The organism is Halobacillus sp. GSS1, assembly GCF_017307035.1.
Classification (GTDB): domain Bacteria; phylum Bacillota; class Bacilli; order Bacillales; family Halobacillaceae; genus Halobacillus; species Halobacillus litoralis.
Map to the genome: position 1 here is coordinate 173,015 of NZ_JAFLHE010000003.1, position 57,671 is coordinate 230,685.

At 43.8% G+C, this 57,671-nt stretch carries 45 protein-coding genes (2 of these 45 running past the window's edge); 34 read left to right on the forward strand and 11 right to left on the reverse strand.

Annotated features, from left to right (window positions below; translation table 11 throughout):
- The 4 genes from J0K78_RS09355 to J0K78_RS09365 all read right to left on the reverse strand — a co-directional run.
- A protein-coding gene (locus J0K78_RS09355) for a DHA2 family efflux MFS transporter permease subunit (protein ID WP_206946434.1) crosses the window boundary here: on the reverse strand, positions 1–996 show its 5' portion. It extends 399 nt beyond the left edge of the window; 996 of the gene's 1,395 nt are visible here — the first part of the coding sequence; its start codon is at positions 994–996; its stop codon lies off the left edge, out of view.
- 163 nt (positions 997–1,159) lie between these two features.
- The gene (locus J0K78_RS20300) at positions 1,160–1,288 is read right to left on the reverse strand and encodes a hypothetical protein (RefSeq protein ID WP_370551104.1); all 129 of its coding nucleotides are present in this window, start codon (positions 1,286–1,288) and stop codon (positions 1,160–1,162) included.
- Positions 1,285–2,499, reverse strand: coding sequence for a sodium/glutamate symporter (locus J0K78_RS09360; protein ID WP_370551105.1), 1,215 nt, complete (start codon positions 2,497–2,499; stop codon positions 1,285–1,287). The genes J0K78_RS20300 and J0K78_RS09360 overlap by 4 nt, the downstream gene beginning before the upstream one ends.
- A 743-nt stretch (positions 2,500–3,242) precedes the next feature.
- A complete protein-coding gene (locus J0K78_RS09365; protein ID WP_206946435.1) occupies positions 3,243–4,457 on the reverse strand; it encodes a dicarboxylate/amino acid:cation symporter in 1,215 nt (404 codons plus the stop codon).
- Between the two features lie 357 nt (positions 4,458–4,814).
- Here J0K78_RS09365 and J0K78_RS09370 point away from each other — a divergent pair, with 357 nt between their 5' ends.
- The 3 genes from J0K78_RS09370 (at position 4,815) to J0K78_RS09380 (ending at position 8,021) form a co-directional block, all read left to right on the forward strand.
- Complete coding sequence (locus J0K78_RS09370) at positions 4,815–6,233, forward strand: NAD(P)H-binding protein (RefSeq protein WP_206946436.1); 1,419 nt, start codon at positions 4,815–4,817, stop codon at positions 6,231–6,233.
- A gap of 61 nt (positions 6,234–6,294) precedes the next feature.
- Positions 6,295–6,462: a hypothetical protein gene (locus J0K78_RS09375; RefSeq protein ID WP_202412326.1), complete on the forward strand. Its 168-nt coding sequence runs from the start codon at positions 6,295–6,297 to the stop codon at positions 6,460–6,462.
- A 275-nt stretch (positions 6,463–6,737) separates the two neighbouring features.
- Positions 6,738–8,021 carry a globin-coupled sensor protein gene (locus J0K78_RS09380; protein ID WP_206946437.1) on the forward strand — a complete coding sequence of 428 codons (1,284 nt, stop codon included), beginning with the start codon at positions 6,738–6,740 and terminating at the stop codon, positions 8,019–8,021.
- 94 nt (positions 8,022–8,115) lie between these two features.
- Here J0K78_RS09380 and J0K78_RS09385 read toward each other — a convergent pair whose 3' ends face one another.
- From J0K78_RS09385 to J0K78_RS09395, 4 genes are read right to left on the reverse strand one after another with little or no spacing between them, the layout of a single operon-like run.
- On the reverse strand, positions 8,116–8,625 hold the full coding sequence (locus J0K78_RS09385; RefSeq protein ID WP_242517803.1) for a hypothetical protein: 510 nt from the start codon (positions 8,623–8,625) through the stop codon (positions 8,116–8,118).
- Positions 8,625–8,849, reverse strand: a complete 225-nt coding sequence (locus J0K78_RS20075; RefSeq protein ID WP_242517804.1) for a hypothetical protein — start codon at positions 8,847–8,849, stop codon at positions 8,625–8,627. The genes J0K78_RS09385 and J0K78_RS20075 overlap by 1 nt, the downstream gene beginning before the upstream one ends.
- Positions 8,846–9,295 carry a DUF948 domain-containing protein gene (locus tag J0K78_RS09390; protein ID WP_160910602.1) on the reverse strand — a complete coding sequence of 150 codons (450 nt, stop codon included), beginning with the start codon at positions 9,293–9,295 and terminating at the stop codon, positions 8,846–8,848. Before J0K78_RS09390 ends, J0K78_RS20075 begins: the two co-directional genes overlap by 4 nt.
- An 18-nt stretch (positions 9,296–9,313) precedes the next feature.
- Entirely contained in the window at positions 9,314–9,727 is a 414-nt protein-coding gene (locus J0K78_RS09395; protein ID WP_160910603.1) for a DUF948 domain-containing protein, read from the reverse strand.
- Between the two features lie 735 nt (positions 9,728–10,462).
- Here J0K78_RS09395 and glgB point away from each other — a divergent pair.
- From glgB to J0K78_RS09440, 9 genes are all read left to right on the forward strand, one after another.
- Complete coding sequence (gene glgB / locus J0K78_RS09400) at positions 10,463–12,382, forward strand: 1,4-alpha-glucan branching protein GlgB (RefSeq protein WP_206946438.1); 1,920 nt, start codon at positions 10,463–10,465, stop codon at positions 12,380–12,382.
- A complete protein-coding gene (locus J0K78_RS09405) occupies positions 12,372–13,532 on the forward strand; it encodes a glucose-1-phosphate adenylyltransferase (RefSeq protein ID WP_242517805.1) in 1,161 nt (386 codons plus the stop codon). The genes glgB and J0K78_RS09405 overlap by 11 nt, the downstream gene beginning before the upstream one ends.
- Positions 13,533–13,544: 12 nt before the next feature.
- Positions 13,545–14,651, forward strand: coding sequence for a glucose-1-phosphate adenylyltransferase subunit GlgD (gene glgD / locus J0K78_RS09410; protein ID WP_206946439.1), 1,107 nt, complete (start codon positions 13,545–13,547; stop codon positions 14,649–14,651).
- A gap of 119 nt (positions 14,652–14,770) precedes the next feature.
- Positions 14,771–16,201, forward strand: a complete 1,431-nt coding sequence (gene glgA, locus J0K78_RS09415) for a glycogen synthase GlgA (RefSeq protein ID WP_160910607.1) — start codon at positions 14,771–14,773, stop codon at positions 16,199–16,201.
- Between the two features lie 29 nt (positions 16,202–16,230).
- The gene (locus J0K78_RS09420) at positions 16,231–18,669 is read left to right on the forward strand and encodes a glycogen/starch/alpha-glucan phosphorylase (protein ID WP_160911795.1); all 2,439 of its coding nucleotides are present in this window, start codon (positions 16,231–16,233) and stop codon (positions 18,667–18,669) included.
- A 24-nt stretch (positions 18,670–18,693) separates the two neighbouring features.
- On the forward strand, positions 18,694–20,613 hold the full coding sequence (locus tag J0K78_RS09425) for a glycoside hydrolase family 13 protein (RefSeq protein WP_206946440.1): 1,920 nt from the start codon (positions 18,694–18,696) through the stop codon (positions 20,611–20,613).
- 11 nt (positions 20,614–20,624) lie between these two features.
- A complete protein-coding gene (locus J0K78_RS09430) occupies positions 20,625–20,999 on the forward strand; it encodes a PH domain-containing protein (RefSeq protein ID WP_206946441.1) in 375 nt (124 codons plus the stop codon).
- A gap of 796 nt (positions 21,000–21,795) precedes the next feature.
- On the forward strand, positions 21,796–23,112 hold the full coding sequence (gene rpoN / locus J0K78_RS09435) for an RNA polymerase factor sigma-54 (protein ID WP_206946442.1): 1,317 nt from the start codon (positions 21,796–21,798) through the stop codon (positions 23,110–23,112).
- Between the two features lie 59 nt (positions 23,113–23,171).
- Positions 23,172–23,996 (forward strand): YihY/virulence factor BrkB family protein, encoded by an 825-nt coding sequence (locus J0K78_RS09440; RefSeq protein ID WP_206946443.1) that lies wholly within the window; start codon positions 23,172–23,174, stop codon positions 23,994–23,996.
- 81 nt (positions 23,997–24,077) lie between these two features.
- Here J0K78_RS09440 and J0K78_RS09445 read toward each other — a convergent pair whose 3' ends face one another.
- Positions 24,078–25,130: a DmpA family aminopeptidase gene (locus J0K78_RS09445; RefSeq protein ID WP_206946444.1), complete on the reverse strand. Its 1,053-nt coding sequence runs from the start codon at positions 25,128–25,130 to the stop codon at positions 24,078–24,080.
- 365 nt (positions 25,131–25,495) lie between these two features.
- Between J0K78_RS09445 and gltB the strand changes: the two genes are divergently transcribed.
- The 4 genes from gltB (at position 25,496) to J0K78_RS09465 (ending at position 36,470) form a co-directional block, all read left to right on the forward strand.
- Positions 25,496–30,076, forward strand: coding sequence for a glutamate synthase large subunit (gltB, locus tag J0K78_RS09450; RefSeq protein WP_206946445.1), 4,581 nt, complete (start codon positions 25,496–25,498; stop codon positions 30,074–30,076).
- Positions 30,077–30,095: 19 nt separating this feature from the next.
- A complete protein-coding gene (locus J0K78_RS09455) occupies positions 30,096–31,583 on the forward strand; it encodes a glutamate synthase subunit beta (protein WP_206946446.1) in 1,488 nt (495 codons plus the stop codon).
- Between the two features lie 268 nt (positions 31,584–31,851).
- Complete coding sequence (locus J0K78_RS09460; RefSeq protein WP_206946447.1) at positions 31,852–33,888, forward strand: catalase; 2,037 nt, start codon at positions 31,852–31,854, stop codon at positions 33,886–33,888.
- Positions 33,889–35,120: 1,232 nt separating this feature from the next.
- The gene (locus J0K78_RS09465; RefSeq protein WP_206946448.1) at positions 35,121–36,470 is read left to right on the forward strand and encodes a dipeptidase; all 1,350 of its coding nucleotides are present in this window, start codon (positions 35,121–35,123) and stop codon (positions 36,468–36,470) included.
- Positions 36,471–36,493: 23 nt separating this feature from the next.
- On the opposite strand, the gene J0K78_RS09470 is transcribed toward J0K78_RS09465, so the two are convergent.
- Positions 36,494–37,129 carry a GrpB family protein gene (locus tag J0K78_RS09470; protein WP_242517821.1) on the reverse strand — a complete coding sequence of 212 codons (636 nt, stop codon included), beginning with the start codon at positions 37,127–37,129 and terminating at the stop codon, positions 36,494–36,496.
- Between the two features lie 108 nt (positions 37,130–37,237).
- On the opposite strand from J0K78_RS09470, the gene J0K78_RS09475 reads away from it, so the two are divergent.
- From J0K78_RS09475 to J0K78_RS09495, 5 genes are read left to right on the forward strand one after another with little or no spacing between them, the layout of a single operon-like run.
- Complete coding sequence (locus J0K78_RS09475) at positions 37,238–38,164, forward strand: M48 family metalloprotease (protein WP_206946450.1); 927 nt, start codon at positions 37,238–37,240, stop codon at positions 38,162–38,164.
- 15 nt (positions 38,165–38,179) lie between these two features.
- On the forward strand, positions 38,180–38,818 hold the full coding sequence (locus J0K78_RS09480) for a DUF4129 domain-containing protein (RefSeq protein WP_206946451.1): 639 nt from the start codon (positions 38,180–38,182) through the stop codon (positions 38,816–38,818).
- On the forward strand, positions 38,818–39,942 hold the full coding sequence (locus tag J0K78_RS09485; RefSeq protein ID WP_206946452.1) for a DUF4350 domain-containing protein: 1,125 nt from the start codon (positions 38,818–38,820) through the stop codon (positions 39,940–39,942). The genes J0K78_RS09480 and J0K78_RS09485 overlap by 1 nt, the downstream gene beginning before the upstream one ends.
- Positions 39,939–40,865: an AAA family ATPase gene (locus J0K78_RS09490; RefSeq protein ID WP_206946453.1), complete on the forward strand. Its 927-nt coding sequence runs from the start codon at positions 39,939–39,941 to the stop codon at positions 40,863–40,865. The genes J0K78_RS09485 and J0K78_RS09490 overlap by 4 nt, the downstream gene beginning before the upstream one ends.
- Complete coding sequence (locus J0K78_RS09495; RefSeq protein WP_206946454.1) at positions 40,816–42,174, forward strand: DUF58 domain-containing protein; 1,359 nt, start codon at positions 40,816–40,818, stop codon at positions 42,172–42,174. Before J0K78_RS09490 ends, J0K78_RS09495 begins: the two co-directional genes overlap by 50 nt.
- Here the strand turns inward: J0K78_RS09495 and J0K78_RS09500 are convergent.
- On the reverse strand, positions 42,152–43,126 hold the full coding sequence (locus tag J0K78_RS09500) for a stage II sporulation protein M (protein WP_206946455.1): 975 nt from the start codon (positions 43,124–43,126) through the stop codon (positions 42,152–42,154). The two genes, J0K78_RS09495 and J0K78_RS09500, sit on opposite strands and share 23 nt — an antisense overlap.
- Positions 43,127–43,218: 92 nt before the next feature.
- On the opposite strand from J0K78_RS09500, the gene J0K78_RS09505 reads away from it, so the two are divergent.
- The 13 genes from J0K78_RS09505 to J0K78_RS09565 form a co-directional block, all read left to right on the forward strand.
- The gene (locus J0K78_RS09505) at positions 43,219–44,019 is read left to right on the forward strand and encodes an RDD family protein (RefSeq protein WP_206946456.1); all 801 of its coding nucleotides are present in this window, start codon (positions 43,219–43,221) and stop codon (positions 44,017–44,019) included.
- Positions 44,020–44,291: 272 nt separating this feature from the next.
- A complete protein-coding gene (locus J0K78_RS09510) occupies positions 44,292–44,456 on the forward strand; it encodes a hypothetical protein (protein ID WP_206946457.1) in 165 nt (54 codons plus the stop codon).
- Positions 44,457–45,261: 805 nt separating this feature from the next.
- A complete protein-coding gene (locus J0K78_RS09515; RefSeq protein WP_206946458.1) occupies positions 45,262–46,452 on the forward strand; it encodes a carboxylate--amine ligase in 1,191 nt (396 codons plus the stop codon).
- Between the two features lie 134 nt (positions 46,453–46,586).
- Entirely contained in the window at positions 46,587–48,134 is a 1,548-nt protein-coding gene (locus tag J0K78_RS09520; RefSeq protein ID WP_206946459.1) for a Mur ligase family protein, read from the forward strand.
- A gap of 47 nt (positions 48,135–48,181) precedes the next feature.
- Positions 48,182–48,892, forward strand: coding sequence for a cysteate racemase (gene cuyB / locus J0K78_RS09525; protein WP_206946460.1), 711 nt, complete (start codon positions 48,182–48,184; stop codon positions 48,890–48,892).
- A gap of 58 nt (positions 48,893–48,950) precedes the next feature.
- On the forward strand, positions 48,951–49,232 hold the full coding sequence (locus J0K78_RS09530; protein WP_206946461.1) for a hypothetical protein: 282 nt from the start codon (positions 48,951–48,953) through the stop codon (positions 49,230–49,232).
- A gap of 529 nt (positions 49,233–49,761) precedes the next feature.
- Complete coding sequence (gene ftsX / locus J0K78_RS09535; RefSeq protein WP_206946462.1) at positions 49,762–50,655, forward strand: permease-like cell division protein FtsX; 894 nt, start codon at positions 49,762–49,764, stop codon at positions 50,653–50,655.
- Positions 50,656–50,708: 53 nt separating this feature from the next.
- Positions 50,709–52,070: a murein hydrolase activator EnvC family protein gene (locus J0K78_RS09540; protein WP_206946463.1), complete on the forward strand. Its 1,362-nt coding sequence runs from the start codon at positions 50,709–50,711 to the stop codon at positions 52,068–52,070.
- A 1,082-nt stretch (positions 52,071–53,152) separates the two neighbouring features.
- Positions 53,153–54,115, forward strand: coding sequence for a S8 family peptidase (locus J0K78_RS09545; protein ID WP_206946465.1), 963 nt, complete (start codon positions 53,153–53,155; stop codon positions 54,113–54,115).
- A gap of 402 nt (positions 54,116–54,517) precedes the next feature.
- Positions 54,518–55,705 carry a ParM/StbA family protein gene (locus J0K78_RS09550; protein ID WP_160910633.1) on the forward strand — a complete coding sequence of 396 codons (1,188 nt, stop codon included), beginning with the start codon at positions 54,518–54,520 and terminating at the stop codon, positions 55,703–55,705.
- Between the two features lie 9 nt (positions 55,706–55,714).
- Positions 55,715–56,323 carry a hypothetical protein gene (locus tag J0K78_RS09555; RefSeq protein ID WP_206946467.1) on the forward strand — a complete coding sequence of 203 codons (609 nt, stop codon included), beginning with the start codon at positions 55,715–55,717 and terminating at the stop codon, positions 56,321–56,323.
- Positions 56,324–56,458: 135 nt separating this feature from the next.
- Positions 56,459–57,151 (forward strand): ABC transporter ATP-binding protein, encoded by a 693-nt coding sequence (locus J0K78_RS09560; protein WP_206946469.1) that lies wholly within the window; start codon positions 56,459–56,461, stop codon positions 57,149–57,151.
- Positions 57,148–57,671, forward strand: the beginning of a protein-coding gene (locus J0K78_RS09565; RefSeq protein WP_206946471.1) for a hypothetical protein. The gene runs 838 nt beyond the window's last position; 524 of the gene's 1,362 nt are visible here — the first part of the coding sequence; it begins with the start codon at positions 57,148–57,150; its stop codon lies off the right edge, out of view. Before J0K78_RS09560 ends, J0K78_RS09565 begins: the two co-directional genes overlap by 4 nt.

Genomic DNA, 57,671 nt, shown 5'->3' on the forward strand with positions numbered 1-57,671 from the left:
GATGGCAAGCCAGCGTGCACCGAATTTATCAAAGAGACGACCAGTGATTGGGTTCATGATTCCCATTAACAATGCGCCAGGCAATAACATTAAGCCTGACTCAAAGGCTGTGAATCCAAGCATGTCCTGCATGAGAATCGGTAAAATAACCGCCCCGCCGATCATGGAGATAAAAACAATCATGCCGAGGACAGTTGTAAGAGTAAAGACTTTGTATTTGAAAATACGGAATTCCAAAATCGGTTTTTCTAATTTCATTTGTCGGGTGATGAACAGCGTCAACGTGACAGCTCCGACAACTAGAGAAAGGAGGACCTCGCTACTTAAAAAGCTGGCACTTCCGGCAACACTGAACCCATATAAAATACCACCGAAACCGAACGTAGACAGGATGATGGAGATTGGGTCGACTTTCGGGAACGTTTGCTTCGTTACATTTTTCAAGATGAAGTAAGCGACGATCAAGTCTGCAATTGCAATTGGCAGAATCACGAAGAACAGGCTTCTCCACGGGAACTGCTCAACGAGCCAGCCGGACAATGTCGGTCCGATGGCCGGTGCAAAGGCAATGACTAGTCCGAACATGCCCATCGCAGATCCTCTTTTTTCAATAGGGAAAACGAGGAACATAATCGTCTGCATTAATGGCAGAATAATACCGGCACCAGAGGCCTGCAGGACTCTTCCTGTGAGAAGAATCGAAAAGTTTGGGGCTATTCCGCAGATAAGTGTACCAAAAGCGAATAATCCCACCGCTGTCATAAACAGTCCTCTTGTAGAAAAACGTTCGATTAAAAAGGCTGTAATAGGAATCATAATTCCATTCACTAACATAAAGATTGACTGCAACCATTGTGCTGTATTCGCATCCAAATTCAAATCGGCCATGATGTGAGGCAGGGCAGTAGCTAATAGGGTCTGATTTAATATGGCCACAAAGGCGCCTGATATAAGCACAATCATCAAAGGGACACGGTTAATTTCTTGAGATGACATGATTTAACCTTCTTTCTAAAATACTTAGGCAACTAATTAAATATCATACCATATGAAACGTTTTTTGTTCAGTATTCAGCATATATTTCTTCATTAAAAATTAGGAACCTAAGATTTATTCAGTAAAAAAACAACGCCTGCTAAGGGCAGACGTTGTTGTTGCTTAGGCTGCTTTCTTTTTTCCGAAGTAAAAGAGCCCGAAAAAGATACCGATTGCTGTCATGGCGACCGCTACAATCAGTGTCGGCCATGGCCCGAATTGGGCAATGAACGGAACGGATAAGGCTGTCACAAATCCTCTAGGAAGGGTTCATAAAAGAGCTGTTTGTACCCGAATGCTTCGAATGCGGGGGACTCATTGTCTGGATCGACGACGCGCATCAAAAGTAAGCCTGTTGCGGTAACACCCATCGATTGCCCAAAGTCTCCAATTCCACGCTCAAACCAGTACTGTGGAATCATTCGGGGAGCAAGCACGAGAAATCCGAATAAGTTCCAGGCAATCCCTGCAGCGGCTAGAATGACAAAGGGGACGAGGTATTCGCCGATGACATCAAGCGAAACTGTAGAAATAGCCGTCAAAATAAGGATATCAAGTGCAAGGCCCTGGATTCGGTTAATCATTCTCCGATCAACAAGATTGTACTTGTCCTTTTTGCTGAAAAAGATTTGAAGAGCAATTCCGCCGATCATCGCGAGCGGGAATAATGGGATATAGCTCATAAAATCAGATCCGATGGTGATAGATTCAAGACCAATTAACCCTTGCAACAATAGCCAACCGAGTAAAATAGCGATAAATACAATGGATATATGGAAAGATAACGGTTCGATTGATTCAGGACGTAAGGTCATTTTACCCGCGGGTTCGCGGTTTTGATACTCCATCACTCCACGCTTTCTCAAATCAGAAAAGTCTTCCACATCTTCAATCACTTTCGTCTTCTTGTTACGAACCCCCCAGTTGATGAGGATGATCCCAAAAATAACACCGGACAATACACCGATGGTCGCAAGGCCGATCGCTAAATCGAAAGCTTCTGCAAAGCCGAGCTCTTCGAAAGTGCTTGCCATGCCGGTTGCTGTCCCGTGACCACCTTCAAAAGCAACTTCAATCAAGGCTCCTGACATGGCAGGTAGATCAAAGAATGGAACTAAGATGAGGACGGCAAGGGTGATTCCGACCACATACTGCCCCCAGCCTACCGACCATCCAAGCGCCAGCTGCGGACCAGCGTAAAACCAGATATCTTTTAACTTTGGAATGGCAGCTCCAAGGAAAAGAGCAGCAAATACCACATTGATCATGAGTCCGGGTAGGGCAGACCATACTTCTATAATGGATTCCGTCATGATACCGTTTGAGAAGAAGCTGTCTTCCGGCATGAATTTACCGAGTACCTGGGGACCAAGGAAGAGTGCGATAAACCCTCCGATAATGGATGAGGGTAAGAATAGATTTTGTAGTAACGTCCATTTGACTCGGATGATTTTACCGATCAAAAGGAAGACACCGATTTAAAGAAGGGCGAATCCTATTTCATTCGGAGTCATATGGTCACCTCTTTCTTAAAAGGGGATGTTTTTTTCCCATTTGTATAGTTTTAGCATTTACTCACTTTCCCTTGTCATTGTTTTCTTGAAACTACATTTTCAAGAAAAACTTTGCGATAAATAAATTTTTCATTTCTTCCACTATAGCTCCCTATTCTTGAAGACTCAGTTTCGAGATGTTCGTGTGATTCTGGGGGCTCCGGGAAAAGGTTCGCTTTCCCTCCGCCCCTTTACCTTATAAGTGTCTCGAAACCACTTCTAAAAGGGTCAGCTTAAATGGTTGAAGGAAGTGGATGATTCAAACACCTGTATTCATAAGTAAGGTACCAAATCTTCTCCCCTGGGCTGGCATTTAGTGCGTTGTATCAAGCATTTGCGTATGCTAAACGTCAATGGAGTAAAGTTTATATTATTCACTTCTCATAACCACACAAGCTGATTTTTCTAAGTAGTGGTTTCGAGAATCATATTGGGCCAAGGGGCGGAGGGGAATGGCGAGACTCCTGCGGGAAAAGAGTGCTAGGTGAGACCCCGCAAGGCGCCAGCCTGAGGAGGTTCACCGCGCTCCCGCTGAAAGCGAGTCATTCCCCGCAGCCCCATCCACTCAACAAAAGTCTCGAAACTAAGACCTCCACAATACTGCCATATAGCAAAAAAACCCTCCGTCTGTATAGGACGGAGGGTTTCAGGTTTTAGGATTGGTTTTTTTCTGTTTTGTTAATGAGTGAAGTTCCGACAAGATCGCCGGTTACGTTTAGGGCTGTGGCCCCCATACCGATCAGAACATCAACAGATGCAAGAAGGGCCACTGCTTCCATAGGCAGTCCGACTTGAGAGAACACAGTCGCAATCATGATGATTCCGGCACCTGGAACTCCGGCTGTTCCGACAGAAGCGAGTGTTCCAACAAGCACGATCTGAAGGATGGATACAAAGCTTAATGGATCCCCGATAATATTGGCAGCGAAGACGGCAGATACGGCAATACGAATGGCTGCACCGTCCATATTGATCGTCGCTCCTAGTGGAAGGCTGAAGCCATACAAGCTTTTATTCAATCCCAGGTTTTTCGCAGCATTTAATGTGACTGGAAGCGTACCAGAACTGCTCTGTGTAACAAAGGCTGTTAGCATCGCCGTTCGAGCCTCTTTGAAAAAAGCAGTCGGCTTTCGTTTACTTACAAATAGGAAAACAATATAAATAGCTAATTGTACAAGTAAACCTATATAAAGGACGCCGACGAAGCTGCCTAATTCCAGCAGTGTGTTCGCCCCTTGTGTACCGATTACTTCAGCGATGATTGCAAAAATACCGACGGGGACATATTGGAGGATCCCCTTCATAACGATTAACGTCGCCTCATTCAAACCATCTATGACTTTGTATAAGTGGCCTCCCAAACTTTGATAAGCGTTGGTAGAACGCATGTAAGAAAGTGCTAAACCAAAGACAATCGCAGTGAAGATTATTCCAAGCAAGTTCATTTCTGTTAACGCTGTAAGAATATTCTCAGGAACGATGTTTAAGAGTACGCTCGTGAAGCCGGGGTTTTCAGGAACCTCAACGGTTTCATTACCAAGACTCATCCCTGTACCAGGATTAAACAAAGTAGCCACGGATACGCCTACTAAAATGGCAAGAGCAGAAGTCCCCAGATAATAGAGGAAGACCTTTCCTCCCATGCGTCCTAATGAACCAATGTTCGTCTGATTAATTCCGACAATAAGGGTGAACAGGATCAATGGGACAATGATAAATTTCAAGAGACGGAGCAATAGGTCACCAAAAGGGGCCAGGACAGCTGCGTCTTCTCCGAAGAGGAGACCGGCGGATACACCGAGTATCAAGGCTACGGTGATTTTTTTAATCAATGATGTTTGTGTATAGATTCTCCACAACTTACTCATGGTGAACCCCTCCTTTTCCATAATATTTTAAACAGCATAATGCTGATTGGATTACTGAGGTTTACTAAGGTAAGATAATTCATGTGGACAAGGATGTCAACGGTATTGCTTACCAATTACTCACTCTTAATCAAAGTCTTCCACAAATCCCTTAATTTATCTTCCATATTGTAGAGGGGGATAGTTACTCACATTCCTCGAATGGAAGGGAAGCCTTTCTATAGCAAAAAACTCAGTTATCTTGAAATCGAGCCTTCTACAATCCTGCCATATTGTAAAGTATTACTCAAAGGATAGGTGTTACATACGAAGAGGCTGAGGGTACTACGTTTAAAAAACGAAAAGGAAGTGGCGGATGTGAAGAAAAAAACTGTCGTCGCTCTTGCTGGGGCGAGTGGATATATAGGACAAAACTTGATGGAAAAGCTGAAAGACCGTTCTGACATCATCGCTTTATCGAGGAATGGAGATGAAAAGGAAAATAGTGACCAAGTGACCTGGCGATCATGCGATCTATACTCAATGGCTGATGCGGAAGAAGGACTGGATGGAGCAGATATCGCTGTATATCTTGTACACTCAATGATGCCCTCGGCCAAGTTGACCCAGGGAACTTTTGAAGATATGGATGTCATCCTTGCTGATAATTTCGCACAGGCGGCTAAAAAAAGGGGCGTTAAGCAAATCGTTTATTTGAGCGGGATTATTCCTGAAGACGAACCAGGACTTTCCCGTCATTTGAAGAGCCGCCTTGAAGTAGAAAAGATTCTAGGGGCTTATGGAGTGCCTGTGACAACGATCCGGGCAGGACTTATTGTCGGCCCGAGAGGGTCTTCTTTTCCGATATTGAAGAAGTTAGTCAAGCGCCTCCCTTTTATGGTTCTCCCGCAATGGACGAAAACAAAAACACAGCCAATAGCCTTACCGGATGTAATCGGATCGCTTAATCAAAGCATCGGTGATGAGAGCTTAAAAGGGCGTTCGATAGACGTTGGGGGGCCGGATGTAATGACTTATGAAGAGATGATGGAAAAAGTCGCGGGCGTTATGGGAAGGAAACCTTTTATGATCCATGTCCCTTTTTTGACTATTGATTTGTCTAAATTATGGGTGAGGCTCGTGACGGGTGCACCAAAAGAAATGGTATACCCACTCATTGAAAGCCTTATTCATCCAATGGTTACCCATTCCCAAAATAAAGTGGCCGGAATTAGTGAAGGAAATACCTGCTTCGAGGAAGCGGCAGAGTGGGCACTTAAAGAGGAAGAAAAACAAAACAAAGGGAAACCGATAAGACCTAACCTCCCTGCTATGCAGGATGATGTCCGCTCTGTTCAGCGTATTCCGATCCCTCACGGCCATTCTGCAGACTGGATTGGGAAGTATTATGTGAAGTGGCTGGAAAAGGTATTGAATCCATGGGTGAAAACGACCGTAGATGAAACCCATGGTTGCCAAATAGGGGTGATTTTTAACGATATACCGCTTCTTGAATTCACATACTCTGCAGAGAGAAGTACAATGGACCGTGCCTTATATTATATATCTGGCGGACGGTTGACCAACAAAGAAAAAAACGTAAGGGGAAGACTTGAATTCAGGAAAATCCCTGGGAAAAATGAAGCCATTGTAGCCATTCATGACTATATGCCCTCATTGCCGTGGTTCTTATATAAATACACCCAGGCTAAAGCTCATTTAATCATCATGGACTTATTCCGCAGGCATTTAGAGAAATGGGGGGCACACGAACCCTCTTTTCAAGTTCATGAATAAATTTGAGAGTTCGAAACATAATAACCGTGTAAGACATTATGTTTTACACGAGGTGATTAGGATGGGCAACAAGGAAAAAAAGCCGGATCGCCAGTTCAAGGAAAGAAAGAGCCATGGCGAGCACCGGAATGGCCGGAAAGCTCAATTCAAAAACCACAGTACACATTTCGGAGAAGTTCCGAATGAGTACATCGACCGTGAGCGTTTGGGATACAACGCTGACGCGTAACCAAATCCCCCATACAGCTTTCATGCTGTATGGGGGATTTTATTCTTATTCAAAACCCATGCACTTCAACTATATGGCAGGATTTTCCCCGACACGCTCACCGCCCGCCCCATGGAAAGCAAACCTTTTCCCGGAGCCCCTAAAATCACACGAACATCTCGAAACTGAGTCTTCAACTAAAGGGAGTGTTTGTGGAAGAAGTAGAATCTTGCTTAACTGTTCGGTCGTTTAAGTCGATATTACTAGAAGAGAGAGTCAACTTAAGGGGGATGAACATGGGTTTATTCATGACAAAGAAAAAAGAGGAAGTTAGACCACTTGGGGTAGGAAATATAGGTGTAATTAACATACCGGAAGATTCTGATCTACATACACAGTTCGAAATGGTTCATTTTAGTGAACAGGATTTGGCGATCCTGCAATCATTAAAGCCAATAATCAGCAATCATATCGATCAAATCGTACCCCGATTTTATAGAAACTTGGAACATGAACCTTCTTTAGAACGGATTATCAATGACCACAGTTCTGTCGATCGTTTAAAACAAACATTGAAAGTTCATATTCAGGAAATGTTCAACGGTACGATTGATACCACCTTTATTGAAAAAAGGAAAAGGATTGCAGCTGTCCATTTGAAAATTGGACTGGAACCGAAATGGTACATGTCTGCTTTCCAGGACCTTTTATTATCGTTCATGGATATTTATGAACAGGATCTTCCACGAGAGCATTATGGGGAGGCCACTCGTGCAACGACCAAAATTTTAAATATTGAGCAGCAGCTCGTACTTGAAATGTACCAGGAAGAAGCAGAGGAACTCCGGCAGATTGAAGTGGAGAGAAGAGAAGAGGCGTACCGTCGAGTGGATCAGTTGTCTGAAGAGGTTGCCGCTGTCTCTCAACAGGCGAGTGCTTCTACAGAACAGTTGACGGAACAGACAGATAAAATTGTAGGGGATTCGAAGAAAGGTTCTCAAGTCGCTCAACAAGTGGAGCAGCAGTCGATGGATGGGAAGCAGCGCCTGGAAATTCAACAAAAGCAAATGAATCAGATTCAGGAAAACATCAATGAAATATCTGGTGACATGGAAAAATTAAAGCATGTAGCTGAGGAGATCAGTAAAATTGTAACCATTGTTTCTTCCATTGCAGAGCAGACGAATTTACTTTCACTGAATGCGTCAATTGAAGCTGCACGAGCTGGTGAGCATGGTGCAGGATTTACTGTAGTCGCGAATGAGGTACGGAAGTTGTCTGAGCAGACTCAGAACTCAGTTGCAGAAGTTTCAGATTTGATTTCCACTACCAGTGGGCAGATTCATAACGTTTCAAGTAACGTTGGAAACATCAACACCATGATTTCTGAAGGTGCAGACAGCATGGGTCAAATCAATCAGTTTTTTACAGAAATCGTATCTGCGATGGGTCAGAACAAGATGTATAATGCAGGGATTGAAGCAGAGCTGGAACAATTCGCTCAGGTGATTGAGGAAATCAATGACGCGGTTTATAAAGTGGCAGCCTCTTCTCAACAGTTGACGGAACTTACAGATTAGATCTGAAGAAGCGAACCAGTGCTTCCTCCTTCTTTGTCGTGAAAAATGAGAAGCCCTGCGCCATTGCGCAGGGCTTCATTCATGTAATATAGAATTAGCGTTGAGGATTGACCTCTACGACTTTTTCTTGAGGTACCGTTGCATTTTCCTCTTCGGAATCTTCTCTAAGCTCGTCCTTCGCTTCTCTGGCTTTATCGCCAACTTCCTGCAGATCTTCTCCTGCATCTTTGGCTGTGTTTATGATCTCTTCAGACTCTTCTTTAATATCTTTCGCTTTATCAGCAATTTCTTTTCCTTGGTTGTTAAATACATCTTGAACAGTTGCAGCTGCCTCACTTACAATGTTCACCACATTGCGGACGCGTGTGACCAGGTCATCTTTTTTCGCGGATGGATCTTCTTTCACTTCCGAAGCATAATCAGAAACCGCGTCTTTTGTGGAACGTGTACCCTCTTTCAGACGTTTTCTTTCTTTAGGGTCTTTAATTAGAATAAAAGCCCCGCCAATTAATGCTCCTGTTAAGATCGCAACAGGCAGTTTTTTGTTGCCTCTTTTTTTAGGTGTTTGTGTTTGTGGCTGCTGGTTTACATTTTGGTTTTCCATTAGGAAATTCCCCTTTCGGTTTTTAAATTTTTTTGAGCTTCCATGCGTAGTTTTTCTTTCGTCGATTGAATGTCTTCATATTGATTTCTACCTGTATTATAAAACTCCTCTTTTTTGCGGTCATACTTCATCTTTGAAATGGATGGTTCCTTCCTCCATATTCTCAAAGCTATTCCACCGAAGAACCCGGCCACGATGCCGATCATCCATTCGAGTGCCTTCATGAGGAGGTCGTCTCCACTTGAGCGGTCTTGAGTGCTTTTCGTTTCTGTGAAAAGTAATAGGTCAAAGCAAGAGCTCCGTAAACGCCGCGCCAACCTTCTTCGTTAATCTTTTGTTCACCTTCATGTGTCGTCTGCTTCAGTGAATATGTCATGTCAACAAGAGAGGACGTAAGCTTCCTGGAAGACTCACCGATATCCCCTACGATATAGAAAAGAGGACTGAGCGCCCGGATCTTTTCATTGACGTCTGCTAATGTATCGTTACTTTGGTGCAGGACACCTGTCGTCTCTTTCATGACAGAATCCAGTTGCTCCGGCAGTTGATCGACTGTTTTTTTAACGCCGCCAAGGACCCCTGCCAAGTTGTTCAATGCTTTTATAAGGAAAATGGAAACAATCGCAAAGGCGATTCCGATAATGAGAACACCGATTCCTAAAAAGTCCATCTGAAAAACCTCTCTTCTTTATTGTACTTTTTTTCTCTTCCATTTCAGGTACAGTTCAATTGCTGCATCCCCCCAACGGAGTGCTTTTGTTACTTTTTCGTCTCTTTCATGAGAAGCATGCGCCACACTCTCAGAAACGCCCTGGATGGACTGGTTCACATGCCCCACCGTTGTACCGACATTGCCGAGGGCATCCATCAGACCATCAAGCGTCTTGGTTTTCGTTTCAATATCTGAAGCGATGTGATTCGTTTTCTTAAGTAAACTTTCCGATTCTGTAGTGATGCCCTGCATTTGTCCTTCGACTTTTTCTAACGTCTGTGAAACGCTCGTCATCGTACTCGATGCAGCTTTCAGTGTTTTCACAACGAAAATGGCTATGAATGCAAAGGCTATCGCGATGATGAGTAAACTGATTCCCGCTAATGACATGACTCTTCACCTCTTTTATGTTTTAAGGATTTCTCTACCTGCTTCCTGCCAATAGAGAAAAAGCCAATGGAGTTTCTACCTCCAGCTGACCCTTTAATTCTTGTAATGCTATACCACTAATCTATTTCAATGAAACACTATACACATTAGAAGTTTATGTGAATTCAAAAGATCGTTCCTTTTCCTTAAAAGGGAAGGAAGGGCGTATTCTTTCTGTATTGGGAAAGTAGAAAAAACATAGATAGAATTGATCCGCTACGCCGTAATTACTTGATTCTTTCCTTTTCATCCCACACCCGTTGACTAAAATGAATCTACACCAGGTACGGAGTGTACTTTTCATCTTTGAAGGCGGAAAACGCTTTTACTATGTAGGGGGAGGAATAAACAGAGGCCCAGCAACTAAACGACAATCACAAAATGAATAATCACTATAAAAGTCCTATATTTGGAATCTTTTGTCTTAGTAAGGTTTTTCCATAAAAGGAAGAGGGAAGTACATATTTATGCAAGCGCTTACTTATAAACGTTGTTATAAAAGTAAGCGGAAATAATGAAGATGTATAAAAATTCGTCACGATTCGACAAAACTTTTCAGAAAATTTTTATTAATAGCAATTGTAAAAGAGGTTTCCTGATTTTATGATGAATATAGGCAAAAACAAAACACGTAAATTTTTTGCATTGTTCATCAACAGAAACTAAAAATCTACTAATTTAAAGAGGAGTGATGGTGTGGTCCAAGATACAACTCTAGAGCATGATATCTATTTATTCCATGAAGGAAACCTCCGTTACAGTCACAGGCTGCTCGGTGCACATCCGGATACGAGAAACGGAGAGAAAGGCATTCGTTTCACCGTCTGGGCTCCCCATGCGGTTCAGATGAGTGTCGTCGGGATGTTCAACGATTGGGACGGCCGGAAGAATCCGATGGAAAAAATCAATGATAACGGAATTTGGATCGCCTTCATTCCGGGTCTTGAAAAAGGCACGATATATAAGTATGAAATATTAACGACGCACGGGCATCTTCAGCTGAAAGCGGATCCATATGCAATCTCCAGCGAGCTTCGACCTGATACGGCTTCTGTCGTCTACCCCTTGGACAATTACTCCTGGAGCGATGGCGAATGGATGAAACAGAGAAAAGCGAAGAACCCCTATGAATCTCCGATGTCCATCTACGAGCTTCATCTAGGTTCATGGAAAAATATCGAACCTGAGGTCTTCTATAATTACAGGGATTACGCCGAGATGGTGATTCCCTACGTCAAAGATTTAGGGTACACCCATATTGAACTCCTTCCACTAACGGAGCATCCCTTTGATCGTTCATGGGGCTATCAGGCGACCGGGTACTTTTCTGTCACCTCCCGCTATGGAACCCCGGATGACTTTAAATATTTTGTCGACCAGTGTCATAAATATGGGATCGGTGTCATATTGGATTGGGTGCCGGGTCATTTTTGTAAGGACGCACACGGGTTACGCCGGTTTGATGGAGAAGCTCTCTATGAATATGCAAACCCTAGTAAAGCTGAGAAAACGCAGTGGGGTACGCTTACGTTTGATTTTGCTAGAAACGAAGTTCAGAGCTTCCTTATTTCGAACGCGATCTACTGGCTGAAAGAATACCATCTCGATGGCCTGCGGGTCGATGCCGTGGCTAGCATGCTTTACTTGGACTTCGGCAAGGAAGATGGCGAATGGGAGCTGAATGAGTACGGCGGCCGTGAAAACTTGGAAGCCGTATCGTTTATCAAAAAAATGAACGAAGCCATTTTTGAGGAAACCCCAGATGTATTGATGATGGCCGAAGAGTCTACATCATGGCCACTCGTTAGTGCACCCACCTATATCGGGGGTCTTGGCTTCAATTATAAATGGAACATGGGTTGGATGAATGACATGCTCAAGTATATGGAGATGGATCCTATTCATAGGAAATACCACCATAACTTGATTACTTTCTCTTTGTTCTATGCTTTTTCCGAGAATTTTGTATTACCGATTTCTCATGATGAAGTCGTTCATGGCAAGAAATCGTTGTTAAATAAAATGCCGGGTGATTACTGGCAGAAATTTGCGAACCTGCGGGCCTTTCTCGCCTACATGTATGCCCACCCAGGGAAGAAACTCATGTTTATGGGAGGTGAATTCGGACAGTTCGATGAGTGGAAAGATTTAGAGGATTTGGATTGGGAGCTATTGGATTATGATTCCCACGCCTCCATATTGGATTATACGAAACAGTTGCACCAATTGTATCAGGATATGCCGGCCTTATGGGAACTCGATCATAAGGAAGAAGGCTTCATGTGGATCGATGCCAACAACTATGAGCAGAGCATCATCTCATTTGTCCGCAACAGCCGTACATCGAATGACCAACTAGTGGTCGTCTGCAACTTTACTCCAGAAGTCTATCATGATTATAGAGTAGGAGTACCGAAACACGGCTCATATAAAGAGATCTTTTCGAGCGACGCGGAACATTTCGGAGGTTCTGGGCAGACGAACGGTCTGCCTTTAGACAGCGTACCTTCCCCATGGCAAGGACAGGATCAGCATATTACCATGACGATTCCCCCGCTCGGTGTGAGCTTCTTGAAAAGAACTTCAGTATCCAAGGAGGAAAATCATGAAAAATAAAGAGTGTGTAGCAATGCTTCTGGCTGGCGGCCAAGGAACCAGACTGAAGTCATTAACTAAACAAATTGCAAAACCTGCTGTTTACTTTGGCGGAAAATATAGAATCATCGACTTTCCATTAAGCAATTGTACGAATTCAGGGATCGACACAGTTGGTGTCCTTACCCAGTATGAGCCCTTAATTTTGAATGACTATATTGGCATTGGGGACACATGGGATCTTGACCGTAAATACGGGGGTGTTTCTGTTCTGCCTCCATTCATGCAGGCAGAAGGTGGAGGCTGGTATACAGGTACAGCCAACGCTATTTACCGTAACTTGAAGTTTTTGAATCAATATGAACCAGAACACGTTCTTGTGCTGTCTGGAGACCACATTTATAAGATGGATTACGGCGCAATGCTTGATTATCATAAAGGATCTGGCGCCGATGCAACCATTTCAGTTATCGAAGTACCGTGGGAGGATGCGAACCGTTTTGGCATTATGAACACGGATGGAGATGGAAGAATTACTGAGTTTGATGAAAAACCTGCGAATCCGAAGAGCAATCTGGCGTCTATGGGTGTCTACATTTTCCGTTGGGATGTGTTGAAACAGTACCTGATTGAAGATGCAGAAAAAGAAAATTCCTCCCATGACTTTGGGAAAGACATTATTCCCGCTCTTCTTTACGATTATAAAAAATTAATGGCTTACACATTCGAAGGTTACTGGAAGGATGTCGGTACGATCGACAGCCTTTGGGAAGCGAACATGGATCTTCTGAAGAGGGAGCCTGAACTGGATTTGAACGATTCAAAGTGGCGCATTTACTCGAAGAACCCGAATCAGCCGCCCCAATATATCGCGCCGACGGCTCATGTGAGAAATGCATTGATCAATGAGGGCTGCCGCATCAAGGGAACTGTAGATACTTCGATTATCTTCTATGGGGTGCATGTGGATGAATCTTCCGTTGTCAAAGATAGTGTCATCATGCCTGATGTGAAAATCGGTAAAAATGTGAAGATTCACAGGGCCATCATTTCGAAAGGAAGCGTCATTGAGGATGGGGCAGTCATCGGCGACCCGTCACCAGAAAGTGAAATCACACTCGTGGCAGATGAAGGCAGTGTCCTTGCCACAAGTTATGCTACCAATAGTTAAAGGGAGGATTTTATGGATCGTATAGCAGGAATCATAAACTTAGATCACGAACAAGACATGTTGGATGAGTTGACCTATTTCCGTTGTGGCGCAGCCGTACCATTTGCGGGACGTTACCGGATGATCGACTTTGCCATTTCAAATATGACGAATTCCCGAATTGAATCCGTAGCGGTATTTGCGCGTAGGAAATACCGCTCCCTGATGGATCATTTGGAGCAGGGGAAAGCTTGGGACTTGGACCGCAAGCGTGGCGGGCTGTTCATCCTTCCTCCAGACTGGAATGATCCAACAGACATTTCACGTGGCGATTTGCAGCATTTCCACAACAATATCGATTTTATCAATCGTACGTTAGCCAACTATATTGTTGTCTCAGGTTCACAGCATATCTGCAACATCAATTATCAGGATGTGCTGCAAGAACATAAGAGTTCTGGTGCAGATGTTACGGTTATCTACAAAAAAGTGGATGAACTTTATCCCGAGCACCAACGAGCTCACAAGCTTGACGTGGATGAAGACAACCGGGTGACAGCGATCCACAATGATCATAGCAATAAGAATGTGTACATGGATATGTACATCATTGAGAAAGATCTCTTATACAACTTGATCGAGAAGTGCATTGCCCATGGATGCTCCCACTTTTTCTTAGACGGGATTAAAGCGAAACTACCTGAGATTAATATCCATGCGTATGAATACCATGGTGGTCATGCCCTGGTGAACTCTGTTGAAAGCTACTACCGCAACAGTGCGAAGCTGTTGAATCCCGAAGATCATGATGAGTTGTTCAAAGACGATGCTCCCGTGTTCACTAAAGTTAAAAATGAGGCGCCTTCCAACTATACCGTTACTTCCAACGTTTCCAATACGATGGTCGCAAATGGATGTGTTATTGAAGGTCATGTCGAAGACAGCATTCTCTTCCGTGGTGTGAAAGTCGCTGAAGGAGCCGTCATCAAAAACTCAATTATTATGCAACGCTGTGAAATTGATAGCAATGCCGTTTTAGAAAACGTCATTCTCGATAAAGATTGCAACATTTCAAACGGAAAGACATTAATCGGTGCTCCAGAGAAGCCGTATGTCGTAGCAAAAAGAAGAACAATGTAATACCCCCATGAAGGGACTGTCCGGATTTCATCACTCTGACAGTCCTTTTCATGTAATCAGCTCATTCGTGATGTTTTGAACATGTTTTGAACGAATAAAATTAAAGGAGTGGGTAAAACGTGAATGTTTTGATGATTGGTTCTGAGTGTACCCCTTTTATTAAAACAGGTGGTCTGGCTGATGTTTTAGGTTCTCTACCTCATGCCTTAAAAAATCAGGGCGCGGATGTCAGGGTCGTCCTGCCGAAATATGAAAACATGGATGATCACTGGAAAGAACAGCTGGAACATCTGGGTGAAATGAATGTACAGCTTGGCTGGCGCAGTCAATATGCTGGAATCGAATATATTAAATATGAAGGCATTCCTGTGTATTTCATAGATAACGAGTATTATTTCAAGCGTTCTAATTTATACGGATATGATGATGAAGCGGAGCGATTCGTATTCTTCAATCGTGCCGTGATGGATTGGGTCTGTGAGATGGACTGGACGCCTGATGTTTTGCATTGCCACGACTGGCAGACAGGGTTGATTCCGGTTTACTTACATACCCACTATAAGGAAGTTGAAAAACTTCAAGGTATGAAAACCGTTTTTACCATCCATAATTTGAAGTATCAAGGCGTATTTGCCCAATCCGTGCTTCATGATTTGATGGACTTTGATGAGAATATGATGACAGAAGATGCGTTTGAATTTTTCGGGGACATCAATTTCATGAAAGGGGCCTTGAATTACGCGGACTTCATTACAACGGTCAGTGAAACTTACGCAAAAGAGATTCAAACGCCTTATTATGGGGAAAACCTAGATGGAGTGTTACGAAAACGTACTGATGAATTAATCGGGATCGTCAACGGCATCGATGATCAAAACTATAACCCTATGAAAGATGATGCCCTGGCGTTTCCTTATCGCAGTTCTTTAATCAAGAAAGCCCAAAACAAAATGTGGCTGCAGGCGGAGCTTGGTTTGCCAGTCAGAAAAGATGTTCCAATGATTGGCATCGTTTCCAGGCTGGTGGAGCAAAAAGGATTCGATTTGATTGGTCGGGTCATCGATGAGTTATTACATGACGATGACGTTCAGATCGTCTTACTTGGTACAGGAGAATACCAATATGAACAAATGCTCCAGTGGGCCCAGCACCGACACCCAGAAAAAATGTCTACGAATATTCGTTTTTCAGAACCTTTTTCCAGACAGATTTATGCGGCGAGCGATCTATTTCTCATGCCGTCCCGTTTTGAGCCATGTGGCATCGGCCAGTTGATAGCTTTACGATATTTGGCTGCTCCAATTGTAAGAGAAACGGGAGGACTCGCGGACACCGTTCAGCCATATAATGAAGAGACAGGAGAAGGGAACGGATTTACGTTTACCAACTACAACGCCCATGACATGCTGTACACCATTCGCAGAGCTCTGGAATTCTATCAGGAACCTGCTGCTTGGCAGAATCTTGTGAAGAACATTTGCAAGAGTAAGTTCACATGGAAAAACTCTGCTGATCAATATATGGATCTTTATCAATCCATGTTTCGTTAGCAGGGGTGATAGGAGGAACCTTCATGGTGATGTTCAGTGACAAAGAAGAATTCAAGTCAGAGTTCAAAGCGCAGTTAGAGAGTAAGTTTGGTAAGACCATAGACACAGCATCCGAATTCGATACGTACCGGGCGCTTGGGGCTTTGATCCGTGAGAAGATCAATAAAGATTGGCTGAAGACGAACCGGGAGTACAAAACAAATAAAACCAAGCAGGTGTATTACTTTTCCATGGAATTTTTAATGGGACGTCTGCTCGGCAATAATTTATTGAATTTAGACGTACTTTCGCTTGTTGAAGAAGGATTAGCGGATCTCGGGCTGTCTTTATCGGAACTCGAAAAAAAGGAAAGTGATGCTGGTCTTGGTAATGGCGGCTTAGGACGATTAGCTGCTTGTTTTCTTGATTCCCTTGCTTCTTTAGAATTAGCTGGGCATGGCTATGGTCTCCGGTACCGATATGGAATGTTCGATCAGCATATCATTGATGGAAAACAGGTGGAATTCCCGGATTATTGGCTTTCAAAAGAATTCATCTGGGAGGTCCGTCGCCCTGAAGATGCGATTGAAGTTCGCTTTGGTGGAAATGTGTCATCGACAAGAGATAAAGATGGAAAACTCCATTTCAAATATGAAAACTATGAGCCAATCCAGGCCGTCCCTTACGATGTACCTGTTGTCGGTTACCATAACGATACAGTGAATACCTTAAGGCTCTGGTCCGCTGAACCCACGGTGGAGGATACGATGACAAAAGCGGAAAAGGAAGGGGTTTTTGGTCACTTTTTAGATCATAAGCGATCCCTCGAATCCATCTCGGACTTCCTTTACCCCGATGACTCTACAGAGGAAGGAAAGAGTCTTCGTTTGAAGCAGGAATACTTCTTAGTGTCCTCTGGCGTGCAATCGGTTGTGCGATCGTTTGAAAGACTGGGACTTCCATGGTCCTCGTTCCCTGATAAGGTAGCGCTTCATATCAATGACACACACCCGGCGCTCGTCATTCCTGAACTGATGAGGATCCTTATGGATGAAAAGGGGATTGGCTGGGAGGAAGCATGGGAGATTACACAGTCTTCTGTTTCCTATACGAATCACACAACATTAAGCGAGGCTCTCGAATCTTGGCCGGTGGGGCTTGTCCGTTCATTGCTGCCTCGGATTTTCATGATTATCGATGAAATCAATGAAAGGTTTTGTCAGGGTTTATGGAAAACCTATCCTGGTGAATTCGACCGAATCGCTGATTTAGCCATCGTAGCGGATGGGCAGGTAAAAATGGCCCATTTGAGTATTGTCGGGAGTCACAGTATCAACGGAGTCGCGAAACTCCACACGGATATACTGAAGGAACGTGAAATGAAGCGCTTTTATAACACATTTCCTGAGCGCTTTAATAATAAAACGAACGGGATCACCCACCGTCGCTGGCTGATGCACGCAAACGGTCCGTTGAGCTCTGTCATCACGGAGGCTATTGGTGAGGAGTGGATGAAAGAACCGAAGCAACTGAGCCGCTTGCTTGATCATAAAGATGACCTGGCTTTTCTTGACAAGCTCCATGAAATCAAGCAGGAGAACAAAGTAAACTTCGCGAACTGGGTGAAAAACACACAAGGGATCACCGTAGATCCAAACTCCATCTTTGATGTTCATATCAAGCGACTGCACGGGTATAAACGTCAATTGCTCAATGCCCTTCATATTATGCATTTATATAATGAATTGAAATCAGATCCGACGCTTGATATTGTTCCGAGAACCTTCTTTTTCGGAGCAAAAGCAGCGCCAAGCTATCACTTTGCAAAGAAAGTGATTCAACTTATCAACCGTATCGCATCGGTGGTCAATAACGACCCTGATGTGAAGGATTATATAAAAGTGGTCTTCATACCAAACTACTCGGTTTCCATCGCAGAGAGAATTATTCCAGCGAGCAATGTCAGTGAACAAATTTCAATGGCTACAAAAGAAGCTTCAGGAACAGGGAACATGAAGTTTATGATGAACGGAGCATTGACCCTTGGAACCATGGATGGAGCCAATGTGGAAATTCATGATCTTGTCGGAGATGATAACATTTACATTTTCGGTTTAACGTCTGATGAAGTGTGGGACTATTATCGAAACGGATCCTATTCTTCACGAAACGTTTATGATAATGATGAGCGTGTCCGTCACATCATGGATGAGCTCATTCATTACAGCCCGTTCTCTAAAGGAGAGACCGATTTTCAAGAGATCTATGATGCCTTATTAACCTATAACGATGAATACTTTGTGCTTAAGGATTTTGCCAGCTACGTATTAGCTCAGAAAAAGGTGAGTCAGGATTACCAACGCAAACGTCAGTGGAACTTAAAGAGTCTTGTCAATATCTCTCAATCCGGAGTTTTCTCAAGTGACCGGACCATTCAGGAATATGCCCGCGATATATGGGACATTCAACGTGTGAAGGCGTTGAAGTGAGGTACTATTTAGGGGGACGGATGTGTGAGACAAAAGGATATGTATCATAATAGTTTTGAAGAATCTTATCGAGAGCCTTTCGGTGCAGCGCCGAAGGGTTCTCCTGTTACGCTCAAAATTGACATCAATGACCGGTACAGGGTTTCCCACGTTATCCTTCACTACATCTTAGACCGTACAGACGATGAGAAGACGAAGGAGATGGACCTCTGCAGTCAGGAACATCAACAGGTATCTTATGAAGCTACCATCCGGATGCCTGAAAGGCCGCAGCTCATCTGGTATTTTTTCGAAATCATTCTAGAGGAACAGACCCTTTATTATGGACGGGAAAGAAGCTACGAAAGCGGAGAGGGGAAAGTGTACGATCATATCCCTCCCTCGTGGCAGATTACGGTGTACGACCCTTCATATAAAACACCGGATTGGTGGAAAAACGCGACGATGTATCAAATCTTCCCGGACCGTTTTTATACGGCAGGAGAGCTCGAAATGGAGAAAGCACCTGAGACGAGTTTGGTGCATGCCCATTGGGAAAACGATCCGGTCTACATTCGAAATGAACGGGGGGAAGTCATTCGTTGGGACTTTTTCGGCGGAAACCTAAAAGGAATCACTGAAAAACTTGATTATATTGAAGGTTTAGGGGTATCGGTTATTTATTTGAATCCGATATTCGAAGCGGAAAGCAACCACCGCTATGATACAGGCGATTACCACAAAATCGATCCTCTCCTCGGTACGAAAGAAGACTTGGAAACATTGATCAAGGAAGCGGCTGATAGAGGTATTGAAATCATGCTGGACGGGGTTTTTAGTCATACTGGAAGCAACAGTATTTATTTTAATCGAGAAGGAAAGTATGATTCTCTCGGCGCGTACCAATCTAAAAATTCCCCGTACTACAGCTGGTACACCTTCCACCATTATCCGGATGAATATGATGCCTGGTGGGGCGTCGGGACGCTTCCGACATTGAATAAAGAAAATGAGGACTATCAGGATTTCCTCATCCATGATGAAGAGAGTGTCATTAAGACATGGCAGCAATCAGGAATGAAAAACTGGCGCTTGGATGTAGCTGATGAACTGACTGATGATTTGATCAGCCAAATCTATAGTCAGTTGAAGAAGAAAGATGAATCGAGTGTCCTCCTTGGGGAAGTTTGGGAGGATGCTTCTAACAAAACAGCTTACGGAAAACGACGGGACTACTTCTTGGGTGGCGTTCTTGATTCCGTGATGAACTACCCCATGCGCCGATTGATGCTGGACTTCATGAAGGGTGAAATGGATGCATATACTGTTCACCGCCGACTTATGACGTTAAGCGAACATTATCCGAAAGAGTATTTCTATGCCGTCATGAATATGCTTTCCAGTCACGATGTAGAGAGAATCCAAACGATGTTGGAAGACTATCTTCCAGATGATTTTAGTCAAGAGGAAGCAGAGAAACTCATCATCAAGCAAATCAAATCTCTTAGTCTATGGCTCTATGCTTTTCCGGGCGTGCCTTCCTTGTACTATGGAGATGAAGCGGGGGTGACGGGCGGAGCTGACCCTGATAACCGCAAACCATATCCTTGGGGTCGGGAGAATGAAGAACTGCTGGATTGGTATAAAAAAATCGGAGAGTGGAGGAAAGAGCATACCGCTCTCCGGACCGGTCATTGGAAGTCTTTCACCTTGGACAAAGATGTGATCGGTTTCGAACGCTGGACAGAAAACGGTGTGGACCATTTTAATGAAAAAACAAGTGATGAGCGAATGCTTTATATATTCAATCGGAATACAAGAAAGAAAATAGAGATCAATTTGCCAATACAAAAAGGGAAGTGGCAGAGCCTGGAAAACAAAAAGCGGATTTTCAGTTCAAAAAACAATGTATTAACCATAGAACTCGACCCATGTGAAGCTATGTTATTACGTTTAATGAAATAGGAGGGATACCGATGGGTTTTTTAGATGGTCTGATGGGAAATGCCAGTCAGGTGGATGTCGATAAAATTGAAAGAGAGCTTGAGGGCATTCTTATTGAAGGGGAAAACGTTCAAAGCGGGTACAAAGTTCTGAGAGATTCATTCATTTTCACAGACCGCCGCTTACTGCTTATCGATAAGCAGGGCATGACGGGGAAGAAGGTCGAATACCATTCCATTCCTTATAAAAGTATCACTCACTTTAGTGTTGAGACAGCAGGCAGCTTTGACCTTGATTCCGAATTAAAAATTTGGATCTCTGGAACGAATGAACCGATTGGGAAACTCTTCAAAAAAGACAGCCCAATTGAAGAAGTCCAACAAACCCTCGCCACCTTCGTATTATAAATGTTTCACGTGAAACAATTCTGAAAATAAGCCCGGAATTAAGCATCCGGGCTTATTTTTTATGCTTATTGTTCAACTATATGGCAGGTTTCTTGAAGACTCACTTTCGAGACTTTTGTTGAGTGGATGAGGGCTGCGGGGAATAGCTCGCTTTCCGCGGGAGCGCGGTGAGCCTCCTCGGACTGCGTCCTGTGGGGTCTCACCAAGCACTTTTTTCCCGCAGGAGTCTCGCCATTCCCCTCCGCCCACTAACCAAAGAAGACACTCGAAACCACTACTTAAAAAATCAGCTCGTATAGTTATTCAGAAGTGAATGATATAAACTCTACCTCATAGACGTTTAGCAAACGCAAATGCTTGATGCAACACACTATATGCCCGCTTAGGGAGAAGAATTGGAACTTTACTTATGAATACAGTTGTTCTAATCATCCACTTCTCTCAACCACTCAAACTAACCCTTTTATAAGTGGTTTTGAGACACTTATAAGGTAAAGGGGCGGAGGGAAACGGTGAGACTCCTATGGGACGTGTGGGACAGGTTAGACCCCGGAAGGCGTAGCCTGAGGAGGCTCACCGCCCGCCCCATGGAAAGCGAACCTTTTCCCGGAGCCCCTAGAATTACACGAACATCTCGAAACCGAGTCTTCAACTAAAGGGAGCGATAGTGATAAAACCACACTAGGAATCTGAAAATTCCATATATATTTGAATTTTTGGTCTGATTAGCCCATCATAAGTAATAGATATATACTGTTAAACAACAATGAAAGCGTTATCAAAACGAGGTGTGGAAATGAAGCTTGAATTGACTCATAAGCAAACGACAGGCTTAGTAATGACAACACAAATGCGTCAAGCAATCACGATGCTTCAATGGACCTCTGCTGAAATGTGGGAACATCTCCAGCAGGAAATCCATGAGAACCCCATTTTAACGTTAGAAACCCCAAGTATGATTCCTTCCCATCGTCATCATCGAGAGGCCTATCATGATCCGATCGACCAAATCGTACCCGATGAAAAAAACTGGCGTGATGGACTGGTGGAACAAGCAGGATGGTTGAAAGTGGACCAGTCATTAAAAGAGACGCTCCTTTTTTTAATTGATAGTTTAGATGAACGCGGGTTTTGTACAATTTCTGAAGAAGAAGCGTCACTTCAAACCGGTCAATCACTGAACACGACTAAGCGGGCGAGACGCCTGTTATTACAGTTTGAACCGATGGGTGTCGGTTGTTTGAATTTTAAAGAGTTTTTACTCTTCCAGGTAGAAAAAAAGCATCCTGATTCTTCCGTTTTAGCTGTTTTGATCGAAAATCATTTAGAAGACCTAGCCAATCAGAACTTTAAAAGGGTAGCTTGTGAACTGGACATAGAGGAATCGTGTGTTGTCGAAGCTTTGGAAGTTATCCAATCTTTAGAACCGCGTCCGCTGCTTCCGAATTATGGACCCAAAAACATCCCGCCGATGCCTGATTTGATACTAGAAAAAAAAGACGGGGGATTTGTGTTGCGTGATCCTTTTTCTGTCAGGGGTCAAATCCAGTGGGATGAGCAGCTGGTACGTATGTACAAAGAAGGAAAAGAAGCCCATGAGTATTTGGACGGCTGTTATAAAAAAGCGCGCTGGCTTCTGCAAAGCATAGAGCAGCGGCAGAACACGATTTTGAAAGTGGCGGAAGTGATTATCAAGCATCAGAGCGCTTTTTTGGATGGTGGTTCATTGAGGCCGCTTACTTTAAAAAAGGTGGCAAAAAAGCTGGGTGTCCATGAGTCTACGGTCAGCCGGACCGTGGCTAACAAAGTCTTGCAGACCCCAAAAGGATTATACGAATTAAAGAGCTTCTTTGTGACGGGTTATCAATCTTCAGATGGAGAAGAAGTCTCTTCTCAACACATTAAAGATTTAATAAGAGAGATGATTCAAAAAGAAAATCCACTGAAGGCTTTGTCTGATCAAAAGATGGCAGCAGAGTTAAAGGAAAAGCATAACGTGAAAGTGTCGCGCCGAACCGTTGCCAAATACCGCGAGTCTCTCAATCTCCCATCCTCATCCAAACGAAGAGCATCGGCACGTGAAGGAGATTCTCCTATTCTTCTACATTCCTAGGTTAATTCCCTGAGAAAAGGGGGATAGTCTAGTAGAAGAAGGATGAGGAGGATTCCCTTGTGAAAAATTTGATATCCTATGTAAAAGATGTGATTTCTGAATTTCAAAAAGACAACATCCCCCTGCTTGGTGCAGCGCAGGCATACTATTACTTATTAGCCATCGTTCCACTTTTAATTCTGGTATTATCCATTCTCCCCTATTTGAATATAGACGCTGAAACAGCTATTCAGGCGATGAGCAATGTCATACCCAGCGATACAGCCCAGGTGTTCAGGGAAAACATTGTCGCTGTGGTGGAGCAGCCAAGCGGTGGGCTTTTGACTGTAGGTATTTTAGGAACGCTTTGGTCTGCTTCTAATGGTATCAATGCGTTCATCCAGTCCTCGAACATGGCTTACAACGTGGAAGAGACAAGGTCGTTCATTAAAGTGCGTCTTCTTTCCATTGTATTGACCATCGGGATGATCTTAGCGATTATCGTCGCACTTGTTCTTCCTGTATTCGGCCAGGTCTTGATTGATATGATCAACCTGCCTTCTCAAACAGCCGTACTATTGCAAGTGTTGCGCTGGACGCTGAGTATCGTGGTTATTGGTGCCGTTCTCATGGCACTTTACCACTTCGCGCCAAATAAGAATATTCCCTTTAAACATATCCTTCCGGGTGCGGTAATCACGGCTATTCTCTGGCAGTTGATTTCTCTTGCTTTCTCTTTCTATGTTAGTAATTTCGGCAATTATTCTGCCACCTATGGAAGCCTCGGAGGAATTATCATTTTAATGTTATGGTTCTTCCTTACAGGGATCATTTTAATGGTAGGAGCGGAGATTAATGTCATATACCATCGTCGCCATGGGGGAAGCAAAAAGAAAGCAGCTTAACTTTTTTTGTTAGAAAAGAAGGTTCCGTGCCTCAGAGGAGGAGGGCGGAACCTTCTTCAATTTTGACTCCCCCTCATTAGACTAAAATTGGATGGGGTGGTTTTCAAGCAATTCCGTTAATGTAGGTCTTTGATGGTTGTTTCTTCCCTTCACCGGTGTTGCTTGAAATAGAGATTCAAGAATGGATTCCTCGGTGGCTTCTCCAACAGCACGGAAAGCTTCGTCTATATCTTCTTCATGGATAGATGAAAAAGATAACGGACCCTCGGTTTTTTCGTGGGGGATGGTTGTAGCGGTCGAGAATCCGAGAACAACATCACCACTTCCATTTCCAACCATTGACCCGGTCTTCGATAATCCAGTCACCGTTCGTTTACATATTCTTTTCAATTGCCGTTCTGACACGGGAAGGTCTGTAGCGACCACAATCATGATGGACCCTCGATCTTTTTCTTCCTCAGATTGAATATAGTTCTTCAATTGTTGTCCAACCGGTTGACCATCAATCCTAAGATCGCTCAGTTTACCGAAGTTTGTAAGGGTCAGAACACCTATTGTATAAGAACCGTGTGCAAGCTCCACCTTCCTGGAAGAAGAACCGATTCCACCTTTCAATGAATAACACAGCATCCCGCGACCTGCTCCGACACACCCTTCTGTGAAGTGGTCTTTGGCATCTTGAATGGCTTGTAAAACATGCTCCTTCGTAACTGCTTGCTCCCTAATATCGTTGATATACATATCGTTGCATTCCCCAATGACAGGGTTGACTGTCCCTGTGGTCCGACCGACCTCCTGATTTCGCTCAAGAGTGTAAGCAACGAGTGCATCATATGCCGCTCCTACACCGAACGTGTTGGTCAATATGATGGGGGTTTCCAATGTTCCCAGTTCTTCAAGTTGAATTGTTCCCGCCGTCTTGCCAAACCCATTGATGACATGAGCCGAAGCTACCGTTTTATTTTGAAAAAGGTTGCCCTGGTGCGGAAGAATGGCAGTAACTCCTGTCTGTACATCATCCCTGTCTAATGTATAATGGCCGACCGTCACTCCGGGTACGTCGGTAATTTGATTTCGATCACCTACAGGCATAGATCCTATGATGATGTCGTTCTCTCGGGTTGTTTTATTCATTGTTACACCTCCACATGCTCTATTCGCATTAAAGCATGTAATTTCCTTCCTGGTGTATGTTCATACAAGCAAAGGATTTTATATGCACATTAAGATAGATAAGTAGATTTATTTTTGTATAAAACGAGTATAAGAGAAAAAAATTCTTCATTTTTTTTAAGTTTTTTGTTTGCGCTTACATCCTTTTAATATTCGGGTTTCTAATGAATTTGAATTGTCGCATTATCTTGAAAATTCAGCGCTTGTCCGCTTTAAGAGCGTGATTCTCAAGGTTTTTCATGCTATACTAGTAAGAAACTGAAAAGACAGAATTTTTTAATTTTTGCCTGTAACCTACAAGAATATGTCCGCTAGGGGGAAAAAATATGCAAAAACACGGATATCCTGTTCCGCAGGGGCTGTATCATCCGGAAAATGAGCATGAAGCTTGTGGTATCGGAGTGATCGCCAACATCGATGGAACGAAGAGTCACAGTATCGTAGAGAATGCCATCACTATTCTATGTAACTTAGAGCACCGTGGTGGACAATCTGCTGATGTCAGTACAGGAGATGGGGCCGGAATACTGACGCAGATCCCTCATCATTTTTTTGAAGCACAATGTGAGAAGGAAGATATATATTTGCCTGAAGCCGGCAAATACGGCATCGGCATGATTTTCTTTCCGGAAAATCATGAGACTAGAACAGAATGTATGCAGACTTTTGAGCGTATTGTCGCAGAAGAAGGACAAGAATTTTTAGGCTGGCGTACGGTTCCGGTAAATGATTCGTTCGTTGGGGAAGATGCGAAGAAGACCAAACCATTTATTCGTCAGGCTTTCGTTGCTCCATCTGGAAATGTTCAAACACAAATGGACCTGGAGCGACGCCTGTACATCATTCGTAAGCGAGCGGAAATCGAGATTGCTGGAAAAGACGGGTATGATGACTTTTATATCAGCAGTTTGTCATCGAATACGATCGTCTATAAAGGGATGTTGATTCCTGAACAGCTGGATTCCTTTTATATTGATCTGAATCACCCGGATTTCAAAACGGCCCTCGCTTTAGTACACTCCCGCTTTAGTACGAACACCTTCCCGAGCTGGAAACGTTCGCACCCGAACCGATTCACTATTCATAATGGAGAGTTTAATACATTACGAGGCAATGTGAACTGGATGAGAGCACGCCAGGAGCTTTGCAACTCGGAATATTTCAGTGAAGAAGACTTACAGAAACTTCTTCCTGTCATCGATTCTAACGGTAGTGACTCTTCCATGTTTGATAATGCCTTTGAATTCTTATACTTGTCAGGTCGTTCACTCGCTCACACCGCTATGATGATGGTGCCCGAGCCTTGGTCAAATGATGAAACGATCCAGGAAGACAAGAAGAATTTCTATGAATACCATAGCTGCTTAATGGAGCCATGGGACGGGCCTGCTGCCCTTGCTTACACGAATGGAAAACAAATCGGTGCCTGCCTCGACCGTAACGGTTTGCGTCCTGCACGCTATTACGTAACAAAAGACGGAATGATTGTCCTTGGTTCTGAAGTGGGTGCTCTTGATATTTTCGCTGACGACATTTTGTATAAAGATCGTCTCGCGCCAGGAAAGATGCTTCTTGTTGACCTTGAAGAAGGGAAAATCATTCCTGATGATGAAATCAAATTGCAAATTGCTCGTGAGAAACCATATAAAGAATGGATTGAAGAGAACAAGTTTGATTTAGAAGACCTTCCTGAACCGTTGACCGAACACCGTCCGGTTGAAAACTTGATCGACCAGCAGCTTGCTTTCGGTTATACAACAGAAGAATTAAACAAAATCCTTCTGCCGATGGTCAACGATAAAAAAGACCCCGTCGGTTCGATGGGATACGATTCACCGCTTGCTGTGCTTTCTAAAAAACCACAATTGCTTTACAGCTATTTTAAGCAGTTGTTCGCCCAGGTGACGAACCCACCCATTGATGCCATTCGTGAAAAGTTGATTACAATGGTGGAAACGACGATTGGAGCAGAGGGGAACCTCGTCGATCCAAAACCAGAAAGCTGTCGTCAGATCCGACTGCAGACGCCTATTTTGACTAACCGTGAACTTGAACAGATTCGTCAGCAGGATGTGGAAGGGTTCGCAGCACATACGCTTTCCATTCTTTTCGATGCCAAAGAAGGCGGTTTGAAACCTGCACTTGATCGTTTATGTGAAGAAGCGGATGCTGCTGTAGAAGATGGTACGACGCTGATTGTCCTATCTGATCGTGGAATCAGTGAAGAGTATGCAGCCATTCCTTCTCTCCTTGCCGTATCCGGTCTGCACCATCACCTCATCCGTAGAGGGACACGTACGAAAGTGAGCCTGATCATTGAATCTGGTGAGGCGCGCGAAGTGCACCATTTTGCTACACTCCTCGGTTATGGAGCGGAGGGAATCAACCCTTATCTTGCTTATGAATCTTTGAGGGATTTGATGGAGCGCGACCTGCTTGAAGCAGAGTCTCATGAAACAGCTGTGCAGACGTATATCCATTCTGCAACGGACGGGATCATTAAAGTCCTTTCTAAGATGGGGATTTCAACCATACAAAGTTACCGTGGCGCACAAATTTTCGAAGCGGTGGGTATCCATAAAGATGTTATCGACCAGTATTTCACTCGTACAGCTTCCAGACTCGGGGGCATCGGACTTGATATCATCGAAAAAGAAGTGCTTATGCGTCATGAAGTGGCCTACGGGGAAACGCGTGGATCAAACCGTACACTGGAAGCTGGTGATGAATACCAGTACCGCCAGAACGGGGAAGATCACCAGTACAATCCGCAGACGATTGCAACATTGCAGCACGCCTGCCGTGCGAATGACTATGACCTTTTCAAGCAATATTCCAAGATGTTGACGGATGAAAAGAACAACCTGCAGTCTCTCCGTGGATTGCTTTCCTTCAAGGATCGCCCATCCATTCCTGTGGAAGAAGTAGAGTCTGTCGAAGATATTTGCAGACGATTCAAAACGGGAGCGATGTCTTTCGGTTCCATCAGTGAAGAGGCTCACGAAGCCTTAGCCATTGCGATGAACCGTATCGGAGGCAGAAGTAATTCCGGTGAAGGTGGAGAAAATCCGAAACGATTCACTCCTGAAGAAAATGGTGACTTGAAACGTAGTGCGATTAAACAGGTAGCGTCCGGCCGTTTCGGAGTGAACAGCCATTACCTTGTCAATGCGGATGAAATCCAAATTAAGGTCGCTCAGGGTGCGAAGCCGGGAGAAGGTGGTCACCTTCCAGGCAAAAAAGTATATCCATGGGTAGCAGAAGTCCGTGGTTCCACGCCTGGTGTTGAATTGATATCACCACCACCGCACCACGACATTTACTCCATTGAAGACTTGGCTGAGCTGATTTATAACTTGAAAAATGCCAATCCAAAAGCTCGTGTCAGCGTGAAGCTTGTTTCCGCTGTTGGCGTTGGAACAATTGCTGCAGGGGTAGCAAAGGGACGTGCTGATCTTGTCCTAATCAGTGGCTATGATGGAGGCACCGGTGCGGCACCAAGAACAAGTATTAAGCATACCGGCCTTCCTTGGGAAATCGGTCTTGCGGAAACGCACCAGACGCTGGTTCTTGACCGTCTGCGTGATCGGATCGTTGTTGAAACAGACGGGAAAATGATGACAGGACGTGACGTTGTCGTTGCCTCCTTGTTAGGAGCGGAAGAATATGGGTTCTCGACTGCCCCTCTCGTCGTCCTCGGTTGTGTCATGATGCGTGTCTGCCACTTGAACACATGTCCGGTCGGTGTAGCGACCCAGGACCCTGAACTTCGTAAGAAATTCACAGGGGAAGCGGATCACCTCGAGAACTTCATGCGTTTCATTGCACAGGAAGCACGTGAACTCATGGCAGAGCTTGGCTTCCGTACAATCAACGAAATGATCGGTCGTACCGATGTTTTACAGACGAACGAAGCGATCGACCACTGGAAAGCCAAAGGCGTTGACTTGTCAGCCTTGCTGTACCAGCCTGATGTCCCTGCCGACTATGGTCGCTTTGCAGTTAGAAAGCAGGATCATGGCCTTGAGAAGACGCTGGATATGGAAGAGTTGATCCCGCTTTGCAAGAAAGCCATTGAAACAGGTGAGCCGGTGGAAGGCACAGGATCCATCCGTAACATTCACCGTGTAACAGGTACGATCCTTGGTAGTGAAATCACACGTCGTTATGGAGCAGAAGGACTTCCGGAAGACACGATCAAGTTGACCTTCAAAGGTTCCGCAGGTCAAAGTTTCGGTGCCTTCATTCCTAAAGGAGTCACCCTGCGTCTTATCGGGGATTCCAATGATTACGTAGGAAAAGGTCTGTCAGGTGGTAAAATCATCGTCCATCCATCACCACGGTCATCTTTCGTACCGGAAGAAAACACGATTATCGGAAACGTATCCTTCTATGGTGCTTCAGCTGGAGAAGCTTACATCAATGGTCTTGCTGGTGAACGCTTCTGTGTCCGTAATAGTGGAGCGGACGTAGTGGTCGAAGGTGTCGGAGACCATGGATGTGAATATATGACAGGCGGGAAAGTCGTCGTCCTTGGGGGCACAGGGCGTAACTTTGCGGCAGGAATGTCCGGAGGCGTCGCTTACGTGCTGGATGAGTCTGAACTGCCTTTTGATACAAAATGCAACAAAGAATTAGTTCACCTGCAGCAGTTAGCAGATGCCAATGAAATTCAAGAACTTTATGACATGATCGAAAAGCATGTTTCTTATACAAACAGCCCACGAGGTGAAAGAATCCTTGCTAATTGGAGCGATTATGTATCCAAATTCGTCAAAGTGATTCCTAGAGATTACTTGGCGATGCAGGAACGAATTAAGAATTTAAGAGAAAGTGGTCTTGAGAAGTTTGACGCGGAAATGACCGCTTTTGAAGAACGCAACAAACCGGTAGCAACAGTCAAATAACGAAGAAGGGGGAGATCTGATGGGTAAGTCTACTGGATTCATGGAATACACACGCCAATCCACACCTGAGCGCGATCCTGAAACAAGAATAAAAGATTGGGAAGATTACAAGCTTCCCCTTTCAGATGAAGAAGCACAAAAGCAAGGGGCACGCTGCATGGACTGTGGCGTTCCTACTTGCCATTCCGGAATGGAAATCAACGGCATCACGAGCGGTTGTCCTGTTTACCACCTCATACCTGAATGGAATGATCTTGTATATCAGGGGAAATGGAAGGAAGCCCTTGCCAAAGAACACGAAATGAACAACTTCCCGGAGTTCACAGGTTTTGCCTGTCCTGCTCCGTGTGAAGGGGCTTGTGTTCTTGGGATCAACGAACCACCTGTAGCTATTCGTAGTGTAGAGAGGTCTATTATTGAAAAGGGATTTGACGAAGGGTGGGTAACTCCTGAACCTCCTGCCTATCGTACAGGTAAAAAAGTAGCAGTCGTCGGGTCAGGCCCTGCTGGTCTGGCCGCGGCCGCACAGCTGAACAAAGCGGGCCACTGGGTGACAGTATATGAGCGTAACGATCGTGTGGGTGGATTGCTCACCTATGGAATTCCTGAAATGAAGCTGCCTTATTCCGTCGTTGAACGACGCGTGAACATTTTGAAAGAAGAAGGCATTCAGTTTATGACGAACACAGAAGTTGGTCGTGACTATCCCGTCTCTCGTCTGAATGAGGAGTATGACACGGTCATTCTTTGTGGAGGTGCCACAACACCAAGGAACCTGGAAGTAGATGGACGCAACTTGAAAGGCATCCACTATGCAATGGACTTCCTGCACTCCAACACGAAGAGCCTTCTTGATTCTGAGCATGAAGATGGAAACTACATCAGTGCGAAAGACAAAAATGTCATCGTGATCGGTGGCGGGGACACAGGAACTGACTGTATGGCTACATCCATGCGTCACGGCTGTAAGAGCCTGACTCAGTTTGATATTTATGATAAAAAAGGCTCTACTCGTGACAATGAAGTGAACCCATGGCCACAGTACCCGGTCATCCACCGCGTGGAGTACGGCCAAAAGGAAGCAGAGGCGAAGTTTAATAAAGATCCACGCGCCTATGCGGTTATGACGAAGAGATTCGTCGGGGATGAGAACAATCGTATCAAAGAAGTACACACGATTGACGTTGCTCTTTCTTACGATGAAAAAGGAAACAAAGTCCGTACTGAAATTCCAGGAACCGAAAAAGTATGGGAAGCAGACCTCGTACTGCTTGCGATCGGTTTCAGCGGTCCCGAACAGGATCTTATTGAAAAGCTTGGCATCGAAACGACCGTACGTTCCAACGTCGCTGCCCAATACGGGAAGTACACGACGAACGTTGAAGGTGTATTTGCTGCCGGAGACATGCGACGCGGGCAAAGTCTGATTGTTTGGGCTATCAACGAAGGCCGCGAAGTCGCACGCGAATGCGATCGATACATGATGGGAGCATCCCAGCTGCCATAAATATAATTAACCCTCTTAGCCACCTCTGAAACAGAGGTGGCTTTTTGTGTTTACTAAATATAGGTTGGAGGTACGAGAAGTTGATCCCTATCTATTTAATATAGCCATTTATATTTAGATTTCCTTCGTTATTTACGAACATCTTCCGACAAACTACTTTTTCAGGAAAGTAATTGTGTGTTTATTCTGTCGAATCGCCGGGTACGTAGATTGTAATGTTTATTTATTACTTACCATTCTAAGAAGTGGTTTCTTAAGGAGGAGCTCAATGAGTAAGAAAAGGTCAAATAAAGATGAGCAGTTGGATCAGTTCCGAGTGGATGACTCCGGCAAACATATGACGACGAACCACGGAGTCAAAGTTTCAGAGGATGAATTTTCATTAAAAGCTGGTGTACGTGGTCCTACCCTGCTAGAAGACTTTCATTTTCGTGAAAAAATGACTCACTTTGACCATGAGCGTATCCCTGAGCGTATTGTTCACGCGAGAGGGTTCTCAGCACATGGCGAATTTCAATTATATGAATCGCTTGAGAAATATACGAAAGCTGACTTTTTAAATGATACATCAAAAACTACGCCGACGTTTGTAAGGTTTTCCACAGTTGCTGGTTCCAAGGGTTCTGCAGAAACGGTGCGTGATGCACGGGGATTCGCAACGAAATTTTACACAGAAGAAGGAAACTATGATCTAGTCGGAAATAACATACCAGTCTTCTTTATCCAGGACGCAATTAAATTCCCTGACCTTGTCCATGCAGTCAAACCTGAACCACATAACGCTATGCCGCAGGCAGCATCCGCCCATGATACGTTCTGGGACTTCGTGGGACAAAACCAGGAGTCTGCTCATATGGTCATGTGGACGATGTCTGACCGTGCCATTCCTAGAAGTCTGCGTATGATGGAAGGCTTTGGGGTTCACACGTTCCGTTTAGTCAATAATGAAGGAAAGGCGCATTTCGTTAAGTTCCACTGGAAGCCTCTCCTTGGCACACACTCTCTTGTATGGGATGAAGCACAAAAGATTAATGGTAAAGACCCTGACTTCCACCGAGGGGATCTTTATAACTCCATAGAAAACGGTGATTATCCTGAGTATGAGCTTGGAATCCAAGTCATACCTGAAGAAGATGAATTTAAGTTCGATTTTGATGTCCTTGATCCAACGAAGCTGTGGCCGGAAGAAGACGTTCCCGTTCAAATCGTCGGTAAAATGACGTTAAATCGTAATGTAGATAATGTATTTGCTGAAAACGAACAGGTGGCATACCATCCAGGAAACGTCGTACCAGGGATCGACTTTACGAATGACCCGTTATTGCAGGGGCGTTTGTTCTCCTACACGGATACGCAGTTGATCAGGCTGGGTGGACCGAACTTCCATGAACTTCCAATCAACCGCCCTGTCTGTCCTTTCTTTAATAACCAGCGTGATGGCTATGGCCGTCAAACAATCAATAAAGGGCAGGTCAGTTATCATAAGAACTCACTTGCAAACAATACACCAACCCCGGCAAGTGAAGAAGAAGGTGGCTATTCCCACTACCAGGAAAAAGTGGAAGGTCACAAGATTCGTGCTCGCAGCGATAGCTTTAAAGATCACTTCTCTCAGGCCACCTTGTTTTGGAACAGCATGAGTGACCATGAAAAAGAGCATCTCATCAATGCGTTCAGCTTTGAACTCGGAAAAGTGGAAAGCGAAGCCGTTCGTGAAGAAGCAGTGAAAATGTTCGCTAACGTAAGCCTTGAGCTTGCTCAAGGATTTGCTAAAAATATTGGAGTTACTCCTCCACAGAGCGGAGGATCAGATGTGAAGAAATCTTCTCCTGCTCTTAGTCAGGCAAATACGGTTCACAAGCCGTCTACTCGTAAAGTTGGCGTCATTTTAGCTGGCGGATTCAACGGGAAAGACGTCACTCAAGCATTGAAGGGGCTCTCATCAGAAGGAATCATGACTGAAATCATTAGTGATAAGCAGGGAATGGTCAAAGGAGACGACGGTTCAGAAATGAAAGTCGATCACACCTTCCTTACTACTGATTCTGTTCTGTATGATGCGCTGTACGCGGTTGGTGGAAGCGATGAGGAAGAAGCGTTCAAGAAGCATGCCTCTCATTTCCTTAACGAAGCATTCTCTCACTACAAACCATTGGGTGCTACTCACAATGCAGTGCAGTGGCTGAGCGATAACAAACTCGCCGACCACAGCGGTGTCGTAGCTGCTGATGATGTCAAAGGCTTTACAGAAGATTTTGTCCAGGCAGTCGCTGCTCACCGCCACTGGGATCGTCAATTAATATAACAACAACCCCTGCTGGCCTTGGATAATTCCAAGGTTTGGTGGGGATTTTATTTTACTCTTATAGGTGCTGGTTGTTCATCTTACACGAAAGCATTTATAAAATATTAAGTGGACCATAGACCAAAAGCCATTGATTCATGAAGTTAGGTCCTGCCCCGAAAGGGAAAAAGGTACGATTTTTTGTATAGTTTGTTTAAATCTCGTGAGGATAAGGGAAAAGATAAATAAATACAAAAAGACGAAGAGGTGATTCCATGATTCGTACAATCTTAATGATCATCGGTTTAATCGTAGTGATTAGTTTCATCATTTCCCTGCTATAATTTTTATTTTCCTAAGACCAAACCAAAGTGGCCGGTATTCCATAACTGGCCACTTTTTATTTTTAAATTTCCATAGACTTTGATTTGTGCTTCCAGCCAGAAGTTATTAAAGTATATGGCGGGATTGTGGAAGACTCAGTTTCGAGATATTTTCCCGGGTTCGTTGCCTTAGCGGAGCATCAGGGGTGGTTGGGAAGCTACTCGCTTTCCTGTGGGGGAGTAGCGAGCTTCCTCGGGCTACGCCCTGCGGGATCTCGCCGATCTCCTTTCTCCCACGGGAGTCTCGCAGCTTCCCAACCACCCCATTCAAAGAGAGGGTAAACGAACCCCTTCACCAAAGTTGGATGGTCTTCCACTATCCCGGTTGTTGTAGGCATAAAACGCTCTGTCAAGCTTTCAGGGTTCAAGCACCTCGGCTTGGGAGTATTATCCTTATACTCTCATCAAATAGAATAGCTGATTATTCATGAAGTGGTTTCGAGACACTGATATAGCAAAGGGACGGAGGGGAATGGCGAGACTCCTATTTTAAGTGTGCAGGCGCCTCGATCAGCGGCGTATGGACTGGACTGAGCTGGCGGAGATAAAGGAAACACGGAGAACGAAGTGATTCGATGTTGACTTATCGTACAGAAGCGAGGGAAGTCTCACTAGCCGCTAGGCGCCGGAACCGGATAACTAGGAGGAAAAAAGTGCATGGTGAGACCCCACAGGACGCAGTCCGAGGAGGCTCACCGCGCTCCCGCGGAAAGCGAGCTATTCCCCGCAGCCCCCATCCACTCAACAAAAGTATCGAAACTGAGTCTTCCACAAACGGGAGCTTCTGTGGAATGGAAGAATTGCCTATGTTTCAGTCGTTGAGAGAATTTCGGTATAATGAGAGCAAAAGGATATAAGGAGGCCCAAAAGATGAAGGAAGCCGTTGAGTTACATAAAGATCAGTTTATTGAAGAATTAAAACAGTATTTAAGCATACCGAGTATTTCTTCCTTGTCTAAACATAAAGAAGACGTTAAAGAGGCGGCGGATTGGACAGCCGGGGCTTTGGAAAAAGCCGGCATGGAGAATGTGGAGGTCATCCCTACAGAGGGGCACCCGATTGTTTATGCGGATTGGCTTCATGCAGAAGGAAAGCCCACGGTTCTTGTGTACGGCCACTATGACGTACAGCCGGAAGATCCCCTCGACTTATGGGAGACACCGCCATTTGAACCGGTAATTAGAGACGGGAAAATTTTCGCCCGAGGAGCGACGGATGATAAAGGTCAACTGTATATCCACATCAAAGCTGTCCATCTTCTTATGAAAGAAAACGGAGAACTTCCAGTTAATATGAAGTTTGTCATTGAAGGTGAAGAGGAAATTGCAAGCCCGAACCTTGGTCCTTTCATTCAGGAAAACGAGGAAAAGCTGGCATGTGATGCGGTAATCATTAGCGATACGTCCTTTAGTGAGAAAGGACAGCCAGCCATTTGTACATCTTTACGTGGGGCTTTAGCCATGGAGATGACTGTGAGAACCGCAAATTCAGATTTACATTCAGGTACCTATGGTGGGGGCGTACCAAATTCAATTCATGCCCTCGTCCAATTGTTGGATTCGCTGCACGAAGAAAGTGGCCGTATAGCCGTTGAAGGTTTTTATGAAGGCGTTCCGGAGCCTACAGCTGCTTTAAGAGACGAAGTAGCGGAAGTCCCATTCAATGAAGAGCGTACAAAGCAGGAACTTGAGCTTGATGAACTTTTCGGAGAGGAAGGGTTCACTTTCCAAGAGCGCGTCGGCATTCGACCTACACTTGAAATCAACGGGATTACAGGAGGATTTCAAGGCGAAGGGTTGAAAACGATTGTTCCTAAAGAGGCGAGTGCAAAAATCAGCTGTCGTCTCGTTGGTGAGCAGGATCCCCAGGCGGTATTTGAGGCGATCCAACGTCATGTAGCTGACAACCGGCCGGCAGGTGCGAAGGTTGACCTTCATCAGTACATTAAAGCTGACCCAGTGGCGATTGATTCAAGTAATCCTTATATTCAAAAAGCTGCAGATGCATTTGAAAGTGTGTATGATGTACGCCCTCACTTTCCTAAAGAGGGCGGGTCCATTCCAATTGTTGAAGTTTTCGGTCGTGTGTTAGATGCGCCGGTCGTTTTAATGGGCTTCGGACTTCCGACGGAAAATCTGCATGCACCGAATGAACATTTTCATCTGGAGAATTTTACGAAAGGGATGGAAACGGTGTGTAAATATCTTAAAGAGTTATAAAGGAAAGGCTGAGAATGCAGTTCTCAGCCTTTTTTATATGCAAGAGCAAGAATGGACTGAATGAAGGGCCCTTTTTCCTTTGTGTAGACTGATCTCTCTTCTTTATAGGCTTCAGCTAACTGTGTTTTTATAGATTCATAGGCTTTGGCAGCTTCCGAGTTCGTACGTAAGAAGTTACGAAATGTGATTTTCTCTTCCCATTCGGTGCCTTTCCATTGACAGATGTGCAGGTGGAAGGTGTCGTTCGTATCGGTTTCTTTTTTGAAAAAGCGCCGGGTCCTTAATTCAGGCTTAGGAACGTATTCATACCCTGCTTGTGCAAGGGGCTCAATGTAATAGGAGAAATCATCAAGGTTTTCTATCCCTAATAGAATATCAATAATGGGCTTTGCAGAAAGGTTCGGCACAGAGGTGCTTCCGATGTGCTCGATGGGAATGTCCGGATCACCAAGTTGTTGAAGGATGAAGCTTCTTTCTCCAGCGAAAGTTACCGGCCAGTTGGGTTGATATGAAGAAAGTTGTACATGGTCTTGATGCTTCGGTTTATCACAGGTGAAGCATTTTAGTGTTTTGTTTTCCGACAAGACGCCATTCAAGAACCCATTTTCACAATAGATCGTTGTACCGCAAGCAGCACACGTGCCGACTTTCTCTTGCATGATGGTCACTCCCCTTCCTCTTAGATTTTGGATAAGTCTGTCTTTTTTTGTCAAAACGAAACGGTAAAATGTTAGAATAGTAGAAAGATACTAGTTAGGAGGATGATGATGGAACAACTACAGAAGCCGAAAACGTTCGGTGAAATATTAGACCATACATTCAGTATATCAAAGAAAAACTTCGGACCTTTATTTCTGACGTTACTCATTATATTTGCCCCGCTCTACATATTTGATTACTTATTCATGGTTTTGAGCGGAATCAGTCTGTTTCGTGAGTCGTCAGGGGGAGGGTTCGCAGAAGGGGTCCTAAACAATCTTGATACGGCAGCGGCTACCCAGGAGCTTGTAGCCAATAATCTTGGGATGGGTATGGAAATACTTTACTTGCTTGTTTCTACTGTTCTCGCCATTATCATTTATCCGATAGCCCAGGCATCGGTCATTGTTGCGACAAGTAAAGCACTTAAGGATGAAGCCTGGTCGAAAGGACAGGCGATTAAAGGAGCGTTCTCGAGGTTTTGGCCGCTCGTCGCAAGTACAGCTTTGGTAGTAGTCATATTCGGAGCCGCCATCTTTACCGGTTTTCTTCTTTTTGGTGTTTTAGGAGGCGTCAGCTTTGCGAGGGATGGGGTTGGAGTCGGTTTCATCATGTCGATCATCCTCGGTCTCGTATTTTTGGGAGCAATCGCTTTTTTTATGACCAAACTGAGTATGTTTTTCGGAGCTATCGTATTCCAAAAGGTCGCCCCGGGTTTTTCAAAAAGCTGGAAGCTGACGAAAGGTCGCTTCTGGTCAACATTCGGATTATTCATCGTCTTTTTCATCATCACTATGCTGCTAACTTCCGTAATGGAGGGGGTTTCTGCTCTTCTTTTAGGTGGCAGTCTTTTTGGGCGAATACTGACAGACCTTGCCTCCATTATTACGACACTGTTTATGATGGTCGGTTATACGGTGCTGTTTTTTGACTTGAAAACAAGGAACGAAGCGGATGATTTAAAAGATATGATTGCTTCTTACAAAGAATCATGAACGTAGGTGAGTCATGTGAGCCAATCAACTGAAGGAAAAGAACAACTGAAGGAAATACTCGAGCGTCAGGAATACCAAGCGTATGAGCAGGAATCTCAGACAGCGAGTCAACACCTTTTAGATATCGTCACCGAATGGGTGAAAGAGATGCTTGAGGCTTGGTTTCCTAATTTCCAAGTCTCTGATTCTGCCATCAATGGCTGGATCTATTTTTTTGGTTTCATCGGTATGGGCCTTCTCTTATTTCTTGTCATTAAACTTGTGACAAGGCTCTCCGGTGAGAAGAAGCTGTCGGAAAAACGTACGTTCAGCATGACTTCAGACTTGGCATGGTCATCAGAAAAACATGTGCAGGAAGCGGACGCCCGAGCTACAGAGGGGCAATTTTCTGAAGCGGCACGTCATGTGTTCCTGGGCATGCTGCTGGATTTTGATAATAGAGATCTTGTTGAAGTGAAAACATGGAAGACAAACGGTGATTATGAAAAGGAACTGCTCGACTCAGATCATAGGCTTGTCGCTGACTTTTCATTTCTTGCGAAGACTTTTGATCAAATCACCTATGGAAACCGGATCCTTCAGAAAGAAGAGTATGATGAATTCCGCTTACGGGCGTTACAGTGGATGGACGAAGAGGGGAGGGGAGAAGCGTGATGACTACGAAGAAAACGTGGGTTTGGATCACTGTCATCTTTGCTCTTCTTACGTTCATTATTTATTGGCTCTCCCAAGGACGTCCAGAACCCTACCCGCCTTATTTATCTGAATCCCCTTCGCAGACGGGAGTTAAGGCCTTTTATACACTTCTTGATGAACGAGGTGGGGAGCCACTTCGCTGGGATAGTGAGCCGGGGCGACTGCCGGAAGAAAATGGAAATAAAATCCTTTTGATGATTGAGCCATTTTCCACCGTCAGCGGAGCTGAGATGCGTCAATATCAAGATTGGATGAAAAAGGGGAACAGGATCTGGCTGGTGAAAAACAATCCTGTCGGTTATTTTGATACCCAGGTAGACTATGGGGTTTTACCTGCAGGGGAAACGACGGTGGAGGATGAGAATGGTCGTACATACACCGTTGAGATTCAACAGGAGCACCGGCTCAAGACGAAGGAGTCGGATGAGGTCCTGCTGAGTGATGATCAAGGTGTGCTGGCTTTTGAGCGCTCATATGGAGAGGGTGCGTTGATTGTTGGCATGAATCCGGATTGGTTCACAAATGGATGGATTACAGACCATGAACATTATGAAGTGATCACTTCCATATTAGAATCAGGAGCAGGATTCAGCAGTATTTGGTTTGATGAATATATCCATGGACAGGACGGTTTTTTTTCCGGGGTGGACGTCTACCCGAAATGGCTGGTCGTTTTTGTTCTTCAGCTTGCTTTGTTCGTGCTTTTCTTTTTATGGATGCAGGGGAAAAGATTCGGGCCGTCCTTCATGCCGAGAGAAGCGGTCGTGCGGTTCGGGGATGAACGCTTGCGGGCATTGGCTGCCTGGTACCGAAAAGGGGAGTTTTATAGAGAGTCATTAGCTGTTCAGGAATCTTATATACGACAGCTGCTGCAGGAGCGGTTTGGCGTATCCTCCCAGGCATCCTGGCAGGATATTCGTCACACGCTATCGTATCGGCTGAGTGACGAGGATTATCAGGATTGGGATAAATGGACGAGAACCGTGGAGCCGTTGGAAAACTTGACCGATGTAGATAAAAAGACATTTGTAGATTGGTCACATACGTTCGATCAAATGAGGAAAGAGGTGCAAGGGTCATGAATGAAAAATTAACAGAGTTGATACAGTCCTATGAGCAAAGGGTTTATGGGCAGTCGGAAAATGTTCGCTTGATGATCGCATCCATTCTTGTTGGTGGACATGTGTTACTGGAAGGTGTTCCTGGTACCGGCAAAACAAAAATGGTCCGAACATTAGCGAACCTTCTTGGAGGCGACTTCAAGCGGATTCAGTTTACGCCGGACCTCTTACCGAGCGATATAACAGGAAGCATGATCTATAACATGAAAACCGGTGAGTTTGAGACGATGAAAGGACCTGTGTTTACAAACGTTCTGCTTGCTGATGAGATTAACCGGACCCCGGCGAAAACACAAGCAGCCCTGCTTGAAGCGATGGAAGAAAAACAAATGACCATTCAGGGAGTGACGTACACACTTCCGGCTCCTTTTTTCGTTGTTGCCACCCAGAACCCGGTGGAGTTTGAAGGGACTTACCCACTACCAGAAGCGCAGCAGGATCGCTTCTTGTTCAAATTACATATCGAATTTCCGTCCATGGAAGAAGAAGTAGCCGTACTTAAGCAGGCGATACGACCCAAACAAGAGGAATCTGTTCACTCACTATTGACGGTGGAAGAGTTCAACAGAATAAGTCAGGAAATATCAGGCATTACGATGACCGACGAAATGTACGGATATATCATGTCGGTCGTTCGGAAGACGCGTGAAACGGAAGCGATCCGCCATGGTGCAAGTACTCGGGCAGGTATTGCGATTGCAAAGGCAGCGAAAGCGTGGTCGTATCTGGAATCGCGGGACTATGTCACCCCGGACGATGTTAAGAAGGTGGCGGTCGCCTCCTTGAGACACCGGGTGATTTTAGCACCGCATATGGAACTGGAGGGAGTGACCCATGACCAAATCATTCAAGAACTTGTGGGATCAGTTCCTGTTCCGCGATAAAGGGATTGTTCCAACCAAGCGTCTGCTTGTCCTTATACTCGCCTTATCTTGCGTAATGATTTTACTAACATGGACAGGTCTTTCCTGGCCTTTCATCATTGCGACGAATGGGGCCAATTTATTATTAAGTTTGGTTGACCTTACTTTTTCACCTAAACGAAAAGAGCTTCAGGTTCACCGAGTAATGGATGAAGAGATGGAGCGGGGGATTGAAAATGAGGCTTCACTGGTGATTAGAAATGGTTCTGAAAAAGGGATGAATATGAGAGTCATCGACCACTTTCCGCAATCGTTCAGCCAGCCTTTTCCTTTGAAAAAAGAGATCCTTGGACATGAAGAAGCACGGATCACCTATACTTTTCAAGCCGCTCAACGAGGAGACTACACGCTTCCTCACCTTCATATTCGCTATCGTTCTCGTATTGGTTTATGGGAAAAGCAGATGAGGGTGGATCAAATCAAAAACGTGCGGGTCATTCCGGATCTCACAGAGAGCAGAAACTTCCTGGAGGATGCGCAGCGGTTCCTGCTTTACGAAGGGACACGATTGAAGAAGCGTCAGGTGGGCACCGGAGAGTTCAGCAAAATCCGTTCGTATGTCGTGGGAGATGATATTAGGAAAATCAATTGGAGACAAACCGCTAAAGTTCAAAATCTGATGACCAACGAATATGAACCAGAGCATGGAAAGATTGTTACCTTATTGATTGACTGTGGGCGGATGATGGGCGTGGAGCTTGAGGAGAATAACCGATTGGAGAAGTCACTCGAGGCTGTGATGACGGTGGCCACCGCTGCTTTAAAGCGTGGCGATTACGTGGCGGTTCTCGCTTTTTCAAAACACGTTCATGTGTATGTTCCTCCAGCGAAAGGGATGGCGCATATGCAAACCATCCTGAAAGAAATTTATCATTTGAAAGTTGAAGGATACGAATCGAACTATACAGCTGTGTTCCAACACTTGCAGAAAGTACAAAACAGGAGGAGTCTTCTGCTGTTGTTTAGTGATGTGAGCACTTTTCTATACGAAGAAGCTGCGTTGCATTACTTACAACGGTTGCGGCGTTCGCATTTGTTCTTAATGATTGGAATTGAAGATAGAGTCATCGATTCCCAGATAAGAAGAAAGCCTGAGGATGTACAAACCACATTAGTGAAGACGATGGCTCAAAAGCATGTGTTGGATAAAAAGCAGGAGTTGAAAAAGTGGGAGCGACAGGGTCTCCAAATGATTGAGGCACCGGAAGAGGAACTGGCGACAGCAGCCGTTTCCCACTATATCAACATTATGAATCGCGGACTTCTCTAGTTCTACCAGCATGGATCTTTCCAATAATGACGTATGCCAAAAGTCCGAGGAGAGTAATGAATGCAAATGCATACTTCGCTTCAAAGGATAAGCTGGATGGCGTGATGTAGCCTTCTACAATTCCTGCGATGATGAAAAGCGGAAGTGTTCCAATCAGCAGCAGAACGGATTGGTAGGCATAGGTTTTTAATTGATAGCTCCGTGTTCGTTTGCCGGGAACCCATAGCTTATAGCCCATTAAAAGACCCGCACCGCCTGCGATGAAAATGGCTGTAAGCTCGATAATTCCATGGGGGACGATATAGGCCCAAAAGTCATAGGCTCTTCCATGGACCATGAACAAAGCGGCCAGGGCACCGACGATGATTCCGTTGTAGATGAGGAGATAAACCGTCAGTAACCCAAAGGTCACGCCCCCGGCAAAAGCCAAAAAAGCAACTTGAATATTATTGGTCATAATTTCTGCTGACATGACAGGAGAATTCACCCCGCCATCTTCGCTTCCCAGCCGGCTTGGGTCTACCGCTTGTGCGATGGAATCAGGCAAAATCGTGTAAAGGCTCATCGGATCCTGGTAGACAGCCAGAAAAGCAGCCAAACCACCTAAAAAGAACAAGAACATGCTGATGACAACAAACTTCCATTGTTCGCTGATGAGTGTAATGAATGAACTTCCGAACATGCGCTTCACTTGTTTCCAATTCGACGTGCTTTCCTGGTAAAGCATATTATGGGCCTTTGTTACGAGGTCATTTAAGTAATCGGTTGTTTCTTCTTCTGCAAAGTATGTTTGACTGTAGGCAAGGTGCTGCGTGACTTTTTGGTACAGGCGCTGAAACTCTTCTATATGTTTAGGAGCCCAATGACGTTTGTTCTTATGTAACAACTGAATCAGTTCTTCTAAACGCTTCCACTCTTTACGATGGAGTTGGACAAAAGATCGATAATTCATGGCTTCACCTGCAATACGGTAATTTTTAACATTCTATTTCTATTATAGAAAAACAAAAGACGTATGGGAACCCATAAGAAAGGAGGAAGAAAATGGAGGAAAGATGGAAGGTGAAAACCCCTGAACATGTGACTTTGAATTTTCAGTTGGCGGGTTTAGGAAGCAGGGGAGCGGCTCAAATTGTCGACTCTATTCTTTTAGCCTTATTATATAGTGGAATGATTGCGCTGCTCATTTTTACAGAAAATCAATTGGACTTCATGTTGGAAGGCCGCGGGTGGGTGATTGCTTTTGTTATCCTTGTCTTATTTGGCATCCAATGGGGCTATTTCTTCTTATTCGAATGGTTCAGCGGTGGGAAAACCCTTGGTAAAATGATGCTCGGCCTCCGAGTCGTCAAAGAAGATGGAGGAAAAGCAACCGTCCTATCCATATTAATTCGAAATTTGTTACGAATCATAGATATGCTTCCTTTCTATTATCTGATCGGAATGGTAATGGTTTTCCTCCATCCCCAGCATAAAAGACTTGGCGATCTTGTCGGCGGGACGATCGTTATTCACGAACGGAAAAAACAACGTTCGAAAAAGAAACAGAAACAGACCCTCGTGGAAAAAGAAATCGAAAACCGTGATCTGAAATCGGGTCAACTAGTCATTGGAGAATGGGAGAGACAAAGCGTTACGAAAAAAGATTGGGACTTATTGAAAACTTATGTTTATCGTTACCCGACTTTGAAACCTGAGGAAAAAAACACCATGACCAGGGAGGTTGCTGAGATTCTTCTTCCTAAACTCGGGTTAGAGGATGGAACGAAAAGTAAAGATGAGTTAGCTACTCGACTTTATGCTGCTTATATAGAGTTAAGAGAAGAATGGGAATTTCATTTATAACAGTAAAACACAGCCGAATTTCCGGGCAGGGGGCGGCTGTGTTTTTGTGTGTAAAAGAAAGGTTATTCGTTGCTCACCTCTATGTATGCGTTTGTATTTGTAAGTATTTAAGGGAATATACAAGGATTAATAAATATATATTTACTTCAGTGTATAATTTGGTATTATATACTAGGATTTAATAAAATAAAGGCGAATAAACGGGCTGAACCATAGGTGAGGTTATGTTTGTTCCTACCTGAAAATATAAAAGGGAAAGGGGATTACAGCTTATGCTTACATCTCTTTATATGTTGTCTCTAACCGTTCTGCTTACGTTCCTTATATTATATGCCATTGATAAAGTTGCCCGTCGCTTTAAGAAAATCCAGCACCCTACAATCCAGCAAGATCAAGTTCCAGCTGATGTTGATTTCAGCCACCAGACATTCAAATAAGTGCTTTAACAAGAAGTGGCCCTGGATAAAAAGGAGCCACTTTCTTTTTGGACAGAACTAAAACCACATGACAGATAAGCTCCCTTTAGTTGAAGACTCAGTTTCGAGACTTTTGCTGGGTGGATGGGGGCTGCGGGGAATAGCTCGCTTTCCGCGGGAGAGCGGTGAGCCTCCTCGGACTGCGTCCTGTGGGGTCTCACTAAGCACTCTTTTCCCGCAGGAGTCTCGCCATTCCCCTCCGCCCCTTTGCCATAGAAGTATCTCGAAACCACTTCCCGAATCATCATCTATTCCGTTTGATGGAGTATCATTATAAACTCCCATGCAGAGACACTTGAACCCTGAAAGCTTGATACAGAGCGTTTTATGGTTACAACAATCGAGGTAGCAGGATACCATCCCCTTGGGAAAGGGGTTCGTTAGCCCCTTCATCTGATGGGGTGGTTGGGAAGCTGCGAGACTCCCGTGGGAGAAGGAGATAGGCGAGATCCCGCAGGACGCAGTCCGAGGAAGCTCGGCGCTCCCCCACAGGAAAGCGAGTAGCTTCCCAGCCATCCCTGACTCTTAACCGGGCAACGACCCCGAAAACATCTCGAAACTGAGTCTTCCACAATCCTGCCATATACTTTATCAACTTAAAGTATTGCTGGGGCAAGGGTTGTCTTTGGTAGAGGGGTTTACGTTTTGTTAGGTACCTGTTTGTGGTAAAATAGATATGTTTACATAAAGAAAGCTTCCAACTAAAACAAATACGTGTTCTATATATTTTTTAGTACAATTCAACAGATGGAAAAGGGGATATCTCATGGCGAATAAAGCGGTTGTTCTAGGAGCGAACTATTATATTGGGCTGAGTACGATTAGATGTTTGGGTATTCATGATGTCCATGTTGCAGCAGTGGACTATGACTGGGAAGGTGCCTACGGACTTGAGTCCAAATATTGTTCAGAAGCATTGATCGGGCCCCACTATAAGGAAGATCCAGAAGGTTTGAAGACTTTCTTGATCGACTATGCCAAAAAGCAGGATGCTGCTCCTGTACTGATTCCGACAGCCGATCCATATGTGGAATTCGTGGATGAATATCTGCCGGAATTAAGGGAATATTTCCTTATTCCTCAAACGGAACAAGGGTTATATACTAAGATAATGGACAAAGGCACTCTTCACACACTGGCATCGCAGCATGGAGTGGCTGTTCCGGAAACGGTTCAAGTAGATGATGAGAAACTTGTGCAAAGAGTGGAAGAGGAAATCCAATACCCTTGCCTCGTAAAGCCGGTGGATTCACCAGCTTTTGTATCCAAGTTCAGAAGGAAGCTTTTTAAGGTTCATAATAAAGAAGAGTTAATAGAAAAAGTGGAGCAAGCAAAAGAAGCGAATATAGAAGTCATCGTCCAGCGCATTATTCCAGGTTTTGATGACCATATGTACACGTTTGATGCATATCTGGATCAAAATTCTAAAGTTACGCATTGGGTGACCTGCCAAAAACTTCGTCAATTTCCAGTGAATTACGGGGCATCTGTTTACACTCAGCAAAAATATGTGCCGGAGCTCTATGAACTGGGGGCGAAGTTTTTAGAAGGAATCGGATATAAAGGTTTCGCGGAAATAGAATTCAAAAAAGACGCTGAAACCGGCCGGTACTATTTGATTGAAATTAATGTTCGTATTACGAATTTGAACCATCTATTACAAAAAACGGGCATCAACATCCCTTATATCACTTACAAAGAGTTGATCGGGGACCCGGTGGAGCCGAAAGCAGTGGAAGAGGATCAGAATCTCGTTTTCTGGTATGCCTATGAGGACCTTCTGGCAGTCAGAGAATACATCAAAACAGGACAACTCTCTCCCCAAAAGGTTTTGAAATCTTATTTCAGACCGAAAGCTCATGCTATCTGGGACCCGAAAGATCCAAAACCAGCATTCTCCTTTGGGAAGAAGTTGGCGAATCTCGTTGTAAATAAAGTAACAAAGAAAAACAGGTAACCTTTTTTTCGTCATGCTGCTGAGAATACAGATAGCGGACAGTAGGAAATGCTAACCAATAAACGAACAATATGGACGGAACGAAATTGAATTCCATTGAACAGGCTAATACAATGCAGGGAAGGTAGATAAGAATGGCTAAATTGAAAGAATTATTATCATTCATCCATATACTGGAGTCATGGAATGACAGGGACCTGGACGTCCGAGGACTCGCATACAATTCAAGAAATGTAGAACAGGGGGATGTGTTTGTCTGTATTAAAGGCTTCAAGACAGATGGACACCGTTATGTGGCGGAAGCAGTGAAAAATGGAGCGGCTGCCATTGTGGTCGAGGATTATCAGTCCGGGTGGGATGACCTTCCACAATATCAGGTTAAAGATAGCCGTCGTGCTCTGGCTGCCCTGAGTGATGCATTTTATAATCATCCTTCAAATGCTATGAAAACGATTGGAATTACAGCGACTAATGGGAAAACGTCCACTTCATTTATGACGAATGCTATTCTCGAAGAGCATGGACTTAAAACAGGCTTGATCGGAACAGTCGTGGTCAAGTTCGGTGACTACTCCGAGCCTACAAAACTTACGACACCGGAGTCACTCGACCTGCATCATTATTTTGCCCAAATGAGAGACCAGGATGTGTCCCATGTGACAATGGAAGTTTCCTCCTCAGCGCTGGATTTAAGCAGAGTGGGTAGTGTGGACTTTGATATTGTTACATTAAACAATATCAGCCGGGAGCATATCGACCTGCATGGGTCTTTTGAAGAATACTTCAATTGTAAAGCAAGCCTCATTCGCAATGCGGGTGAAGATAAATGGGCTATCCTGAACCTTGATGACCCTTATTCTGCGTCGTTGATCGACGAAACGAAAGCCAATTTGCTCACATTCAGTGTAGAAACAGGTGATGGCGACCTGGTATGTAAAGACCTTGATCTTACCACAGGCCGCGCGAAATTCACGGTTGAAATCCGTAAGCCATTTACTGTTGAAGGTACAACATATGAGCCGCAGGAGTTCTCTATTGAGCTTTCGACGCCGGGATATCACTCCGTTTATAATTCGATGGTAGCCATTGCTGCAGGGTTGTTGAATGAGATACCGGTTTCAACCATTCAAGCCGGACTCAAAAGCTTCGGTGGTGTAGAGAGACGCTTTGAAATGGTGTTTGAGGATGATATTAAAATTTTGGACGACCATTTTGCCAACTATGGAAATATCAACGTCACCTTGAACACTTTGCAGCAAATGGATTATTCAAGCCTTAAGCTCGTCTACGCAATTCGTGGAAGTCGTGGAGTTACAGTCAATAGAGAAAATGCAAAAGCGATTGTGGAATGGGCGCCTAAGTTGGGGCTGACTGAAGTAATTGCGACCCTCAGCCAATCGCATGTGGATGAAAAAGACCGGGTGACCGAAGAAGAGCTGCGTGTCTTTCAGGAAATGATGGAGGAAGCAGGCATTCATGTAGACTTGTATAAAGAGTTGGATGATGCTATCCACCATGCGCTCTCAGAAGCTGAAAAAGACGATGTTGTCTTGTTAGCAGGATGCCAGGGGATGGACCCAGGAGCAAAAATCGCCTTGGAGCAGTTGAACAAGACACGTCCGGGAATGGATGAAGAGAAATTGTTCAAGCCATTGAAAAACAGAGTAGCAGGAATCCTCTGATTAAACCGATACAGCAAGAGCCCGGTCTTTCGTTAGGAGGCATAACAGTGAATGATAAAATTATCGGCATACTCGGGGGAATGGGACCTGAAGCAACGGCCGAATGTTATATGAAGATCATAAGAGCGACGAATGCAAGTAAAGATCAAGAGCATTATCGAGTGATCATAGACAGCAATGCGAAGATTCCGGACCGCACTGAAGCCATTTCAGGAAAAGGGGAAAACCCTGTTCCTGAAATGGTCCACGCGGCTAAAAATTTAGAAAAACTCGAAGTGGATGTTGCGTGTATTCCTTGTATGACCGCACACTATTTCATCGAAGAAGTTCAGAAGTTCGTGTCGTTCCCATTATTGAATGCTTTCTTGGAATTGAAGAAATTCATTCAGGAACACTATCCAGCTGTTCATAAAATTGGAGTGCTTGCCACAACCGGTACTTTGGAAACTGGACTATTCAAGAAGTATTTCGATCATCTGGAAGTGATTAATCCTACACCCTATACACAAAATGAAAAAGTGATGCGTGCCATTTACGGTGAAAACGGGATTAAAAGTGGGAATACGGATGGGGAACCCCTTCAACTACTAAAAGAAGCATCCCAGGAACTCTTTGACAATGGGGCAGAGTTGATTATTTCAGGCTGTACAGAGATCGGTCTCGTATTAAAGCCTTATCACCTGCCTGTTCCGCTGATCGATCCTATGGAAGTCGTCGCAAACGTAGTCGTAAAAGAAACTGTTTATCAAAAGTCATGAAAAGTGTCCCTCCTTCTTATATTTGTAACAAGAACCATTATTCAGGAGGGGGCAGATCATGTCCAAAAGCGAGTTTGAGAAATTTTTGTCAGATTCCTTCAAAGAGGGGATTACCTTCAGAGAATTAAGGCTTTCTGAAAAAGAAGTATCAGATTTGATGTCTCATTATCCTTCAGCCATTATTAGAAGAACGAGTGAAGTCAACGATGCATTAAAGAAATCTTGGTATGAAGTCCATTTATCACCGATGCATAGAAAACCTGAAAGTTTGGACTCCATACGTCAAGAAAATATCCGGCTCAAACGTGAGTTGGAAATCCTGAAGAAAATGAAAAACTAAGCACAATAAGACAATTCTAAAAGGATTGTCTTATTTTTTTGTCTATTTTTGGGGTCAGAGTTAGCTGTATCCCCCATGGAAGTGTACACAGTTTCAATATTTTGAACTTAGATAAGCAGGTGTGAAAATAGTAATGTTTTCAATATAAGAATGGCCCCCGCACAATCAAAGAAAAACTATTGTGTTTGGTTCTATAAACCTACAACTTTATAACCATCAGATTTCTTTTCGTATGTGTATTTTGTCGAAGGAAAAGTCAAACATACGTGTGTTTTGTTATGATTTGAAACATAAATGTAATAATAATTTGTCTTTATTTAGCGAATATCTTTGATATAATGAGGTAGGAAAATGCAACAGACGACTTAAAGTACATACAACAGACAACATAGATTCACAAAATGAGAGTTTAGTAGGAAGTGATATAAATTGTTCGATCTGCATCACCGCAGTCCAGCACCTTATGTTCTGAGGGATACCGTTCTATACAGTAGAGAGATTGAACGGTTAACACGGGGTGACCAGCACTATGAAATTTAAGACATTTGGTCGCCACGGAAAAGAAGGGGTTAAAAGCCTAGCTAGAAACAGGTGGATGTCAATAGCCTCTATTTCAGCTGTGACAGTAACCTTGTTGCTTGTTGGAGTTTTTGCCACACTGCTATTGAATTTAAATGATTTTGCATCACAGATTGAAGAAGACGTAGAAGTTCGCGTCTTTATAGATGTCACGGCGGAAGATGAGAGTCGTGAAGCCTTAAAAGACAAAATCGAAGAGGTGTCAGCTGTTTCATCAGTAAAGTTCCAATCCAAAGAAGAAGGGTTGGATAAACTGATCGACAGTCTCGGCGATGATGGAGAAGTATTTGAATCCTTGAAGGATGAAAACCCTCTGAATGATGTTTACATCGTCAAAACAGCTGAACCTGAAGATACAATAACAGTGGCACAGACGATAAATGACTTTAATAGTGTAGCCAAAGTTGAATACGCCAAAGAAACCGTTCAGCGTCTCTTTAGTGTTATGGATGTGGCTCGTAATGTAGGCCTTGCGATTATCGCTGGTCTCCTATTCACTGCCATGTTTTTAATTGCAAATACGATTCGCATTACAATTGTTGCTCGTAAGAAAGAAATTGAAATCATGAAAATGGTCGGAGCGACAAATTGGTTTATCCGCTGGCCTTTCCTTTTTGAAGGCTTGCTGATTGGTCTTCTTGGTTCACTCATTCCAATTGCCATCGTTGTGTTTGGGTATGATTACCTTTATACAGAAGTGACTACAAGATACCCAACATTGTTCATTGAATTGTTGCCCGTCTATCCATTCGTGCTGAAAGTATCCGCACTATTGATACTGATGGGGATTGTCATCGGTTTATGGGGAAGCTTTACGTCCATTCGTAAGTATTTGAAAGTATAAATCTATTGAACTGCCAAAAATAAACAGGTAAGGATTCGGGGGAGGAAGAAAGTTTGAAGTTGAGAGTTTTAGTAGCCACTCTGACCGTCAGTCTTATTCTATCCGGTTTTCCACTCTATTCTCAAACAGTTAACGCAGAAACAAATAAGGAGAAATTAGAGGAGAACCGTTCCAAGCAGGAAGAAATTGAAAAAGAGAAACAAGAAAAGCAGGAAGAAATTGAAAAGCTTAAACAACAGCAGGAAAAAGTCAACGCAGAAATCGCACAGTTGGACAAGCAAGTGATGGAAGCGATGAATAAGATCGAAACGAAAGAGAAGGAAATTGCCACAACGAGAGAAAACATCGAGCAATTAAAAGCTGATATTGCAGAGCTTGAAAAAAGAATTGCTGAACGAGATGAACTTTTAAAGGATCGCGTTAAATCCATGCACCAAAACGGTGGAGCGATTGATTACCTGGATGTTCTTATGGGCGCTGAAAGTTTCGGAAACTTTTTAGAGCGTGTCATGAGCCTGAACACCATCGCTACACAGGATAAAGAAATTTTGGAGCAGCATAAAGCCGATAAAGAAGAAGTTGAAAAGAAAAAAGCACAAGTTGAAGAAGAATTAGCTTCTCTTGAGGATAAGCTCCAAGAATTAGAAGCGTTGAAACAGGGACTCGATCAGAAGAAGCAAAAGAAAAATGAATTGATGGAGAGTCTTGAACGAGACGAAGAACTTGCGCATAACCATGTAATGGATATTGAAGAAGAGCAGGATACACTTGCTGCGCAGGAAGCTGCCATCCAGAAAGAAATTGAACGTGAACGTGAGAGAAAACGTAAAGCGGAAGAAGAAGCTAGAAGGAGAGCAGCCGAAAAAGCGGCCGCTGAAAAAGCAGCTGCTGAGAAGGAAGCGAGTGTTTCAAACACAAGCAGCAGTGACTCAAGTTCTAGTTCTAAATCAACTTCAAACACAAGCTCGTCCAACGAGTCATCCTCTTCCAATAGTGGATCCTTATTCAGTTGGCCGGCGAGTGCTCCAGTCACATCTGAATTCGACCGTAACCGTATCCATCCAATTACAGGTGTTCCAAAGTTGCACTCTGGAATTGATTTGGCTGCCGGAGGTACGATTCCAATTAGCGCCGCAGCGGATGGAACAGTCATCCGTGCCAATTATTCATCAAGCTACGGAAATGTGGTTATGATCTCACACCGTATGAATGGACAAACGTTCACGACGGTATATGCTCATATGAGAAGTACGCCTGCCGTTTCTGCAGGACAGTCTGTTTCTAGAGGTCAGTTCCTTGGGAACATGGGTACTACAGGGGCTTCGACCGGACAGCATCTGCACTTTGAGATCCATGAAGGCAGCTGGAACGGAGCACGTTCTAATTCCGTAAACCCGCGTAAATACTTGCCATAAAAATAAAGCGTAAGAAAGACCGATGGAGAATCCTTAGGATTTTCCATCGGTCTTTTGTATGTCTACCCTTAACAAATTTCCTGAATCGTTGATCATGGATTTATTCAAAAGAGAATCTATGTAGGTACAGCAGGAATCTATTCGATGGATGGAAAATTAGATCTGCTCCCAGTTAATTAGTGTATCCATGGAACGAGTTTCATGCGTTACAGGAAATGTATGATGAAAAGTAGCTTCTAAGGAATATCTTCCCCTAATCTAAGTTCAATACCTGTTACCATTCCTCTCTAGCCCCTGTGAGCTGTAAGAGCTGTGTTACCATGTCCTAAGGTTAACTAAACTGATTTGTTCATCATTTTAACACCTTAAGACAGGTTTTCTTGCTTCCTGAAGACACAGGAAGCACAAGTTGAACCTCATGAATTTCAAAGGTGGTAGTTTCGTGGAAATCTTGTTTATAGCTAATATGGTGTGCTTTTTTTCTAATGAGTTATTCACATGTGCATAACTATTTTAAGTTTGACCGGATATTTTATCCGCAGTTCTTCTTCTCTTCAAGCTTTCTATGATTTTTTCTAGTTGGTATGAGATATTAAAGCATGAAGTAGAAAGCTGGCGGATAAGAGTGAGAAAGCCAGCGTCTTACTTCATAAGGTTGACTTATATTTAATATACGTTTGAATCACCGTTTTTTTGTGTGAGTTAGAATCTCTGGTGTGTATGGGAAGAGGAGCTGAATGTGTGAGGTCTTCGTTGCATAGTGGACAATGCCATGTTCCATTACTACTACTGCTGAATGAGGATCTATGACATCGAGTGCACAACTTTTTTATCATGAAGAGGTCTCCCTTACTAGGTCTTTTGTTCTTTATAAAGAATTAATCTACTCTATTATACTGCACAAATGTTATATAACAAGTATTATTAAGAACAATTGTTCATTATAGATTACGAAATATCGTATATTAGTCCTCTTTTTTTTGATATCATGACCGTAACATACGTTCGGTGTTATAATTAAAGAAGATCATTCTTCATGACCAGTCTTCCAGTTTATCGTATATATATGAAGGAGGAAGAGGATGAATAGAATGAAGCTGATTCCTTACAGAATGGATGCAATTCTGGACACGACTAATGAGGTCCCCAAAGGTGTGCATATGGTGGAGGCTCAAAGTTTATGGGATGAGACGGACCAGGGGAAGGGCAGCGTGGTAGCTGTTATTGATACAGGCTGTCAGTGTAATCATCCAGACTTACAAGGGCAAGTAATCGGAGGTCGCAACTTTACGGATGATCATGATGGAGATCCTGAAAATTTTGAGGACAATAATGGTCACGGGACTCACGTTGCAGGTACCATTGCTGCAAAAGAAGATGGCAAAGGTGTTGTTGGCGTTGCACCTCAGGCGAAGTTACTTATCCTTAAGGTGCTCTCAGAGGAGGGGAGTGGGCAATATCAGTGGATTACAGAAGCCATTGACTATGCTGTTCAATGGAGAGGGGAAAACAACGAGCGTGTTCGAGTGATCTCCATGTCCCTTGGAGGACCTGATGATACACCAGACCTTAAGAATTCGATTTTGAATGCTGTTTCTGAAGGGATTTCTGTTGTATGTGCAGCAGGTAATGAAGGTGATGGACGTGAAGATACGATGGAATATGCTTATCCTGGTGCCTATAATGAAGTCATCCAAGTGGGAGCTGTAAATGAATCACGTCGCCTAGCCTCATTTACAAACACGAATGACCAAATTGATCTTGTGGCTCCTGGAGTTAACATCCTCTCTACCTATCTTGAAGGTAAATATGCCCGATTATCAGGCACATCCATGGCAACTCCCCATGTTTCTGGTGGTCTTTCTTTAATCATCCCTTTAGTAGAAAAACAATTTCAGAGGAAGATGACCGAAGCAGAAATTTTTTCACAGCTCATCAAACGGACAACGCCATTGGGCTATTCTAAAGTCGCTGAAGGAAACGGCCTGATGACCTTGTCATTAACAAAGAAATTAGAAAAATTATTCAGTACCTATATCACGTAATCTTATGATCTGAAGAGAGAGGTTTTAAACCTCTCTTTTTTTTATGTAATCCAAGCCCATCTTATAGAAAAACGGCAATAAACTAAGTCCGTGATTTTGTGTCAAACAGTGTATATTTATGTTGGAAAATCATATGTGTACAATTATGAATACAAGTGTACAATAATGTTTATTTGTAAACAAAGTTGAATACAATATGTTTACAATTATGTGTTCATGTACTCAAACATGTACACATACTGTCATATAAACATGTGTGCGACATTGTGTGCATGTATACAAAAATAAAGGCAAGTACACAATTATGAACACGTAAAAAGGCGCATTGACTATTTTCTGATTGTTTAATAGATTTAAAGGAAGGTGAGGTCAAATCTAGCAAAAGAAAAGGAGAGCTGTGTAATGACGAACTCTAGAATTGCAGCTGTTGATGTTGGTAACGATGCCGTGAAGGCGAACTTTGGAAAATTGGAATCTTCTCTATATATTCCTAACGTGGTCGCTAGAGACCTTGAGGACCGTCCAGTTATTGGGATTGAAGACTTAGATGATAAGGATCCACTCGATAATCTACATATTCGAGTGCATTCCCCTGCTTTACGGGAGAACAATGCTATCTATCGTGTAGGGAATTTAGCTACGAAAACGACAAACTCTGCGGAGTTGGATCCTGGAAGTTATAAATCAGAAGAAGATCAAACATTGATTATGCTGTTTGCATCTCTTGCTATGGATGCTGTTACTGGAAAAGATGCGCAATCAGCAAAAAACAATGTGATCGAAGCAAACTATACACTTGGTACAGGTTTACCTTTACGTGAAGTAAAAGAAGGCAAGGATGTGGGCTACCGCTCTCAACTTCTTGGTTCAGTACACCAGGTTGAATTTTTAGTCACACCTAAGTATCAAGGGATGAAAGTGAACATCAAGTTTGATGAGGTCAAAGTTTATCCAGAAGGATTTGCTGCTTATGTGAACCTTGTCATGGACAATGATTTGAACATTATTAATAAAGAGTTAGTAGATAAACAAATTCTGATCCAGGACATTGGTGGTCTTTCTACGGATATCGCTGTTATTAGAAACCGTAACGTGGATGATGACAAAGCTCAGGGATTCAACCTGGGAGTATCTGAGTCCTTGGAGATGATTCGTGACGAAATTCTTACGAAGCACGGAGTAGAATTGGACAGTCGCCGTGATGTTGTCGATATCATTACGCGCAAGAATGATCGCCATCACATTATGGTTCGAGGAAGCCGTACAAATGTCCACGACATTACGGACCGCATTCTGCTTGAACTGGCGAAAAAACAATATCGCTATTTAAGAAATGTCTGGCAGAAAAATTCCCAGTCCGAAATCTGCTATTTCGTAGGTGGCGGTTCTGCTGTCTTGAAAGATTATATTAAGACATTGAATAATAAACTGGATGGCTTTAACATTGAATTCTTTGAGGATGAGAATGAGAGCATCTGGATGATGGCCAATGCTTATTATAAGCTCATTTCTGACTACATTCGTAAGAATTCGAAGTTAGAAGACAAGTCTAATAAAAAAGTAGAACAAAAAGCTGGATCTTCTAAGTAAGGTGATTAGATGAGTTCTTCTAGAAAAAGTGTGGAGAGGGGCCAGTCGATTACGTTCCGGGTCCCCTCGGACACACCTGATCATTTATTAAAACAGCTGTCCCAGTTAAAAGAGAAGGAACGAAGAAATTTTTCAAGTAAGATTGCTCAGTTTGTCCTTGAGGGCGTCAATCAGTCCTTAACGAAAGACAAGGAAACCGTAACCATCCCACTCCCGAAAGCACTTACGAAAGAGCAGAAAAGTTGGATTAAGCACGAGCACTCAGAAGCTCTCATCGGCAGCATCCTTTATCAACTTATGATGGACCCTGTCAGAGCAACAACTTTACTTGCATCGCTAAACAGCAATGCCTATCACATTGATGATGCACTATATCTTCAAGAAGAGGCGGCTACACAGGAAGAACCTCAGGAAGTAGAGTTTCCAACAGAGGTTGAACCTGAGAAGGAAAAAGCTGTGTTGCCTGAAACCCCACTCGATTTGGATGGAGATGATGACCTGGATGATTTGGATTTGGACAATCTCCAAGCTGATTTTCAGGAACAACGAGATGAAGAGGTTCAGGAAGAAGATGACGATGATCTGCTTGGTGACTTTTTATCCAGAATGAATAAATGATCATAAGCCCCTCGTATAAGCGGAGAGGGCTTATTTTTATTGGATAAATTCCCAAAGGTCTATTTATTTGGATAAAATTTGAAACGATTACCCGGCTTTGATCGTATATGTACCCAAACAGTCGGAGGTGTTGGTATGGAAATGGTACTGGAAGTCAAAAACTGCAGTGTCGATATCCAGAAAGAAAGAATATTGAAGGATGTCAGTTTTCATGTGAGAAGAAAAGAAATTGTGGCATTGGTCGGTCATAATGGGGCTGGAAAATCAACATTGATGAAAACGATGATCGGCTCGCGGGATAAACTTTCTGGTACTTTATCTATAACTGGAAATGATCAGGATAAGCACTACAAAGCGTATAAGAGGAATTTTACATACATACCTGAAGAACCGCTTTTGTTCAACGAATTAACTGTCTATCATCATTTTAAACTTTATCAAAAGAGTTATTCGGTTCCTGAAGACGTCTTTGAGAACCGTGTGCGAACTTATACAAAAGGGTTTGAATTGGAGGACAAGCTGGATGAATACCCAGAAGCATTATCCAAAGGGATGAGGCAGAAAGTCCAGACGATTTGTGCTCTCCTCCCTGATGTTCCTGTCTTATTCATAGATGAGCCGTTCATGGGCCTCGATGTTTATGCAGGGCACTTTCTTGAGGAAGAGTTAGTAAGAAAAAAAACTCAGGGAGCCAGTATCGTATTGACCACTCATCAACTGGAAAAGGTGTCTGAACTTGCCGACCGCTATGTCATGCTGGTCGAGGGGGAGGTCTCTTCTTCAGGGGATGTGTCGGAATTTCACGAGTTGGAAAGAAGGTCGACATGATGGAGCCTATGACGACATATTCAGTGTATAAATGGCTGAGAAAGAAAAGAAGGAAGAAGAAGTTCGATCTGTATAAACAGACCTACCATATGATTGTTGATCCCGTCATGGTTTTTTATAGTGGATTGTTCGTCATTTTTTGTTTGTTCATCGGTTATGAGTGGCTGCAACAGTTAATCCCTCTTTTAGATGGAAGGGGGACGTTCATAGGTCCTTACGCTTTCTTTCTTCCTTTTTTGGCAATCATTAGTGCGTCTGTTACTTCTTTTACAGATCCTGGTCTCCGTTTTACATCTTCAGAACTTCAGCTAAGTTTCTTGCCTCACTCAAGAAAGTGGATGCTCACCTATTTGTTTTTAGAAAAGAACATCTTTCAACTCCTGATTATCATGGTTGTCCCTCTACCATTTGCACTTATCTTAATGTCGTGGGAATCTGCCGCTCTATGGTTATCCCTTCTACTTTTAAGTTATCCATTGTCTTTATGGATGCAGTGGAAACTGTTTTCCATGTCTTCCGT

Coding starts and splice junctions, on each gene's coding strand:
- J0K78_RS09365 (WP_206946435.1), bottom strand. CDS start 4,457: ATGAGTAAGTTGTGGAGAATCTATACACAAACATCATTGATTAAAAAA.
- J0K78_RS09375 (WP_202412326.1), top strand. CDS start 6,295: ATGGGCAACAAGGAAAAAAAGCCGGATCGCCAGTTCAAGGAAAGAAAG.
- J0K78_RS09380 (WP_206946437.1), top strand. CDS start 6,738: ATGGGTTTATTCATGACAAAGAAAAAAGAGGAAGTTAGACCACTTGGG.
- J0K78_RS09385 (WP_242517803.1), bottom strand. CDS start 8,625: ATGGAAAACCAAAATGTAAACCAGCAGCCACAAACACAAACACCTAAA.
- J0K78_RS20075 (WP_242517804.1), bottom strand. CDS start 8,849: ATGAAGGCACTCGAATGGATGATCGGCATCGTGGCCGGGTTCTTCGGT.
- J0K78_RS09390 (WP_160910602.1), bottom strand. CDS start 9,295: ATGGACTTTTTAGGAATCGGTGTTCTCATTATCGGAATCGCCTTTGCG.
- J0K78_RS09395 (WP_160910603.1), bottom strand. CDS start 9,727: ATGTCATTAGCGGGAATCAGTTTACTCATCATCGCGATAGCCTTTGCA.
- J0K78_RS09405 (WP_242517805.1), top strand. CDS start 12,372: ATGAAAAATAAAGAGTGTGTAGCAATGCTTCTGGCTGGCGGCCAAGGA.
- glgD (WP_206946439.1), top strand. CDS start 13,545: ATGGATCGTATAGCAGGAATCATAAACTTAGATCACGAACAAGACATG.
- J0K78_RS09420 (WP_160911795.1), top strand. CDS start 16,231: ATGTTCAGTGACAAAGAAGAATTCAAGTCAGAGTTCAAAGCGCAGTTA.
- J0K78_RS09430 (WP_206946441.1), top strand. CDS start 20,625: ATGGGTTTTTTAGATGGTCTGATGGGAAATGCCAGTCAGGTGGATGTC.
- rpoN (WP_206946442.1), top strand. CDS start 21,796: ATGAAGCTTGAATTGACTCATAAGCAAACGACAGGCTTAGTAATGACA.
- J0K78_RS09445 (WP_206946444.1), bottom strand. CDS start 25,130: ATGAATAAAACAACCCGAGAGAACGACATCATCATAGGATCTATGCCT.
- gltB (WP_206946445.1), top strand. CDS start 25,496: ATGCAAAAACACGGATATCCTGTTCCGCAGGGGCTGTATCATCCGGAA.
- J0K78_RS09455 (WP_206946446.1), top strand. CDS start 30,096: ATGGGTAAGTCTACTGGATTCATGGAATACACACGCCAATCCACACCT.
- J0K78_RS09460 (WP_206946447.1), top strand. CDS start 31,852: ATGAGTAAGAAAAGGTCAAATAAAGATGAGCAGTTGGATCAGTTCCGA.
- J0K78_RS09465 (WP_206946448.1), top strand. CDS start 35,121: ATGAAGGAAGCCGTTGAGTTACATAAAGATCAGTTTATTGAAGAATTA.
- J0K78_RS09470 (WP_242517821.1), bottom strand. CDS start 37,129: ATGCAAGAGAAAGTCGGCACGTGTGCTGCTTGCGGTACAACGATCTAT.
- J0K78_RS09475 (WP_206946450.1), top strand. CDS start 37,238: ATGGAACAACTACAGAAGCCGAAAACGTTCGGTGAAATATTAGACCAT.
- J0K78_RS09485 (WP_206946452.1), top strand. CDS start 38,818: ATGACTACGAAGAAAACGTGGGTTTGGATCACTGTCATCTTTGCTCTT.
- J0K78_RS09490 (WP_206946453.1), top strand. CDS start 39,939: ATGAATGAAAAATTAACAGAGTTGATACAGTCCTATGAGCAAAGGGTT.
- J0K78_RS09495 (WP_206946454.1), top strand. CDS start 40,816: ATGACCAAATCATTCAAGAACTTGTGGGATCAGTTCCTGTTCCGCGAT.
- J0K78_RS09500 (WP_206946455.1), bottom strand. CDS start 43,126: ATGAATTATCGATCTTTTGTCCAACTCCATCGTAAAGAGTGGAAGCGT.
- J0K78_RS09505 (WP_206946456.1), top strand. CDS start 43,219: ATGGAGGAAAGATGGAAGGTGAAAACCCCTGAACATGTGACTTTGAAT.
- J0K78_RS09510 (WP_206946457.1), top strand. CDS start 44,292: ATGCTTACATCTCTTTATATGTTGTCTCTAACCGTTCTGCTTACGTTC.
- J0K78_RS09515 (WP_206946458.1), top strand. CDS start 45,262: ATGGCGAATAAAGCGGTTGTTCTAGGAGCGAACTATTATATTGGGCTG.
- J0K78_RS09520 (WP_206946459.1), top strand. CDS start 46,587: ATGGCTAAATTGAAAGAATTATTATCATTCATCCATATACTGGAGTCA.
- J0K78_RS09530 (WP_206946461.1), top strand. CDS start 48,951: ATGTCCAAAAGCGAGTTTGAGAAATTTTTGTCAGATTCCTTCAAAGAG.
- ftsX (WP_206946462.1), top strand. CDS start 49,762: ATGAAATTTAAGACATTTGGTCGCCACGGAAAAGAAGGGGTTAAAAGC.
- J0K78_RS09545 (WP_206946465.1), top strand. CDS start 53,153: ATGAATAGAATGAAGCTGATTCCTTACAGAATGGATGCAATTCTGGAC.
- J0K78_RS09550 (WP_160910633.1), top strand. CDS start 54,518: ATGACGAACTCTAGAATTGCAGCTGTTGATGTTGGTAACGATGCCGTG.
- J0K78_RS09555 (WP_206946467.1), top strand. CDS start 55,715: ATGAGTTCTTCTAGAAAAAGTGTGGAGAGGGGCCAGTCGATTACGTTC.
- J0K78_RS09560 (WP_206946469.1), top strand. CDS start 56,459: ATGGAAATGGTACTGGAAGTCAAAAACTGCAGTGTCGATATCCAGAAA.